The 57,671-nt window shown below is 50.1% G+C and carries 53 protein-coding genes and 1 tRNA gene (2 of these 54 cut by a window edge); 15 read left to right on the top strand and 39 right to left on the bottom strand.

Annotated elements, in window-relative coordinates:
- The 7 genes from EHT87_RS08570 to EHT87_RS08540 form a co-directional block, all read left to right on the top strand.
- Positions 1-369, top strand: partial view of a DUF1206 domain-containing protein gene (locus tag EHT87_RS08570; RefSeq protein WP_229320903.1) — the 3' portion only. 480 nt of this gene lie to the left of the window's left edge; 369 of the gene's 849 nt are visible here — the last part of the coding sequence; its start codon lies off the left edge, out of view; it ends in the stop codon at positions 367-369.
- 557 nt (positions 370-926) lie between these two features.
- Complete coding sequence (locus tag EHT87_RS08565; protein WP_124905780.1) at positions 927-2,744, top strand: AAA family ATPase; 1,818 nt, start codon at positions 927-929, stop codon at positions 2,742-2,744.
- A gap of 20 nt (positions 2,745-2,764) precedes the next feature.
- Positions 2,765-3,097 carry a hypothetical protein gene (locus EHT87_RS08560; protein ID WP_124905778.1) on the top strand — a complete coding sequence of 111 codons (333 nt, stop codon included), beginning with the start codon at positions 2,765-2,767 and terminating at the stop codon, positions 3,095-3,097.
- 764 nt (positions 3,098-3,861) lie between these two features.
- Positions 3,862-4,191 (top strand): DMT family transporter, encoded by a 330-nt coding sequence (locus tag EHT87_RS08555; RefSeq protein ID WP_124905776.1) that lies wholly within the window; start codon positions 3,862-3,864, stop codon positions 4,189-4,191.
- Positions 4,192-4,414: 223 nt separating this feature from the next.
- Positions 4,415-4,882, top strand: coding sequence for a VOC family protein (locus EHT87_RS08550; protein WP_124905774.1), 468 nt, complete (start codon positions 4,415-4,417; stop codon positions 4,880-4,882).
- A 228-nt stretch (positions 4,883-5,110) separates the two neighbouring features.
- Positions 5,111-5,184: transfer RNA gene (locus EHT87_RS08545), tRNA-Arg, on the top strand.
- Positions 5,185-5,303: 119 nt separating this feature from the next.
- Positions 5,304-5,543: a hypothetical protein gene (locus tag EHT87_RS08540; RefSeq protein WP_124905772.1), complete on the top strand. Its 240-nt coding sequence runs from the start codon at positions 5,304-5,306 to the stop codon at positions 5,541-5,543.
- A 495-nt stretch (positions 5,544-6,038) separates the two neighbouring features.
- On the opposite strand, the gene EHT87_RS08535 is transcribed toward EHT87_RS08540, so the two are convergent.
- The 3 genes from EHT87_RS08535 to EHT87_RS08525 all read right to left on the bottom strand — a co-directional run bounded on the left by EHT87_RS08535 (position 6,039) and on the right by EHT87_RS08525 (position 8,005).
- The gene (locus tag EHT87_RS08535; RefSeq protein WP_124905770.1) at positions 6,039-6,290 is read right to left on the bottom strand and encodes a hypothetical protein; all 252 of its coding nucleotides are present in this window, start codon (positions 6,288-6,290) and stop codon (positions 6,039-6,041) included.
- A 559-nt stretch (positions 6,291-6,849) separates the two neighbouring features.
- On the bottom strand, positions 6,850-7,230 hold the full coding sequence (locus EHT87_RS08530; RefSeq protein WP_124905768.1) for a DUF3037 domain-containing protein: 381 nt from the start codon (positions 7,228-7,230) through the stop codon (positions 6,850-6,852).
- Entirely contained in the window at positions 7,211-8,005 is a 795-nt protein-coding gene (locus EHT87_RS08525) for a HipA family kinase (RefSeq protein ID WP_124905766.1), read from the bottom strand. The genes EHT87_RS08530 and EHT87_RS08525 overlap by 20 nt, the downstream gene beginning before the upstream one ends.
- A 186-nt stretch (positions 8,006-8,191) precedes the next feature.
- Between EHT87_RS08525 and purL the strand changes: the two genes are divergently transcribed.
- The 5 genes from purL to EHT87_RS08500 all read left to right on the top strand — a co-directional run bounded on the left by purL (position 8,192) and on the right by EHT87_RS08500 (position 13,615).
- Complete coding sequence (gene purL / locus EHT87_RS08520; RefSeq protein ID WP_124905764.1) at positions 8,192-10,444, top strand: phosphoribosylformylglycinamidine synthase subunit PurL; 2,253 nt, start codon at positions 8,192-8,194, stop codon at positions 10,442-10,444.
- 64 nt (positions 10,445-10,508) lie between these two features.
- Entirely contained in the window at positions 10,509-11,114 is a 606-nt protein-coding gene (locus EHT87_RS08515; protein WP_124905762.1) for a Uma2 family endonuclease, read from the top strand.
- On the top strand, positions 11,111-11,887 hold the full coding sequence (gene truA / locus EHT87_RS08510) for a tRNA pseudouridine(38-40) synthase TruA (protein WP_124905760.1): 777 nt from the start codon (positions 11,111-11,113) through the stop codon (positions 11,885-11,887). Before EHT87_RS08515 ends, truA begins: the two co-directional genes overlap by 4 nt.
- A gap of 65 nt (positions 11,888-11,952) precedes the next feature.
- Positions 11,953-12,936, top strand: coding sequence for an XdhC family protein (locus EHT87_RS08505; RefSeq protein ID WP_229320901.1), 984 nt, complete (start codon positions 11,953-11,955; stop codon positions 12,934-12,936).
- 88 nt (positions 12,937-13,024) lie between these two features.
- The gene (locus tag EHT87_RS08500; RefSeq protein WP_124905756.1) at positions 13,025-13,615 is read left to right on the top strand and encodes a nucleotidyltransferase family protein; all 591 of its coding nucleotides are present in this window, start codon (positions 13,025-13,027) and stop codon (positions 13,613-13,615) included.
- 43 nt (positions 13,616-13,658) lie between these two features.
- Here EHT87_RS08500 and EHT87_RS08495 read toward each other — a convergent pair whose 3' ends face one another.
- From EHT87_RS08495 to EHT87_RS08450, 10 genes are all read right to left on the bottom strand, one after another.
- On the bottom strand, positions 13,659-14,183 hold the full coding sequence (locus tag EHT87_RS08495; RefSeq protein ID WP_124905754.1) for a DinB family protein: 525 nt from the start codon (positions 14,181-14,183) through the stop codon (positions 13,659-13,661).
- Between the two features lie 122 nt (positions 14,184-14,305).
- The gene (locus EHT87_RS08490) at positions 14,306-15,598 is read right to left on the bottom strand and encodes a serine hydrolase (protein WP_124905752.1); all 1,293 of its coding nucleotides are present in this window, start codon (positions 15,596-15,598) and stop codon (positions 14,306-14,308) included.
- Positions 15,599-15,691: 93 nt separating this feature from the next.
- The gene (locus EHT87_RS08485) at positions 15,692-18,133 is read right to left on the bottom strand and encodes a TonB-dependent receptor (protein ID WP_124905750.1); all 2,442 of its coding nucleotides are present in this window, start codon (positions 18,131-18,133) and stop codon (positions 15,692-15,694) included.
- Positions 18,134-18,174: 41 nt separating this feature from the next.
- Positions 18,175-18,942: a hypothetical protein gene (locus tag EHT87_RS08480; protein WP_124905748.1), complete on the bottom strand. Its 768-nt coding sequence runs from the start codon at positions 18,940-18,942 to the stop codon at positions 18,175-18,177.
- A gap of 216 nt (positions 18,943-19,158) precedes the next feature.
- A complete protein-coding gene (locus EHT87_RS08475) occupies positions 19,159-20,124 on the bottom strand; it encodes an AAA family ATPase (protein WP_124905746.1) in 966 nt (321 codons plus the stop codon).
- Between the two features lie 89 nt (positions 20,125-20,213).
- A complete protein-coding gene (locus tag EHT87_RS08470; protein WP_124905744.1) occupies positions 20,214-21,575 on the bottom strand; it encodes a peptidylprolyl isomerase in 1,362 nt (453 codons plus the stop codon).
- A gap of 101 nt (positions 21,576-21,676) precedes the next feature.
- Positions 21,677-24,013, bottom strand: a complete 2,337-nt coding sequence (locus tag EHT87_RS08465) for a peptidylprolyl isomerase (protein ID WP_229320899.1) — start codon at positions 24,011-24,013, stop codon at positions 21,677-21,679.
- A gap of 95 nt (positions 24,014-24,108) precedes the next feature.
- Complete coding sequence (locus tag EHT87_RS08460) at positions 24,109-24,792, bottom strand: hypothetical protein (RefSeq protein ID WP_124905740.1); 684 nt, start codon at positions 24,790-24,792, stop codon at positions 24,109-24,111.
- Entirely contained in the window at positions 24,789-25,139 is a 351-nt protein-coding gene (locus EHT87_RS08455; protein WP_124905738.1) for an avidin-fold protein, read from the bottom strand. The genes EHT87_RS08460 and EHT87_RS08455 overlap by 4 nt, the downstream gene beginning before the upstream one ends.
- Complete coding sequence (locus EHT87_RS08450; RefSeq protein WP_124905736.1) at positions 25,139-26,218, bottom strand: agmatine deiminase family protein; 1,080 nt, start codon at positions 26,216-26,218, stop codon at positions 25,139-25,141. The genes EHT87_RS08455 and EHT87_RS08450 overlap by 1 nt, the downstream gene beginning before the upstream one ends.
- A gap of 36 nt (positions 26,219-26,254) precedes the next feature.
- Between EHT87_RS08450 and EHT87_RS08445 the strand changes: the two genes are divergently transcribed.
- Positions 26,255-29,569, top strand: coding sequence for a leucine-rich repeat domain-containing protein (locus tag EHT87_RS08445; RefSeq protein WP_185716162.1), 3,315 nt, complete (start codon positions 26,255-26,257; stop codon positions 29,567-29,569).
- Here EHT87_RS08445 and EHT87_RS08440 read toward each other — a convergent pair.
- The 10 genes from EHT87_RS08440 to EHT87_RS08395 all read right to left on the bottom strand — a co-directional run bounded on the left by EHT87_RS08440 (position 29,566) and on the right by EHT87_RS08395 (position 42,389).
- On the bottom strand, positions 29,566-30,069 hold the full coding sequence (locus EHT87_RS08440; RefSeq protein ID WP_124905732.1) for a hypothetical protein: 504 nt from the start codon (positions 30,067-30,069) through the stop codon (positions 29,566-29,568). The genes EHT87_RS08445 and EHT87_RS08440 overlap by 4 nt on opposite strands.
- 108 nt (positions 30,070-30,177) lie before the next feature.
- Complete coding sequence (locus EHT87_RS08435) at positions 30,178-31,215, bottom strand: acetate and sugar kinases/Hsc70/actin family protein (protein ID WP_124905730.1); 1,038 nt, start codon at positions 31,213-31,215, stop codon at positions 30,178-30,180.
- A gap of 132 nt (positions 31,216-31,347) precedes the next feature.
- Positions 31,348-32,376 (bottom strand): hypothetical protein, encoded by a 1,029-nt coding sequence (locus EHT87_RS08430; RefSeq protein WP_124905728.1) that lies wholly within the window; start codon positions 32,374-32,376, stop codon positions 31,348-31,350.
- 110 nt (positions 32,377-32,486) lie between these two features.
- Positions 32,487-33,218, bottom strand: a complete 732-nt coding sequence (locus tag EHT87_RS08425) for a hypothetical protein (RefSeq protein ID WP_124905726.1) — start codon at positions 33,216-33,218, stop codon at positions 32,487-32,489.
- A gap of 185 nt (positions 33,219-33,403) precedes the next feature.
- The gene (locus tag EHT87_RS08420; RefSeq protein WP_124905724.1) at positions 33,404-35,032 is read right to left on the bottom strand and encodes a hypothetical protein; all 1,629 of its coding nucleotides are present in this window, start codon (positions 35,030-35,032) and stop codon (positions 33,404-33,406) included.
- 8 nt (positions 35,033-35,040) lie between these two features.
- Positions 35,041-35,913, bottom strand: coding sequence for a carbon-nitrogen hydrolase (locus EHT87_RS08415; RefSeq protein WP_124905722.1), 873 nt, complete (start codon positions 35,911-35,913; stop codon positions 35,041-35,043).
- Positions 35,914-35,927: 14 nt separating this feature from the next.
- Positions 35,928-36,950 (bottom strand): glycosyltransferase family 9 protein, encoded by a 1,023-nt coding sequence (locus EHT87_RS08410; protein ID WP_124905720.1) that lies wholly within the window; start codon positions 36,948-36,950, stop codon positions 35,928-35,930.
- A 125-nt stretch (positions 36,951-37,075) separates the two neighbouring features.
- Positions 37,076-38,173: a DUF4249 domain-containing protein gene (locus EHT87_RS08405; RefSeq protein WP_229320897.1), complete on the bottom strand. Its 1,098-nt coding sequence runs from the start codon at positions 38,171-38,173 to the stop codon at positions 37,076-37,078.
- Between the two features lie 3 nt (positions 38,174-38,176).
- Positions 38,177-40,579, bottom strand: a complete 2,403-nt coding sequence (locus EHT87_RS08400) for a TonB-dependent receptor (RefSeq protein ID WP_124905718.1) — start codon at positions 40,577-40,579, stop codon at positions 38,177-38,179.
- A gap of 112 nt (positions 40,580-40,691) precedes the next feature.
- Positions 40,692-42,389: a helix-hairpin-helix domain-containing protein gene (locus EHT87_RS08395; protein WP_124905716.1), complete on the bottom strand. Its 1,698-nt coding sequence runs from the start codon at positions 42,387-42,389 to the stop codon at positions 40,692-40,694.
- Between the two features lie 144 nt (positions 42,390-42,533).
- On the opposite strand from EHT87_RS08395, the gene EHT87_RS08390 reads away from it, so the two are divergent.
- Positions 42,534-42,818 (top strand): 2TM domain-containing protein, encoded by a 285-nt coding sequence (locus tag EHT87_RS08390; RefSeq protein WP_124905714.1) that lies wholly within the window; start codon positions 42,534-42,536, stop codon positions 42,816-42,818.
- Between the two features lie 71 nt (positions 42,819-42,889).
- Here EHT87_RS08390 and EHT87_RS08385 read toward each other — a convergent pair whose 3' ends face one another.
- On the bottom strand, positions 42,890-43,684 hold the full coding sequence (locus EHT87_RS08385; RefSeq protein ID WP_124905712.1) for a thymidylate synthase: 795 nt from the start codon (positions 43,682-43,684) through the stop codon (positions 42,890-42,892).
- A gap of 163 nt (positions 43,685-43,847) precedes the next feature.
- The gene (locus EHT87_RS08380; RefSeq protein WP_124906097.1) at positions 43,848-44,264 is read right to left on the bottom strand and encodes an OsmC family protein; all 417 of its coding nucleotides are present in this window, start codon (positions 44,262-44,264) and stop codon (positions 43,848-43,850) included.
- A gap of 135 nt (positions 44,265-44,399) precedes the next feature.
- On the opposite strand from EHT87_RS08380, the gene EHT87_RS08375 reads away from it, so the two are divergent.
- Complete coding sequence (locus EHT87_RS08375; RefSeq protein ID WP_124905710.1) at positions 44,400-44,735, top strand: hypothetical protein; 336 nt, start codon at positions 44,400-44,402, stop codon at positions 44,733-44,735.
- Here EHT87_RS08375 and EHT87_RS08370 read toward each other — a convergent pair.
- From EHT87_RS08370 to EHT87_RS08305, 14 genes are all read right to left on the bottom strand, one after another.
- Complete coding sequence (locus EHT87_RS08370; RefSeq protein WP_124905701.1) at positions 44,732-45,301, bottom strand: precorrin-2 dehydrogenase/sirohydrochlorin ferrochelatase family protein; 570 nt, start codon at positions 45,299-45,301, stop codon at positions 44,732-44,734. The genes EHT87_RS08375 and EHT87_RS08370 overlap by 4 nt on opposite strands.
- A 114-nt stretch (positions 45,302-45,415) precedes the next feature.
- On the bottom strand, positions 45,416-46,168 hold the full coding sequence (gene cobA / locus EHT87_RS08365; protein WP_124905699.1) for a uroporphyrinogen-III C-methyltransferase: 753 nt from the start codon (positions 46,166-46,168) through the stop codon (positions 45,416-45,418).
- 87 nt (positions 46,169-46,255) lie between these two features.
- On the bottom strand, positions 46,256-48,427 hold the full coding sequence (locus tag EHT87_RS08360) for a ferredoxin-like domain-containing protein (RefSeq protein WP_124905697.1): 2,172 nt from the start codon (positions 48,425-48,427) through the stop codon (positions 46,256-46,258).
- Between the two features lie 257 nt (positions 48,428-48,684).
- Positions 48,685-49,938: a sulfate adenylyltransferase subunit 1 gene (locus EHT87_RS08355; protein ID WP_124905695.1), complete on the bottom strand. Its 1,254-nt coding sequence runs from the start codon at positions 49,936-49,938 to the stop codon at positions 48,685-48,687.
- A gap of 57 nt (positions 49,939-49,995) precedes the next feature.
- Positions 49,996-50,367 (bottom strand): PIN domain-containing protein, encoded by a 372-nt coding sequence (locus tag EHT87_RS31830; RefSeq protein WP_124905693.1) that lies wholly within the window; start codon positions 50,365-50,367, stop codon positions 49,996-49,998.
- Positions 50,367-50,606, bottom strand: a complete 240-nt coding sequence (locus EHT87_RS08345; protein ID WP_124905691.1) for a hypothetical protein — start codon at positions 50,604-50,606, stop codon at positions 50,367-50,369. Before EHT87_RS08345 ends, EHT87_RS31830 begins: the two co-directional genes overlap by 1 nt.
- A 12-nt stretch (positions 50,607-50,618) precedes the next feature.
- Positions 50,619-51,527, bottom strand: coding sequence for a sulfate adenylyltransferase subunit CysD (gene cysD / locus EHT87_RS08340; RefSeq protein ID WP_124905689.1), 909 nt, complete (start codon positions 51,525-51,527; stop codon positions 50,619-50,621).
- A gap of 100 nt (positions 51,528-51,627) precedes the next feature.
- Entirely contained in the window at positions 51,628-52,341 is a 714-nt protein-coding gene (locus EHT87_RS08335; RefSeq protein WP_124905687.1) for a phosphoadenylyl-sulfate reductase, read from the bottom strand.
- A gap of 60 nt (positions 52,342-52,401) precedes the next feature.
- Positions 52,402-53,502, bottom strand: a complete 1,101-nt coding sequence (locus EHT87_RS08330; RefSeq protein ID WP_374756021.1) for a Gfo/Idh/MocA family protein — start codon at positions 53,500-53,502, stop codon at positions 52,402-52,404.
- A gap of 10 nt (positions 53,503-53,512) precedes the next feature.
- Positions 53,513-53,971, bottom strand: coding sequence for a PIN domain-containing protein (locus tag EHT87_RS08325; protein ID WP_124905683.1), 459 nt, complete (start codon positions 53,969-53,971; stop codon positions 53,513-53,515).
- The gene (locus EHT87_RS08320) at positions 53,964-54,191 is read right to left on the bottom strand and encodes a UPF0175 family protein (protein WP_124905681.1); all 228 of its coding nucleotides are present in this window, start codon (positions 54,189-54,191) and stop codon (positions 53,964-53,966) included. Before EHT87_RS08320 ends, EHT87_RS08325 begins: the two co-directional genes overlap by 8 nt.
- Positions 54,192-54,236: 45 nt before the next feature.
- The gene (locus EHT87_RS08315) at positions 54,237-55,430 is read right to left on the bottom strand and encodes a trans-sulfuration enzyme family protein (RefSeq protein ID WP_124905679.1); all 1,194 of its coding nucleotides are present in this window, start codon (positions 55,428-55,430) and stop codon (positions 54,237-54,239) included.
- A 90-nt stretch (positions 55,431-55,520) separates the two neighbouring features.
- A complete protein-coding gene (locus EHT87_RS08310; protein WP_124905677.1) occupies positions 55,521-56,579 on the bottom strand; it encodes a sulfite exporter TauE/SafE family protein in 1,059 nt (352 codons plus the stop codon).
- Positions 56,580-56,809: 230 nt separating this feature from the next.
- On the bottom strand, positions 56,810-57,671 hold the 3' portion of the coding sequence (locus EHT87_RS08305; RefSeq protein WP_124905675.1) for a S8 family serine peptidase. 311 nt of this gene lie beyond the right edge of the window; only the last 862 of its 1,173 coding nucleotides appear in the window; its start codon lies off the right edge, out of view; the stop codon is at positions 56,810-56,812.

The raw sequence follows: 57,671 nt of genomic DNA, 5'->3' as shown, positions 1-57,671 counted from the left end.
GTCGGCCTGATTGGCCTGTGTATCATTGGCATCGGGTTGTACCAAATTTACCGGGCCTGGTCTGGTAAATACCTGAAGAATGTCCAGACCTCCTCCATCAAAACGGAACTGAAGGAGATGATCATCCGATCCGGGAAAATTGGTTATATCGCGCGGGGAATCGTCTGGGGGCTGATCGGATACTTATTTATCAAAGCCGCCATGGAGTCTAATGCCAGCGAAGTTGGAGGCAGTAGCAGTGCTTTCGCTTTTCTGGAGAAAGTCAGTTACGGCTCGTTTCTGCTGGGCGCCGTAGCACTGGGCTTGTTTTGCTACGGTATATATATGTTTGTACGCGCCCGGTACGAAGTGATCAACACCAATAGCTAAGTCACCCTGACGAGCAGGTCAACCGGACCGGGTCTCGCAGACTGGGTCCCGCGGACTATCTCACGCAGAGCATCAATAAATTTGCCGATTTGTAGCTTTCAAATCGCACTCTCCAGCACAAGATAGTGTAACATTTTATATACCTCCTACAACGTCATGGGTTTGTAAATTGTGGAAAGGATGGACTCGCTCAAGATCGTGGGGATCAGGGCCAGGTGGGCGACGGTGTATAGACCGAGTTTGGTGCACACCATTTTATTAAAGTGTTGATGTTCATTCGACGGCCCACCTCGCTGGCCTATTCGTAATACTCTTTCTCGGTTTTGCCGGTGGTGGCCATAAGTCGTGCTAAATTATGGCGGGAAAATGGGTCGTTTTGTGTTGATATACAGGAGATTATTTGTTTAGCTTCCCCTGTAAATTCTCTCCACAGAACGGATTAAAAAAGCTTTATTCCGAAATATTTTGTTAAAAATAATGTACGTAAGTATCTCGAAAATAGTATATTAGAGTAGAATTTTTGTGTTAATCTAATAGATACCAATAAACCTACTTCGATGCTATCAATAGAAATTCTAAGACCATATAACTCCATTAAACCCCCTTTTAAATTTTTGTTGAATAAGTTTACTGTATTAACCGGATTTAACGGAAGTGGGAAGAGCCATTTTTTAAAAGCGATATCAGAAAATTTGGCGATAGTTGAATACGATGGCATTAGATTAAGTAAATTCAAATACTATAGTACCGCATCTCTTTCTCCTAATGACGCTACTGCCGAATCAAGTGATAATATACAATCTGAAGTAGCACAATTATACAGTGCTTTAAAGTCTGTATTGAATGGAAATAGTGAAGTTACAATTGAAAATTTATCAAATTTTTTAAGTCATAGTAACTATGTTCGTATAATTAGAGAAGTTATCCAAAATTCAGGGATTAGTTTGTATGAACTAGATGAAAATATTATATATCAATATTATCCAGTTAATTTGATTGAGAATCAAGAATTTTTTCATCAACAGTTTTCGAAAATATTTAAAAGATATAATGATAAACTTGAAGAGAATCATTTCAACGAATATCTAACAAATGTAAAAGGTATAAATAAGCCATATTTCAGCGAAGAAAATTTTATTAAACTCAATGGACCAAAGCCATGGGAACTTCTTCAAGAATTATTGGATATAGCAAATCTTGATTATTTTCTTCAAATTCCTGAAAACTACAAACGAGGGGGCTCATATAGATTACGACTTATACATAAAATAAACAAAAGTAAAGTTGATTTTAATCAACTTTCATCAGGGGAAAAAATATTAATGTCTCTTGCACTGGCATTATACAATATTAACAATACTAAGTTAGCATCAAATGATGAAAAATTTACGGACTTACTTCTACTAGATGAGCCAGATGCGCCTTTGCACCCTTCCATGACTAAGGAGTTACTTAGGGTTATCAAAGATATATTTGTTGATAAACTAGGAATAGCTGTGATAATGACTACTCATTCTCCGTCAACGGTTGCAATGACTCCTGAAGAAAACTTATTTGTCATGAGAAAACAGGAGGAGCCAAGGATCGTTCATATAAAGAAACAGCAAATTTTGAATACACTTACCAAAGGAATCCCTACTTTGGGTGTTAATTCTGAAAAGCGAAGACAAGTATTTGTTGAAAGCGATAATGATGCAATGTGCTTTAATGAAATCTATAGAATAATAAAAGAAAAAATAGATTCCGAATATTCTTTGAATTTTGTATCCTCTGGGCCTGTCAAAAATAACACTGGAAATTGCGATCAAGTTAGATTAATAGTCAATTTGTTAAGATCACATGGAAATACGGCTATATACGGTGTTATAGATTGGGATTTAGAAAACAGTACTGATAGAGAGGGGAAAATATTTGTCCCTGGGGATGGGAGCAGATATAATATAGAGAATTTTCTTTTAGATCCAACAGCTTTGGGGCTCTTATTATTAATAGGGAATATAAAAAAGAAGAACTTTTTTGGAATTGATGATGAGATAAAAATAAGAGACATTTATAAAGATAAAGCAATGTTGCAAAGCATTGTAGATAATATTCTAAGAGACTTAACAAATATTGAAAGTAAGATTCAATTAAAAGATTTTGTAGAAGTATCTTACTACGGAGGTATGTCTGTTTATCTACCAAAAAGTTTTCTTGAAATTAATGGACATCAAATGGCAGACAGATTGGTAGAAGTTTATCCAGAACTAAAAAGATTCAATAAAATTGGCGGTGTTATCCTTCAAATTGTTTGTATAATTTATGAAGAATATCCAGAATTAATACCAACTGAAATATTTGGATTAATTCAAATGTTAAGCAATGATGAAAATTGATTTTAAACTTAAAAAATGAAATGAAAGAAAGGATTGAAGCAATCTTAACAGAATTAAGGAGACAAAGCGAAAGCATTGGAAAACCTTTAATTTTACCGGAGGAGTATAACACATCTGATCCAGTCATGAGAGCAAGAATGGAACGTAACGCTGGCTTTTTTCAAAGTTTAGAATTCTACAATGAACATTTGTCTAGCCAAGCTATGAATGCCTTCAAGGATTTAGCCGCTGTATTTCCTGAAATAACTGATTACTTTGATAATGATCCCAATTTTTTATATGCAAGGAATAAGCAAAGATATGATGAGATAATTCAATTATTGTCTTTCTATAATTCTAAGCTACCGAACTGATTTACAATAATACTGATGTGAGGTTTCATGAATTTTGTATCAGTATTATTGTCAAAAAGGTAGTTTTATAGTCTTTTGATACTGATGCTTCAGTTTACCCTTTACTCCCACCTTTTTCAACGTAACTAAATCTTTGCTAAATGCCCCCTGCAAGTACGCAAAATCTTTTTCTTCCGCATAGATGCTCCGAAACTCCGCCAATCCTCCCGCATTCACAAACGTATCCTTTCAGATCAGCCGGTATTCATAGGCATTTAGGCAACTGATCCAATAATCCTCGTTACAGTGAATCTTCGGGCTGGGTATACAGCCGCCGGAACGCCTTGAGGTCGTCATCGAGCATGAACACGCTGCCGAAATGCCGGATGATCCAGGCCCGCATCCAGATGGGTCATAACCTCGTTTTCGGGGTTGCACAACCGGCAGGCTGTTTCCTGACTTTCCGGAACACAGAGGACGCGCCTTCAACCATGCGGGTCGTCAGTGGCGTTTGTGGCTCGGAATTACGATTTGGCAGCTTTCCCTTATACGGGGGCTTCGCTTCTGTTTTTTCAGCGAAACCTAAGTTACTATACTTAGTTAACCAGGCAAATGGATCGAATCCTTAAAACCAAAATTAAATGTGTACCTTATTTCCCGATTGCCTATCCGTTCCTTCTCGCAGACGAACAAAGCAGTAAGTTAAATTTGAATAGGATACGGGATAGCAAGTTTAGTATTGTTTAGATAGCCTGTTTTGGGCGAAAGAGGCACCGAACCCACTCATGAAATACCTTTTTTTGTTGGCAGCCATTGTGGCCGAAGTCGTGGCAACCAGTGCCCTGAATGCTTCGCAGCAGTTTACCAAATTGCTGCCCAGCCTGATTACAATCGTGGGCTATTTAACCTCTTTCTACTTATTAAGCTTGGCGCTGCGGTCTTTGCCGATTGGATTGGTGTATGCCGTATGGTCAGGAGTCGGGATTGTTTTGACCGCTTTGGTGGGCATTTTTCTGTTTAAACAGGTTCCGGATGTGCCAGCGATCATTGGCATGGTCCTCATCATCGTCGGCGTGTTGGTGATGAACCTATTTTCTAAAATGGCAGGACATTGAACCTGAAAATCGATTCCCGTTCATTGGGGAAAAATGATTAAAAAGATGGCGCAATCGACCCTTTAGATTGTCGTGTTTACACCCTTCTTCTTGCTACTCAGGAGCCTACCTTTGTTGAAAGTGAACCCTAATGCCTCCATCCGAATGGCGCCCTTTACGAGGCACCCGGTTTTGATTGGCAGGCGGATTGAAAATGGATCAAGCAAACAATAAATACACAATCATGAAAATCCAGTCAAAAATCACCCCCTTCCTGTGGTTTAACGGGCAGGCCGAAGAAGCTATGAATTTTTACGTTTCCATCTTTAAAAATTCAGAAATACTGAGTCTGAACCGCATGGGTGCCGACGGGGCGGTTATGAGTGGGACGTTCCAGCTCGAGGGGCAAAAGTTCATGACGTTAAATGCCGGTCCGCAATTTACGTTCAATGAAGCGATTTCGTTGTTTGTAAGCTGTGAAACGCAGGAGGAAGTGGACGAATTCTGGGAAAAGCTTTCGGAAGGAGGCCAGAAGTCGAGGTGTGGCTGGTTGAAAGACAAATACGGGTTGTCGTGGCAGATTGTGCCTTCAACTTTGGGCGAATTGTTGTATGACAAGGACCCGGTTAAGTCGCAACGGGTTATGCAGGCCCTTCTGAAAATGGATAAAATTGACATCGCGACTTTGAAGCAGGCGTCCGTTGCTGCCTAGCCGTGACCAATGTTTTCGAGCCTGACGTAGAAACCAGGAAGCAGGCTACGAATAATTCGGCGGTGTGTTTTCTTGTGGAATTGCGGCTATTGCTGTACTTTTGGGCACCAGTCGTTCTGGTTGCGGAAGGGCTGATTCCGGCTTTTCGTCAAAAAATAAAGTTTTTGAATAACCGGTAACAGAACTCAGTTAATTTTTTACCGCCCGTATTTACTGACTTTAGTTTTTGGTCCCGTAGCTCAGTTGGATAGAGCATCTGATTTCTAATCAGACGGTCTTTGGTTCGAATCCAAACGGGATCACCTGATTTACAGTTAGATAGCCTCTCTTTTTAAGGGTGGCTATTTTATTTACGACCCGATTTAGATCCCTATCCCGCCTATTGCCATTTCTGGTACAAACCGACTTGTCCATTTGAGTAATGAATCCGGAAGAAGAAAAGGAGTTCAATGAAGCCTACCGGCAGATGGTTTACTGGCTCAATGAGCACCTGGAATCGAAGCGGGCGGCCATGGTGGAGCTTGCCAAGACAAAAGGAAAGCAGGGCTATACGGCTACGCAGTACGCGATCATGTCTTTTTCGGGGTCGACGGCCCTGTTTTTGAAAGAGGTGTACGAAGGTAAACGGGATTCATCAAACGAGGTAAAGCCATTAGGCTGATTATCAGGAGCTAAAACGATCGTAAAGCCAAATCGGGGTAGGCTGAATTTGAACTGGGGGAGGCAAAACCTGGAAGAACGTTTTCGCTCAGCGCATTCCAGGGTGGGTCAATTAATCGATGAGTCAATCAAACCGCTGGTTACTACTATAAAGTCAGCCAACCTCCAAAAACAAACCCGGCAATAAAATACCGGGTTTGTTTACTTACCAATCTCTATTAAGGGGCCTTGTAAGGCTTCCACTGCAAAATTACGGGTAGTGGCTTTTGAGATATGATACAATTTTACAAGTTTTCAACAATTTTATTCAGTTCTGTAACCGCCATCTTCCGTAACATAAACGGGAGCTGATCCCGGATTGTAAGGAACCCGTTTCAAGGCTATCCAGCAGGGAGCCCGGTTAGACCGGAGGCTGGTCAACTCGGTTATCACCGTGTTAAATTAGGTGATTCGTTTTGGTCACAACCGGCTGACAAAGCCTGATACCGCTCCCGTTTTAAGACCGAAGCGCCTGCTCATACTCCCGTTGTAATTGACGCATCCAGTCGCCGATGGGCTCGCCATCAAAGGCCTCCAACGGCAAGTTGGTTCGTCTTGCATTCTGATCAATCAAATGAGCAGATAAAACCTTGTGCCCTGTGTTCGTATACTGATTCAGGATTTCCATGTGAATTTCTATTTCATTTGCGAAAAGGCTATGCGTAAGAATCTCACCAAAGAGAGAATAAACGGAAAAGTAAAGCCACATGCGATTACTGGTTTACGATAGGCAAGCGAACACCGTCGCGCTGAAAAAGGAAATATCGTTTGATCATGGTAGTGGTCCGTTGTGGGTGACGCTTTCCATCCTCACTGGCCGGTGACCAGATTAAGAGCCAGATTATAGGAATATCACAAGAAGACCTGCCGCCCCAATTGAGGCCATTAAGATCAATAAAGCCCATAATGTGAAATCTCTAACCGTAGAATTGCGATGCAGCATAAATAGCTAGTTAAAAAAAATAGTGTAACTGGAAAGTAAAGGTATAGAGAATAACTGGAAAAGCCGGTGATTGTTAGATAATTAACAAAGGTTTAATGGAAATTAAAAATAGCTTAATAGAATACGGTTGCCAACGGATAGGGATCAACGGGGTCAAAACTTTAGAAGTCGCCCGGACCACATCGTTCAAAATCAGAACGGAGGAAGGATTGCGGAAATAGTAAAAAAACGGGAACAGGATTTGCCTGACATGAAACGGGTTTTCGGGGCTAATTCCCTGTTTGGGCGGTTTTTGACCTAAAAATAACCGCTAAAACCGTACAAACTACCGGACCAGGTTCTCAAACAACCGCTCCAGTGTTTCGGCCGCATCGTCGCACAAACCGGTATGAACGGGCGACGTCTGCACGATGGTACTGCGGTTGGCCGTGAGCCATCGAAACCGCCCGGCAATCGGCAACTGCCCAATGGTGCCGCCTTCCTGGCGACCCGCGCAGATTTTATGGAAAACCGCCAGCCTTTCCTCCAGTTCCGGCAGGTCGATCCCGTTGCAAAAGGCCCGAAGGCGGGTTTCATTCAGTCCAAAGACGGTTTTCAGAAAGCCCTGCGCCGGACAGTACAGAATGACGCCGACATTGAGGAATTCTTCGCGTTCGACGCGCGGAACGACGCGGATCACGGCGTACTCAAACAAGTGTTTTGGCATTTTGCGCTTCCTTGACAAAGAGTTCTGAGTGGGCGATCCGGGTTTCTAAAAACCGGGTGTAAATAAGCCGCTGATCCTGAGTCGATTCCGTTGCGCCTTCGTGGGTTAACCATTCGTCGGGAACCAGTGCAACGATGGATGCAATGCGTTCGGGCGTCAGAATCTGGCGGAATTCCGCATCGACGGTTTCGAGTTCGCTGGCTTTGGAGAGCAAGACATGGTCCTTCACGGCGGCAAACGGTTTGGTGGCCTGTTCTTCCCAATTCTGCCCGGAATGGTGAAAATAGAGCGATGCACCGTGGTCGATCAACCAGAGCTCCTTGTGCCAGATCAGCATATTCGTGTTGCGGGCGGTCCGGTCCACGTTCGTAATGAAGCAATCGAGCCAGACGATTTGGGAGGCTAGTTTAGGATCGACCGGATTCACCAGAGCGTCGAAGGTGATGGCGCGGGAAAGGTAGTGCAGGGCCAGATTCAGCCCTCCGCTGGCCCGGAGCAGATCCTGAATTTCTTCATCCGGTTCGGTGCGGGCCATAACCGGGTCGAGAATGGCGAACACGATTTCGGGAACCCGCAGACCGAGGGCGCGGGCAATTTCGCCGGAAATCAGTTCGGCAATGAGGGCTTTTACGCCCTGGCCCGCCCCCCGAAACTTCAGGACATACAGAAAGTCGTCGTCGGCTTCCACAATGGCCGGCAGCGAACCGCCTTCGCGCAGGGGTGTCACATACCGGGTCACATCGACCGTTCTGAGCTCAGGTTCAGAATAACGCATGGGAATGCTTACCATTTATTTAGCTCTGTCAGGCGGGCTGCTTGCTACGCCCTTGCGGAGTTTGCGGGAAATTTAGGCCATTTTTTTGAGAAAACCGGGTTGAAATCCCGAATCGTTCAACGATGACATCGGCAGGATGACCGAAAAGACTTACCTTTGCCCCAACGAACATTCTGCTCAATCCGCATGTCTGCCGAAACGACCGATCAATTACCAACCTTCGAAACGGCCCGCAAACTGGGTCTGCTTCCCGACGAATACGACCGTATTATTGCCATTTTGGGCCGCAAACCCAATTTTACCGAACTGAGTATCTTCTCGGTGATGTGGTCGGAGCACTGCTCCTATAAAAATTCAATCATCTGGCTCAAAACCTTGCCCCGCGATACGACCGGCGATGCACCGAGCCGGATGCTGGCCAAAGCGGGCGAAGAAAACGCCGGATTGGTTGATATTGGCGACGGACTGGCCTGTAGTTTCAAGATCGAGTCGCACAACCACCCCTCCGCCATTGAACCCTATCAGGGCGCAGCAACGGGCGTGGGCGGTATCAACCGCGATATTTTCACGATGGGCGCCCGGCCCATTGCCCAGTTGAACTCCCTGCGGTTTGGTAATCTGGCGCTGCCCAAAACCCGGCGGTTGCTGAAAGGCGTCGTCAAAGGCATCGGTGATTACGGCAACGCGTTCGGCATTCCAACCGTCGGTGGCGAAGTATATTTCGATGATTGTTACAATATCAATCCGCTGGTGAATGCGTTTTCGGCCGGTATTGTCGAAACCGGAAAAGTGGCTAAAGCGATTGCGTACGGCGTTGGCAACCCGGTATTTATCGTCGGGTCGGCCACAGGAAAAGACGGTATTCACGGCGCAACGTTCGCGTCGGAAGACATTTCGGACAAATCGACCGAAAAACTCCCGGCCGTTCAGGTGGGTGATCCGTTCATGGAAAAACTGCTGCTCGAAGCCACATTGGAAGTGATTGCAACGGGCTATGTGGTTGGTATTCAGGACATGGGAGCCGCCGGTATCATCTGCTCGACCTCCGAAATGAGCGCCAAAGGCGAACACGGAATGGACATCGACCTCGATAAAGTGCCGACGCGCCAGATCAATATGGAGCCGTTTGAAATCCTGCTGTCCGAGTCGCAGGAGCGGATGCTGGTGGTCATTGAAAAGGGAAAAGAAGACGTGATCCGTCAGATTTTTGATAAATGGGATTTGAATTGCGAACAGATTGGGGTTGTCACCGATACCGGTCGTCTGCACTTTCACCGCTACGGTCAATTAGTCGCCGACGTACCCGCCGACGACCTGGTGCTGGGGGGCGGTGCTCCGCAATACGAACGCGAATACCGCGAACCAGCTTATTTTCAGGAATTTAAGAAGTTTTCAATCGATAGCATTCCGGATGTCGAAACCGCTGAGGTTCGGAAAGTCGCCGAACACCTGCTTTCGCACCCCAACATTTGTTCGCGCCGGTGGGTCTACGAACAGTATGACTCGATGGTGGGAACCGCCAACCGGAGCACGAACGCACCTTCGGATGCGGCCGTTGTGAGCGTCAAAGGAACCGATAAATCCATTGTGATCACGGTCGACTGCAACAGCCGCTACGTCAATGCCGACCCCGAAGAAGGCTGCGCCATCGCCGTGGCCGAAGCCGCCCGGAATATTGTCTGCTCGGGTGGCGAACCGCTGGCGATTACCAACTGCCTGAATTTTGGAAATCCGTACGTGCCCGAAGTGTACTGGCAATTTGTGGGGGCCATCAAGGGCATGAAAAAAGCCTGCGAGCGGTTCAACACGCCGGTAACGGGTGGTAACGTCAGTTTCTACAACCAAAGCTCCGACGAAGGACCGGTATTTCCGACGCCAACGATCGGTATGCTGGGCCTGATGGAAAATCCGGACTACCGCATGACGCTCGGGTTCAGCCAGCCCGATGATCTGATCTACCTGATTGGTGAATCGAAAAACGATGTCGGTTCGTCCGAATATCTGTATTCATACCGGGGTGTCAAAGGCTCTCCGGCACCGGTGTTCGGTCTGGACGAAGAATTTACGCTACAAAGTCTGATAAAAGAAATCATCCGTGAAAAGCTGGTCGTTTCGGCACACGACATTTCCGACGGCGGTTTGTTCGTGACCCTGGCCGAATCGGCGATGGCCGGAAATGTGGGGTTTGCCATCGAAACCGACCACCGGTTCCGGAAAGATGCTTTTCTGTTCGGCGAAAGTCAAAGCCGGGTGGTGGTGTCGGTTTCGCGGAAAAAACAGGCGGAGTTCGAAGCCGCTGTTCAAAAAAGCAAGGTTCCGTTCAGCCGACTGGGTACGGTGATTGACGCTGATTTTGTGATCGATGAGGACGTCGTTTTCTCCGTGGCTGATGCGAAAGAGTTGTATGATAACGCGTTAGGAAAAAAACTGCAAGCCTGATTTTTAAATGAAAATAAAGGTGGTCTAAGTCGATTAAAAGGTTTAACATCGATACGAAAGCAGGATGGTTTCTTCGGATAAAAAAAGAATCTACACGGTGGAAGAATATCTTGCGCTGGAAGAGCGGAGCGAAATTCGGCACGAACTCTATCGGGGCGAATTGTACGCGATGGCGGGCGGTACGGTTAACCATAACCGGTTGACCAGACGTGTAGCTAATCTCTTGGAGAATCAACCTGCTTTGAAGGGCTGTGGCGTTTTCTCCGAAAATCTAAAAGTTGAAGTAGTTCGGGATGGCTATTATTGCTATCCCGACGTCGTAGTTGCCTGTCATCCATTTGATCTGCGGGGTACGAATCAAATTATTAAACAACCTCGCGTGATCGTCGAAGTATTGTCAAAATCGACTGCGCTGGCTGATCGGGGGACCAAGTGGCAACGCTATAGAAAGCTTCCTTCTCTTTGGTATTACATGCTGGTTGATCAGTATTCAGCAACGATTGAGCTATTCAGCCGCATTGAAGAAACGGATGAGTGGATTAACAGTCTCTACGAAAATGGGGATGATCTGATTGTATTACCCCGGCTGAATATGGAAATTTTCCAAAAGGATATTTATAACGGCATTGAACTACATCCTGAGGAAGAGGACGTGCAGGAAGACGCATGAGCCAACGCTATTTTATTCAACTTTCCTACCGCGGAACGGCTTACCACGGCTGGCAATTTCAGCCCAACGGCATCAGCGTTCAGGAAGTTCTCGAGCAAAAGCTGAGCATGATCCTGAAAGAACGGATCGCTATTGTGGGGAGCGGGCGGACGGACGCCGGGGTTCACGCCGAACAGCAGTTTGCTCATTTTGACAGCGAACAGCCGATTGCCCTGACGGATCTGATGATTCATGCCCTAAACTGCATGTTGCCGCCGGACATCGCCATTCAATCCATTTTTCCGGTGGATCCGGAATCCCACGCCCGGTTTTCGGCCACCACGCGCTATTATCAATACCGCATTCGGAAGCAGAAAAGTCCTTTTTTGGATTTTCTGGTCTATGTTTTCCGGCCGGAACTGGACATTGCCGCCATGAATGAAGCCGCCGGACTTCTTTTGAAACACACCGATTTTGAAAGTTTCAGCAAGGTGCGGACGAAGGTTTCACACTTCCGCTGCGTCATTCACCGGGCCGAATGGATCGTGGAAAACGATCAGCTGGTTTTTCACATCAAAGCCAACCGGTTTCTCTACGGAATGGTGCGAACGCTGGTGGGAACGATGCTGGAAATCGGGCAGGGACGAATGACAACCGCCGAATTTGAGCGGATTCTGCTGGCAAAAGACCGTCGGCAGGCTGGCCGTTCGGCCCCGGCCAGTGGGCTGTTTCTGGTCGAAGTGGGGTATCCTGCGGAAGTATTTAGGAAGAAAATGATGAATGGTGAACAATGAACGATGAATTAAGGCTAATTTAGATACAGTAATCGTTTATCGTTTATCATTTCATTTGTAAAAACGTGATCAACGAATTTCAACAAATCATTCGGGCTTACCGGAAAACCGATTTTAGTCAGCGCAAAGCCGCCCTGGCGACGGTCGTTGGCCTGAGCGGTTCGGGCTATCGGCGGCCGGGTGCCCGCATGTACATTACCGACGATGGTCAATGGATGGGGGCTATCAGTGGCGGTTGTCTGGAAGGTGACGCCCTGCGCAAAGCCCGGGAGGTGATGCAAACCCGGCAGGCGCGTCTGGTAACCTACGATACGTCGGATCCGGAAGGCGAAAATTTCGGGATTGGACTGGGCTGCAACGGCGTACTGGACGTACTGATTCAGGCGATCGACCCCAACGATCCGGAAAATCCGCTCGAAACCCTCGACCGTGTGATGCAGGACCGTCGCCCGCTGACGTTTGAAACGGCCTTGCCGGATGGCGCCGGTATTTTTGTGGAAGAACTCAAACCCGATATTCAGTTGCTGGTGTTCGGCGGTGGGTACGATGCCGTCCCGCTGGTAAAACTGGCGAAACAGATTGGCTGGCGGGTCGTCATCACCGACGATTGCGTGGCCCACCTGCAACCCCGGCGGTTTGGCGAAGCGGACGAAATGCTCGCCGTGCAGCGGGACGAAATCCGGCAGCAGATTCCGGTCGACTCCTATTCGGCGGCCGTTCTGATTTCCCATAATTTTAAATACGACCGGGCGGTTTTGCAAGAATTGCTGCAAACGGACATTCGGTACATTGGGCTCTTGGGTCCGAAAAAACGGGGGGATGCGCTGCTGGATGAGGTGGCCGATTTTGTAAAACCGGAGGATGAAAAGCGGCTTTTCTGGCCCGTCGGGCTGGATGTTGGTGCCGATAATCCGCAGGAAATTGCGCTGTCGATTTTAGCCGAAATTCAGGCGGTATTCCGTAAAACGTCGGCCCAACCGCTGAAATTCAAGAATGCGCCCATTCATCAGCCGGTATCCTCCATCAGTCTTTTAGAAAAAAACCAGTAAGGGATTAGCCCCTGCCGCGCCCTGGCTGGCACCTGTCAGGTTTCAGAAACCTGACAGGTGCCAGCCAGGGCGCGGTATCCGGAAATTTATGAACATTGCCATCATTATTTTAGCGGCTGGTACCTCGTCGCGGCTGGGAAATCAGCCCAAACAACTGATCGAGTGGGAAGGACGCACGTTGCTCCGGCGTGTGGTGGACACGGCTTTGGCGACAACGTTCCGCCCCGTTGTCGTAGTGGTGGGGGCCAATAAAGACCAGATCTCGACCGAACTGGACGGATTGCCGATTACCCTGATCGACAACCAGCACTGGCAGCAGGGTTTGTCGTCGTCGGTTAAAACCGGTCTGGCGGCTGTTTATCTGACCCGGAAAGAGATCGACGCCGTGTTGTTTCTGCTCACGGATCAACCGCATGTCGACCGGGGATTGCTGCTGCAACTGGCGCAGGTTTACGAAGAAACCGGGAAGGGCATTGTCGCGTCCAGCTACGCAAATAGTTTGGGCGTTCCGGCCCTGTTCGATCGAAAATACATCCACGAACTGCTCGGTCTGGAAGGCGATAACGGCGCAAAGTGGGTGATTAAAAACCACCCGGATGACTGCGCCGAAGTGCCTTTTGAGTCGGGCAGCATTGACCTGGACACGCGTCAGGACGTCGAGCGGTTTTTGGGGTTGTGAGTGAAGAATTTTGTAAGACACTGCCCTCGAAATGGGTTCATACTCATTGAGATAGCTTCAGGCCAAAATCATACCGTTTAGCAACAATTCGGCTGAGAATCCCAATCTGACCGCAGTGGTACATGGTGTGCTTGATGTTCCAGTCAATGGCCTCAAATTTTGTTGCTGCAATTGGATGTGGAGTGGGGGTGGGTTCGAGTGGGCGGTTTAGTTCTGCACTGGATAGGGAGGCCAGGATTTCGATCGACTTTTGTTGAATGACTTTTAGATCCCGCAACAGGGTCATCGAGTTAGTCTTTCCAACTGAAAGGATCGGGGCTGATACCGTAAAAAAGTCACTATAGTCCTTGATTGGAATCCGTTGGAGAACATCCATTTGATGCCCTCGGATGACCATTATCGCATGGAAGTAATGACTGATAATCAGATGTCCTACCTGCCAGTTGATGGTGGATTCAACGGTATCAGGAATGGTTTCCCACTTGTCGAATGGAACGGCTTCGAGGAGCTTGTTTGTCCATTCGTACGCATTTGAAGTTTGGTTGATTAAAATTTCGGTTTCTGTCATTGAAATGAAAATTTAAACTGGATTGCCCAGCGCCGTTCTACGCGCAGCACGGCATTCAGGTCCTCAAGCTGGTTAAAAATTGTTTAATCGTTACGCTTTCCCAACCGCTACAACCCCCAAAGTCAATTGTCCACCTCCTTAATCGTGGGCCTTCCATCGTCCGTCCGTTTTTCGTACGATAGCTGAAAGACCCTCAAATCCGGGCGGTATTTTCGCTTGCGTTTTAATTCATGCTGGTAAATCGTTTGTCCCAGCTGGTACAAAAACGGGTGAGCAACCGAGTCATATTCGTAGTGGTTGTCATTCAGAACCTCATCCCGGTTGACGTAAATCGTCGCCGACAGCATGAATTCGACCCGGTTTTTGAAATCAGCCACGTACGACGCATCCGTCATGAAACCGTAGGCCCAGCCCACTTTATTGAACACCCGGACGCCTTCGGGCAAACGCCGGTGCAGGCTGTCCCGGAAAAAGAACTTGACGTAACTGTCGTAATACGGGCTGGCGTCGTATTTGGGGTAATTGGTTTCGCCGGGAAACTGCGACAGGTATTGATGCAAAAAGGCATAATCGCTGTCGGTTAAATCAAACCGTTGTTTTTCCGGAACAGACTGCGGGAACAGCACTGTTTTCAGGGTTTGGTGAAAGGCTTCCAGCGGGTATTTGTTGCGGGTTGTAAAATCGAACGGTTCATTCACCAGGCTGTCGCGGGCGGTTAAATAACCCTTGCCCACCTTGTCGATTCGGCGGAAATCAAACGCATCCTGATTGTAGGCGGGCGGCTGGGCATAGAGCAACGTTCCGTCTTCGCGGATAAACCGGACGGGGTTGGTGTGGCGGTTTTCTTCGGGCGTCATCCGGACAAACCGGTGCGTGATGCGGGTGTCTTTGTAGCCTTTGGCGTGCAGCGAACGGTTGATCGTTTCCTGTCCAACAAACTCATACATCCGGCTGTAGGCGTCGTTGTCGCTCACCAGAAAGGCTTTTTTGATGAAATGAGCGATGGACGGAAAACCGCTTTCGGACGTTTCATCCCGCCATTCCCGGGTTTGTCCCCGAAAGGCGCTGTCGAATTGCATGGCCGTAAATTTCGTCACCTCCGGTTTTTTCAATCCGTTCAGTTTTTCCAGCGAAAGCAGGGCCAGCGGCAGTTTCACCGTCGAAGCCGGATTGAAGTAGTCGGTGCTGTCGACGTGAAAATAATAGTTCGTAAACGTCGGTACGTTCCGGTTATCGCGGTCGATTCGGGTGTAGATAATTTGCAGCCGATAGGTTTCGGGATGCCGGATCACCTCCTGAAAAACCGGGTTCTGGTTACCGGAAAAAAGCGTAGTCAGAAATGCATCGGTTCGGGCCTGACCGTGTGCCGCCGATACCAGCCAGCTGGCGGCTAGAAATCCAAAAAGCTTGTTCATGAAGAGAAGAAAGAATAAAGAGGTGAGAATAAAGAAAAATCGCCTAACAGGCAAACAACAAACTCTCTTCTCTTTATTCTAACGTCTCTCTTCTTAAAAATCAACCCGGTAATAAAAAACCGGTAGAAAGCCCAACTGATATTCCCGCTTGATGAACGTGCCGTCGGGTTGCGGGGCATAACTCAGCGTCAGAATGTTTTGAATGCCCAGCACATTGACAAAATCAACGGCAATTGTGTGGGTTAGCCGGGTGCGGTTTAGCTTGTAGTCGACTTTTAGATCGAACCGGCGGTAGTCCGGAAACTGGAGCGTGTTGCGGTTGGCGCTCTGGTAAACAATCTCCTGCGCGGCTTTCGATGCGGCCTCATCCACCAGCCCATACCAGCGACCGCCGATGGCCGTAACTTTCGCGCCCACGTTCAGGCTGTTTCTGCCGAAGGAAAACTCTTTCGCAAAAACCGCATTGAAGGCGTATTTGCCGTTGAAATCCGTATTACGCAACACGCCATCGGAGCCTTTGTATTTGGCATCGAAAAGCGAACCCGTCACCAGAAAATAATAACCATCGCTGAAAAATTTTTCCAGCGTCAGTTCGGCCCCGTAATTCCGCCCCGTTCCCCGGTTGACCAGTTTGCCCGGAAAGATTCGGGTAAAACCGGCACCGGTATTCAGGATTGAAAACGAACTGCGTTGTTCTTCAATCGGCACCTCGAACAAGCGCTGGTAATACGCTTCCACTTTTAAACGCAGGTTGCGGCCCAGCAGCCGGTCGTACGACGTCACGTAATGCCAGCTTTTGGTCAGCCCCACATCCGAATTCAGATACTGCCGGTTTTTTTCCAGATCGGTTCCGTAGAAATAGGTGTAAGTCGGCTGAATCTGACTGTGTAAACCGGCCGCCAGACTGATTTTCTGGCGGTTGGGCAAATCCCAGGCCAGCCCAAGGCGGGGTTCGGCGGGCGAGTAACTGTTCTTGTTGAGCGAAAAATACAGGCTCGTCAGACCCGCACTCAACGTCAGCCGATCCGCCAGATTGACCCGCCACTGGACGTACGGTTGGAGCAACAAGGCCGATTGGCGCGAATCCCAGCGGGTTTGCCACGCGCCCAACTGGGTCGGAGCGTTGGGAATAGGCGTTACCGTTCGGGCACTGTCGATAAAGTTGAAGGAGTACAAATCGCCAATTAATCCGGCTTTTAACGTGCTGCGTGCACTGAATTTATGCGTCAGCGATGGGGCCAGCGACGTCCTGGTTTCGGAAAAACGGTAATCCAGAATGGGAGCCTGGCCGGTGATTTTATACCGGTTATTTTCCACCACCGGCAAACCGTCGGCGCCGTTCTGAAAGAAAAGATAATTGTGGTACGCATCCTGAACATTGCCCGATTCGGCCAGCGTAGCCCGGATAAACGTTTTCGGATTGAGGGCTTTCTCAAACGTGAGACCCACAACGCCCATGCGAGCCGTATAATACTGGTCGCGGTCGTTTTGACCGAAAATATTGCGATCCGTCACTTCCTGTTCGCTGATTAGCAAGTCGATCGTGCTGGTCCCACCAAATCCCCAGATCGCCAGTTTTGCGTTGTTTTTGAGGGGAAAGTTCAACCGGAATGAAGCATCCTGATAGCGGGGAAGCGCCTGCGTGCCGATGTCGATACCGGCTTTTTTGAAAAGCCAGAGATTGGCGTAGCGATACGTTACGAAATACGACGAGCCGCTTTTTCGGGAGAGCGGCCCTTCCAGGGCTGCTTCCGTGCCCAAAAAACCGAATTGCAGGGTCCGCTGGTGTTTTTCGTTGTTGCCGTTGCGCAACCGCAGATCGAAGACGCCGGCAATACCGTTGCCGTATTCGGCCGGGAACGCGCCGGTGAAAAAGTCTGAATTGGCCAGCATTTTGTTGCTGATGATGCTCACCGATCCGCCCGTCGTTCCGGCAATGGCAAAGTGATTGGGGTTTGGAACGCTGATGCCCTCGACCCGCCAGAGGACGCCACCGGGCGAGTTGCCGCGGATGACGATGTCGTTGCGCGAATCGTCGGCGCCCTGCACGCCCGCGAAATTGGAGGCCATGCGGGCGGGCTCGCCCCGGCTTCCGGCGTAGCGATCGGCCTCATCGACGGTAAATTGACGGGCCGAAACCAGCGCCATTTCGTTGCGGGCGTCGCCGGTCCGTTGGGCTTTGACGGTAACGCCGGCGAGTTCTGTAACCGCTTCTTCCAGGTCGACGTCGAGGATGGTTTCACGGCCTGCATCGACGATGATGTTGTTCAACAGCGCTTCCTTGTAACCAATCCGGCTGATTCGGATGGTCCGGCGTCCCACCGGAACGTTGGACAGGCGGTAACGGCCCACGGAATCCGTGAGGGTGCCGACGCCGGGAGTAGACGGAAGGTTCGTAATCTGAATGGTGACGTTGGCTAGGGGATACTTTGATTCGTGGTCGGAAATCCGGCCACGGATAATCTGGGTTAAAACGGGTTGGGCTTGGGTTGAAAAAAAACTAACGCAGAAAAGCAGCGAATAAATGGATTTCATAATTCAGGCCTTTATCTCAGGGTGCTTGACGGATTGAAGCGCTAAAAAAGAGCGGGGAGTAGTGAGAAAACCAGTAATCCAAGAACCGTTCCCAACAACGTCCGTCGAAAGCGCCGTCCTTCCCGTTTGCGTTCGTTGGGGTTCATTTCTTTGTACGGTTTCATATTTTTGGTAAATGCCCGGCCCAGAAAATAAAAACCGCCCGCTAAAATTCCGGTTCCCAACAAAAGAACCATGACGCCAAGCAACCCTTGCTCAGCACAAATTAAGTTGCAGGCTAACCGGCTGGACAAACCGAACAGGAAAAAACTGGCCAGAAACAGTAAAAAGTAGCCAATTTTCGTTCCGGTATGCGAGTCTTCTGCCGAAGAGGATACCGCGGTCTGGCTCAAGGGCTGGCTGGTAGTTAACGAATCTTTTTCACTGGTGGCTCCGTCAGACCGGAACCCTTCGCTGGTGACGCTACCGGATGGTTCCGGATGCAATACCGCCCGCCCACTCATGCCACCGGCTACGATAAAAGCCAGGAAATTGATCAGGAACAACAGCGAATAACTATTTTTTTGGAACCGGAAACGCCGGGTCGAGACCAGATCCGGCAACCGAATGGCGATGTAGTGGCGGAACAACACCCGAAACAAAACCAATCCGGCCAGCAAAAAGGACAGATACCAGCCGGGTTGGTCGGCCAGGAGCGAACTGCCAAGTAGCAGGCCGATGGCTACATTACAACATTCAGACAGGATGATCACCCCGGCTGCGACTTTCGGATGGCGACTGGCGAAAGCCGCAACGGCATAGGTAAGCATAAGGGGGAATCAGGTTTTGGACGGATTCGGGCAACGTTGGCGGCAAAATGAGTTGTCGAAGGGTCAAGTTTACTATTATTTCGGTACCATTCGGATAAAAGGAGGCTCCGATTTACTAAGCGGTCAAAAACGCGCCGGAATTGGTCGGCCCTTAAAAAGCGAAGGCCCGGCATGATGCCGGGCCTTCAAACCAGAGAATAAGGAGTGCCTGATTCGTTACAATAACCGCTTGATCAGTTGGTCGACCGTGATTCCTTCGGCTTCGGCTTTGAAGTTCCGGACAATGCGGTGACGGATGATGGGGTAGGCGACGGCCCGGACGTCTTCAATATCCGGTGAGTATTTTCCGTTCAACAAGGCGTTGCATTTGGCGGCCAGAATCAAAGCCTGTGAGGCCCGCGGACCAGCGCCCCATTCCAGATACGTATTGGCATCAGGAGACGCCATTTCGGTATTCGGGCGGGTTTTATGAACCAGTTTTACGGCGTATTCAACCACATTGTCGACCACCGGAACCCGACGAACCAGGTGCTGGAACGTCAGAAGATCTTCACCCGACAATACCTTTTGAACCTGGTATTTCTGGTCGCTGGTTGTTGATTTAACAATGTCCAGTTCCGATTGATACGAGGGGTAGTCGAGAAAAACGTTGAACATAAACCGGTCCAGCTGCGCTTCCGGCAGGGGATACGTCCCTTCCTGTTCGATTGGGTTCTGAGTGGCCAGAACGAAAAAGGGCCGGTCGAGCGGGTATTTCTGTCCGGCAATCGTCACGGCGTATTCCTGCATGGCTTCCAGAAGTGCCGACTGGGTTTTGGGCGGAGTCCGGTTTATCTCATCGGCCAGAATGATATTGGCAAAAACCGGGCCTTTGATAAATTTAAACCGGCGTTCCTGATCCAGTGTTTCGGAGCCCAGGATATCCGACGGCATCAGGTCGGGCGTAAACTGAATCCGGTTGAAGCTCAGATCGAGCGCGCCCGCGATGGTCTGGATCAGCAGCGTTTTGGCCAGCCCCGGCACCCCGACCAGCAGACAGTGTCCCTGGCAAAAAATGGCCGTAAGCAACAGTCGTACGGTTTCTTCCTGACCGATAACTACTTTCGAAATCTCACTTGTCAATCTTTTATACGCTTCATTCAGCGCTTCAGCAGCCGCAACGTCAGAATTATACTGTACCACAAGCAGAAGAGTTAAGAGTTATGAGTTAAGAATGAAGAGTTAAGAGTGAAGAGTGAAATGCATCAGCCAACTCTTCACTCTTAACTCTTTTAGGGGCCTTCGGTTTTTTGGGTGCCTAAAATATGGCAACTTTGGTATTCGGGATCGACGTTGATGTAGACGTCGCTAACCGCTTTTTTAAACCAGGCATCGATGGCGGTATTCTTCTTATTCACCATGACGATGTTGGCGATTTTCTCATAATCGTCTTTCAAACTAGCGGTATGGGGAGCCACTTTTCGTTTGTAGTACAGCAGCCGTACGGCACTTTTACCGTCTTCGAGTCGATAATCCATCGGCGGACTGATACTGCCCACTTTCATGCTGTCCAGCGTCATAAATAACGTGTAATCCATGTTCTGATCGTGGGGCAGCAGGGTGCTGTTCGATTGCTGATCCCGGATCACACCGCCCGCGTCGGCCGTTACTTTGTCTTCCGAAAAGTCTTTGGCCGCTTTTTCAAATTTGATACTGTCGGCAACAATCAGGGTTCGCAGACTATCTAAAAACCGGCGCGGCTCGGTCAGATCCAGCCGGTTGTAGTCGGGGCGGAGCAGGATGTGCCGGGCATGGTATTCGGCCCCCCGAACTTCGATGAGCTGGATCAGGTGAAGGCCAAATTCCGATTCGACGATGTCGGACATTTCATTGGGCTTCAGCTTCAGAGCGGCCCCTTCAAATTCGGCCACCATTGCACCACGTTTGGCAAAACCCAGATCCCCGCCTTTGGGTGCCGAACCCACATCCTCGGAGAATTCAGTGGCTAATTTGGCAAAATCTTCGCCTTTTTCAACGCGCTCTCGCAAGGCCAGCAACCGTTTTTTCAGCTCTTCTTTCTGTTCTTTGGTCACCTTCGCCAACCGGACAATATGCCCGATTTCGACTTCAGCGGGAATATAAGGCAAACTGTCTTTGGGAATGGCGTTGAAAAATTTCCGGACTTCGTTCGGGCTTACCTTCACATCGTCGGTAATTTTGGTCTGCATCCGTTGCCCCAGCATCTGTTCTTTTACTTCAGTCCGCAGTTCGCTTTTCAACGATTCGATGCTCTTGCCATAGGCTTCAACCAGGTTTTTTTCTGAACCAAATTGCTGAATCATGTACGACATCCGTCCGTCCATCTGGTTTTCAATCAGCTTGTCATCGACGGTTACGGAGTCGATTTCGGCCTTGGCTAACAACACTTTCTGAACGACGAGACTTTCCAGAAGCTGGCAATCGGCCGGGGCCTTTTGATTTTGCTGGACATACGACTGGCGAGCTTGCTCAAGGTCAGACTTGAGCACGTAATAGTTATCGATTTTTGCAATAATCTTATTTAAACTGACTCCTTTTCCCTGCGAAAAGGTTGGAGACGATACCAGAGCCAGCAGCGCCGTCAGGATAAAGTAGGAGAGAATGGTTGATTTCATTAATGAATTTTATTCAGGTTTATTAGCCAATAATACGTATTTCGGCACGATTTATTGATATGCCCACCTACGGAATCTGTTAAATGATGTTAATAACCGGACTATTTGGCCAGCTTGCGTACTTCTTCTTCGTTCATCTGAACCGGGTATTGTTGCTTTAACCGGTCGAGCCACTGCTTTTCCAGAATCGCCTGGTAGTCGTTGATAACCGCACCACGGGCTTCTTCAAAGGTTTTGATGCGCGGAGGCTCAACCTGGTCGATTTTGACCAGCGCTACTTTGCCGTCACGCCGGATCGTTGTCGTTCCCGGTTGCCAGTCTACGGCATCGAGGTAGGCGTTTGTTCCCTTGGCAAAAACGCCCTCCGTCAATTTGACCGCTCCCGGTTCTTTGGCATTCAAAATCTTCTCAACATCTTTTTTAGACGTCGAAAACAGCTGAAAAGTCACGCGCCGGGCCTTGTCATTCTTTCCCGTACCGGTGGTAATACCGGGTCGGAATTTGCCGTAATCTTTTTCCATAATCCGGACAATCGGAATGCGGTTGGCCGTCAGAAAATTAACCACCGTACGAATCCGGCTGGCCGAAACCGTATCCCGTTCGGTGGCATCCGCTGATCCGGAAACTTCAACCAGATAATCCGTATTCTTAATCAGTAACACCAATAAATCGAACAGGGTTTCCCGCTGCTTGGGGCTTAGCGCACTTTGATTCACCCCGTAATTCAGTTCTTCGACCGACCGCCGGAGTTGATACGGACTTTTCGCCAGCATTTCGGATGCCTGTTTCAGCGTTTCATCGTTCGGAACCACCAGAATGGAGGCAGCGGCCCGCTGCTCGTAGCGGTATTTCTCTTTATGGGCTTCGTAATAACTCCGCTGACCGAGCGAATCCGTAAGGGATTTTTCCCAGACGTTGGCTTCCATCACCTGCGACAGCAGGACCCCGTCGCGGATGTCGTTCATCAAAGACCGAAATTCCGGGTATTTTTTTTCCAAACCGTCTTCTTCCTGTTCAATGACTTTATCGTCGACAAACCGCCGGAAAAGCCGTTCCATCTGAACCTTGGCCGAAGACGTCGGGTCCCGGCGGGGTTGCTGACGGCGAACGACGGTTTCCAGAAATTCATTGGCGGTATACGGCTGTTTGTTCACCAGCACGATCGGTTTTTTTTCAATGGCAGGGTCCAGCGTTGCCGGAAGTTTCCACTTGCCCAGCAATAAACTGCTATCGGCCATCGCCAGGGTTTTCGCCAGTATGTCGGGCGATTCGGTAACGGTGTAGGTTTGCCGAAGCCGTTGAACCAGCGCATTCCGGACAAGGTCCGCCCGCGTGTCCGTTACCACCTTTTGTCGGAGGGCTGCGGCCATGGATTCAAACGATTCCAGCGGTTGCCGTTCAATCAGTCGCACAATGTGCCAGCCGTAATTCGTTTGAAACGGTTTCGAAAAACTGCCGGGTTGCGCCAGACTGTAGGCCGCGTCCTCGAACGGCTGAACCATCTGGCCAACGCCAAAGACGGGCAAAATCCCGCCGGTGTTGCGCGATTCGCGATCGTCGGAAAATTCCTTGACCAGCATATCAAAAGGTTCGCCTTTTTCCAGACGGCTATACGCTTCGTCGATCCGGGCTTTGGCGGCTCGCTGACCTTCATCTCCACCCCCTGAAACGGCGGCACTGGGGCTTATCCGCACCAGAATGTGAGCGACGCGAACTTTGCCCCGACTGGGCCGTTTGTCGAGCACTTTCACCAGATGATAGCCCGACCGGGAACGTACCGGCATGGAAACGCTGCCCACCGGTGTTGTATAAGCCGCGGTTTCGATCGGATAAACCACTTGAAAAGCCGTTAGATACCCGAGGTTGCCGCCATTGGTTGCCGCCGTTGGGTCTTTCGAATACTGCCGGGCTGCCGTCGAGAAATCCGTTCCGGCCAGCACTTGTTTCCGCACATCGAGGGCTGTTTGGTAAGCCGCCAGCGTGTCGGCCGGGGCGGCATCTTCCGCAACAGCAAACAGGATGTGCGACACATTCACTTCTTCCTTCAACCGTTCGTAGGCTTCGGCTGTCAGGTGCTCTATGACCTCTTTATTATTGAGATAGGATTGCGCCAGTTGTTTGCGGTACATGGCGATCTCTTCCCGAAAACCCTCCGTAGTATCACGCCCTTCCTGCTCGGCGGCCAGCACTTTGAGCTTCAGATTGGTGTATAAATCGATGTACTCCCGCAGATCGGTTCGGCGGGACGAATCGCCGTTGATTTGGTTTTTAGTAAAGGACTGAAAAAACTCGTCGGTGGTAAAGGACTTGTTGCCCAGTTTGAGAATCACCGGTTCGGGCGATTTGGTGGCAACGGGCGCTGACGATTTACAGCCTGCCAGCAAACCGCAGAGCAGTACGATGCCGGGTACTTTTTTTGAAATACGGATTGAGGTCAAAACAGGTATAAATTGCGGTGAATAGTTTTCTAGGCAGTCAAGGCACATAATCTCAGCGATAAACGAGATCGCAGTATCAACAAATGGCTACGTTTTTAACGACCGGGAGCGGGCTTTATTTTCATTCGTTTTAGCTGAATGTCATACTCGACCTCATATTCAAACGAATCGCGCAGGTGACGACCCGAAAACCGGGCGGGCACGTGTACGACCGACTCTTTCTTTTTAGGATCCTGGCTGGTGTCGCGCAATTCGACGCTGCTTTGCCCCAGAATATCATCTTTATCCAGCCGATCGGTCAACTGAATGCCCATGCCCGCAGCCGCCAGAGCGGTAGTGACGTACTTCAGGGGCGTCAGTAAGTCGGCGCCTATCTCGAAAAAACCGACGGGGACCTGAATCCAGCCGTTGATGTCCCGAATGCGCTTGATGAATTGCTGGGCCTCCGTATAATCATCGACTTCAATCAAGAGTAAGGAAGCCACGACCTTGCCGCCTTTCGGAATAGCTAATTGCACAGTGGCCTGATTATCAAACGATAAAGTGGCTCCTTTCTTCACCTTTTCAACTCCCCACGCACTGGAGGCAACCCCCACCAGGCGGTTTTTGCTATCGAACGCGGTGAGTGACCAGGTCATCATCAGTTCGTCTTTCCGGCTGATGGTTTCTTCCAGATTGACGGCTTTGAGGCTGTTGAGTCTCATCTCGGCCGTAAGGGGTTTCTGGCTTGAACAGGCCGACACCAGCAGGGCACACAACAAACAGGAAACTAATTTCATAGCGATTGATCGGGTAATTCCTCAATGACCGACGTGCCTTCCGAGCCGTCGCCGTTGGTCCATTGCCAGCGTTCGTGCAGCCGGATGCGGCCATCCGGCAGCCTTTCCGGCGTCGAATGACAAACGCCGGTGCGGAACTCACCCGCGGTATTCAAATGCTGATAGACCATATCCAGTTCTCCGCTGCTCCGCACTTTAGCGATCAGAAAACCTTTCACCACCGATCCTCCGCGGTATTCGGCCCAAACCACTTCGCCCTCCTGATGGTACCAGAACGTGGTCGCGGCACTTACCTCGCCGTTGTCGGTATTGGAAACGGAAGCGAAAATTTTCTTGTCGTACAGCATCAGTCAATAGCGGGTTCCTGCTGGCTCAGGCAATGGAAGGCGCCCAGGCCCCAGACAATTTCGGTGGCATCGATGCCGACCACCTTCCGATCCGGGAAACACCCTTCCAGAATGTCGATGGCGGCCTGGTCTTTAGCGCACCGAAAAGTGGGTACAATAACCGAACCATTCGTAATGTAAAAATTGGCATAGGAGGCTGGCAACCGCAGGTCTTCACTAAAAACCGGGTCTGGCATGGGCAATTCAATGATCGTGAGTTGCTTGCCGTTTAGAAGACGCATCGCCTTCACGTCCCGGTGGATTTCCTGCAGGAAGAGGTAATTGTCGTCGTTGGGATTGGTTTCGGTCGCCACCACCACCGTATCGGCATTGACAAACCGGACGGTATCGTCGATGTGTCCGTCGGTATCGTCACCCACAATGCCTTCTTCGACCCACAGAACCTGTTGAACACCGTAGTAGTCGCAGAGGTAGTGTTCAACCTGGGCTTGCGTAAGGTGCGAATTGCGGTTTTGATTGAGCAGACACGCCCGGCTGGTCAGAACGGTACCTTTGCCGTTAAACTCGACCGCACCGCCTTCCATGATAATGCCGGGGTTGACATATTGCAAATGCCGGTAATGGGCAATTTCGACCGGAATCAAGCCATCGCGTTCGTAGGGTGGATACTTACCGCCCCAGGCGTTGTATTCCCAGTTGACGATAATTTTTTCCCCCGATGCCGGGTTGATCAGAAAAGCAGGGCCGTGGTCGCGGCACCAGGAATCGTTGGTGGGGTGGGGCAGAAGCGTCACTTTTGACAGATCGATACCGGCCATCAATAACCGCATCTTGGCGGTCTGGATAACGGTTTCGTTGTGGGCATTGATGCATACCTGCTCGCTCTCGCTGATGGTTCGAATAAACTCCAGGTAAGCCGGAAACATCAATTCCTGCCGCTCGTTCGACCACGACGCTTCGGTATGCGGCCAACTGAGCCAGGTCGCGACGTGCGGGTGCCATTCGGCGGGAAAGAAAAAACCGTTCTGAGCCGGAATAAAAGGAGTGTTTGTCGAATGATGTTGGGATTGTATATTCATGCAATTTTTGCTATCACACCACAAAACTACAAAATTATGTCGGCATGCGGGTTGCGAATCTTACTGATAATTGGTTTGTGCGGAATGGTTTCGCTGGCACCGGCTCAGGATCGTTTGCTAAGTGACTCCGAATTGAACGGGCTGAAAACCTGGTTTCCGGCCTACCGGCCGGCGAGGGTAACGGGCGTAGAATTGCGCGGAAATCATTCCGTGCCCAACCAATACGAAACGATCGCCGAACTGGCTGATCGGGCTGCCAAATCGGAAACCATTCAGTCGGTTCAACTCACCGTTGCGGTATTGCAAAGAGGAAATATCAACCGGCTGGCGGAACTCAAGGACTTGCGGATAGTGGGTCTGGAAATCGATACCGCCACAGTAACCAGTGCTTTGTGGCAGGCCGTGGGCCAATTGAAACGGTTGCAGCGGCTTTCGGTTTCTCAGGTGAATGGGGGCGAACTAAACCGGGCTTTTTCGACGGGATTAGTGGCCTCGTTAGCGCAACTACCGCAGCTCGAACACGTACAACTTCAGATCCGCCCGGCCGACTGGAAGCCCCTTATGACCACGCTCGCCAGCCTGCCCAGGCTGCGGAAACTGACGCTGGGTAGTAACCCCAACATGACCTCCCTACCGCCGGAACTGACCAAGGTCCGGCAGCTAACTTCGCTGACGATTTACGGCAGTGGACCCGGATTCCGGCTTCCGGCCTCATTGGGCGAGTTGACCAAGTTGAAAGACCTGAATTTAAACTATTTACAGCTGGATCAAAACCGCGAGTGGTCGTTTCTGAACCAACTGACCGAACTGGAAACCATTCGGCTGAACTACACCCGGCTGCAAAGCGTACCCGATCTGCGATCACTGAAAAAACTGAAACTTCTTGAACTCCAGGGCAACGAACAACTGGTCATTCCGGCCGAAAACCTCACCGGATTGGATGCGTTGGAGAAAATAGACCTGTCGAATTGCAAAATACGTCAACTCCCGTCGACAATCACACAGTTGAGCGGGCTGAAAGAACTGGTGCTGAATTACAATCCGTTGGGCGAACTCTCGACACCATTCGGCTCGCTGAAACAACTGGAAGTCTTGCAACTGAGTGGATGCCAGTTGCGAAAACTGCCGGAATCGATGGGGGAGCTGATCCACTTGAAAAAGCTGCACCTGGATGGGAATCAACTTGATACGTTAAATTTTGATATTGGTAAACTGACCGGACTCACTTTTTTGTCGGTTTATGAAAACCAACTGCGGTATTTGCCTTCATCAATGGGTCGATTAGGGGCTTTGCAACAGTTGAATTTGTCGAATAATAAGCTCGTTCAACTGCCGGAAACACTGGGTGATGTAACAAGTCTTACGTATTTATCGCTTGTGGGAAATCGGCTGACTGCGTTGCCATCCAGCACGGGTAAATTAGTAAATTTGACGCATTTGGAAGTCAACGGAAATCGTTTGCAGCAACTTCCGGCCAGCATCGGTAAACTCCGGCGATTGAAATACCTGGGACTCGGTTCTAATAAATTAACGCAATTGCCGGACGATTGGGGCGAGCTGGATTCCCTGCAATCGGTTGACTTGGTCATGAACGAGTTGACCGTTTTACCCGGTGCCTTATTTCGTCTCGTTCAATTGCACAGCCTGAATCTGGCCGGCAATAAGTTAACGTCGATCCCTCCTGCACTGGGAAAGCTTACTAACCTGACGAACCTAAACCTGGCAAATAACCGCCTGGTCAGTCTGCCCCCGGAAATTGGGAAATTAACGAAACTTCAGTCGCTACCGATAGCGGATAACCCGCTGGAAGTTTTGCCCGAAACCATCGCATACTGTAAAGAACTTACAAGTATTTTCGCCCGAAATACCAAATTAAAAGCGTTGCCGGAGGGCATCGTTCGGCTTACTAAACTTCAGCATATCGATCTTTCCGGAAACGAACTAACCATTTTACCCGCAGCGCTGGGCAATCTGACCGACCTGCGCTCCCTGCGGCTGGGACGAACCCGGCTGTTGGCACTGCCCGAATCGATCGGACGTTTGACGCACTTAACGTCTTTGCAAATTGGGGAAATGGGCGATGTTTCAAACAACAACCCCGCCGGTTTACACCAACTGCCCGACAGCCTGATTTTTTGTCAGGAACTGATGGATCTACAGCTTATGAATCAACCGGGCCTCGATGGCGACGACACCTTTGCCAAGGTAAGTAAACTGCCTAAATTGACTAATTTGACCTTGTTCAATTGCAACCTGGAACGGATTCCGGCGATTGACTGGAAGAAGTTTCCCGTACGTCAGCTTTCTCTCATGCACAACCGCCTGACCGAACTGCCGGTTGAAATCCTGGAAAGCCCTAAACTACAACAGATTTCGCTGTACGAAAACCTCCTGCCGCAACCGCTTAATACCAACTTTGGCAATAAAGACGCCCTGCGGCTGGCGTTTAGCGAAGCCGGTTTATTGACACTGGATAAAATTGCCAAACCCAACCGGGGTGTTGCCACCTCCTATGTCCAGATGGCTTTTCAGAAGGCCGGTCAGCGCAACTGGGCGGAAGCCTTTGCCAGTTTTGAGAAAGCCATCGACTACGCATCCGACACGATGCGGATTGTGCTGTATGCGCAACGGGCCGACATGCACGTCTTCCGGCAGGAATACAAGGAGGCCATCGCAGACTACGATCAGAGTATTGCGCTGGCCAACCGGCTGACCCAGGGCGTTGCTTCGCAACTGCCGATCCAGAAGCTGCAATTTGATCAGCCCGCCGTGCTGGCGTTGCGCGGTCGGGCCAACGCGAAGGCTAAACTGGGTCAGGTAGACGCGGCCCGGGCGGATATTGAACTGGCCCTTCAACGGCTGGAGGCCATCAAAGGCAATCCGGAACTGAAAGGGAGTTTACTGATTGAACAGGGGCGGTATTTAACGCTGAAAAATAAAGTGACTGACGCCAATGCGAGTTACCAAAAAGCGCTGGAGGAATACGAAAAACTGCCCTACGCCAATACCGGTATTAAACTGACTGTGGTCGAATTGCACCTCATTGCCGGTCAGCCGGATCAGGCCCGCACAGCCTTACAGAAAATTGACAAACGAGAGCTTCAGGGCGGTAACGCCATTCTGGAAAAGTACCTGGAAAACAGCATTCAGGTGCTGAAAGGAGAAAAGCCGGATGCGGAAGTTCTGGCCGACCTCAGTACGTTTCTGGCCAGCCACAACGAGCGAATTATGGGCTGGAGCTTCGAGTTGTACGAAAACTGGTTGTCCCGCTCGAATCTGTCGACGGAAAAGCGGGCGGTTTTGCAACAAATGACCCAGCTCACCAAAGAGCGGCTTCCGAAAATGGATTAAAACAGCTTGCTCCACGCAAAGCGAATCAGCAACAGTAACCCGACGAAGCCGACCAGAATGTAGGCAAAGGGAATGTAGGTGACGGCGTAAATCCGGGTGCGGTCGATGAACCACAGCAGGCCGATGACGGCCGCGATGAGCGTCATGAAACCCGACAATTTGCCAAAACCGGGGATGTAAGCGAAGGGGAGTTTGCGTTTGATGAGCATCAGCGTGGCCACCATCGTCACCACCGGCAAGACCTGCGTAATCAGGTTCATCCGCCAGATGCTTTGCCGTTCAAACAGAAACAGATAGACGTTCAGCGTGAAGGCAAAAATACCGGGAATGCAGGCCAGGTAAACCAGCGTGGCATAGACAAACCGCCACCGCCAGATTTCTTCCGCTTTCTCGCCCGCCCATAGGTTGACGACGAACGCCAGTGCCGGGATAGCCAGCAGAAAAATCGCCAGAATCGCCGGATTAGCAGAAACGGAGTCGAAAAAATCCTGTAAAGTCATGAGCATGACGTTATTTCGCGGAGTTGAGCGGAGAAAAAAGAGTTTAGCAGAGTTTATTATCTCTACTTCTTTTTTTCTCCGCTCAACTCCGCGAAATAACTACTTAACTTATAAAGTCAGCAGATAACCGATGGTAAAGTTGGCATCCCAATCGAAAACGAACTGGTCGCAGTTGGTTCCGTCGGCGATGGCTTTGTAGATATTGACACCGGCTTTGGTTTTGGCTTCCGTGGATTTGTACGCGGCTGGTGCATTCAATACCGTGTAGCGTTCCTTGCCCTTGCGAACCTGTTTGGCCAGCTCAAAAGGCACCCCGCCGATGATGAAACAAGTTTTGCGATTGCCCGCCGGAATTTGTTCGGCTTTGGCTTTCACCTCGTTGTAGACTTTCGTATCGTCGTCGCCATTCTGGAAATATTTGGCACCGTAGCTTTCGAGCGCGCTGGTTTTTCCACCATCTTTCCACGAAATTTTGGTGTTTCCCGAGCCAATATCCACCACAAAGGCGTTGCTTTCAAAATCTTTGGGCAACACCGACCGCAGTGCCAGACGGCCTTCCTGTTCGGGCGTTACGGTATTGACCACATAATTCAGCGATTTCAAGGCCTTGATAATTTTCTGGGTATTATCGGCTTTGATGGCTCCCGAGCTGACGACAAAATGAATATCCCGACCACTGACACCGAAGTTCAGCATTTCGGAAATGTATTTTTTCAATCCTTCCCGGACGTCCTGATCGGTGGCCATATTTTCCAGAACCAGGCTATTGCCGAATTCGGCTTTTTCCAGTTTCCAGGCTTTCTCGGCATCGACGGTGATTATGAACGAGTTAAAACCGCTGGCTCCTAATTCCACTACACCTTTCAGTTTGCCGTTTTGCGGAGCGGGCGGGGTGTAATTGAACGTTGGCCGGGAACCCGCTTCATCGGTGGCTTCGGTATCTGTCGATGGTTTGGCAGATTCCTCGGGCGTTGCTTCGGACGACCCCGACGGCATCGAGGGTGAATCCGAGGTCTGTTCCGCCGTTTGTTTGGGCGCTATTTTTTTCAGCAGATCGACTCCGCCGATGTATTTAAAACCAAAGTAGATAGCGGCCAGAATCAGGGCCGTGATGAGGAGCCTTCCGGCTACGGTTAAGCGTTGCATGGTTTGATCAATTGTGTGAATGAGTGATTGAGCGATTGTGTGAATTGATTGTCGAGTGAAGGGTGATTGAGCAATTAGGTGAAAAATCAATGACCCTGGTTTTCACTCAATCGCTCAATCACAACCCACTCATTAGTCCAGCAGGCTCCGGTAACCTTCGTCCTTGGGAGGATTGACCTGGCGGTTGGCCGGTGTTGGGGGCGGAGTGGTTTCGTCCAGCTTGATGATCTTGAATTCGCCGTGGTTGTAAGCTTCCAGCAATGCCTGGCCTTTGTCCGACAGAATACCGTTCTGGATGTCCACCGAATTGATGAAGTCCATCGACATATCCATCGCCCGTTTCATTTCACCCAGCTTTTTGCTCATGTCGTCCTGGATATATTCCATCGACTCGTCGAAGTAAAACTTCTTGTCGGGATCGCCCTTGAAAATGCTGATGGCCGTCCGGAGTGCGTTCGAGCTTTCCTTAACGATTTGATATTCAGCTTCTTTTAGTTTGACCTTGATTTCGGTTTCCTTAATAATGTAGTCGGCGCTTTTGTTCACTTTCTCCATGAATTCCAGCACCGTCCGCATGTTGCGTTGCAGGGGTTGCAGTTTTTCGTTCATTTCCTGCAAACCGGCTCCTTCGATGGTGGCCAACTGGGCCGCTTCCCGCATACCCGGGCGATCGGTCATGTTGTTGGCCTTGTTGGCTTCGGCAAATTTTTGCTTGATGACGTCGTTGTTCTCGGCAATCTTCCGATTCAGTTTCACCAGCTGCCCCGCCAGCGTATCGATCTGACCCTGCATGCTCCGCCGTTTATCTTTCAGGTCATTGACGTAAATTTTCATGATCGCAATCGGATCGAGCTGGATGACCAGGCCCGTCAGTTTCCGCATAAACGTCTTGTACAAAAAGAAAACCGCCGTGCGGACATCTTTACTCGTAATCAGGAAAATCAGAAAGCCCAGAACTGCCAGCAAACCAGCCAGATACAGCGTATTTTCAGTAACCTTAATCAGAAATTCAACGATTCGATTAAAGTAGACCAATCCCATCGCGCCGATGGCGGCCAGAAAAAACAGCCCCACGATGCCTTCCGGGCGGCTCCAGAACGAGCGTTTGTCACCGTCTTCGGTTCGGCCACCCAGTTGTGAAAAATCAGGAGATGATGCCATGTTTAGTTTAGAGTTATGGTTTAAAGTGTATTCGGTATACGGTTTTTTGTTTACGGTATTCGGCGGCTGAGGCATTCGAGCGTAAACCGAATACGGAAAACCGTAAACCATTATTTAATGTATTCGCCCAGTTTTAACAAATCCCGCTTGATCTGACCGACGAACACGGCCAGCGTCGCTTCGTAATTGCTTTTACTCTGGGTGATTTTCTGCTGTTGTTCGTTCAGCTCACCGCCAATTTTTGCCAGTCGCTCGTTATTCGCGTCCATTTTTCGCTGAATTTCCAGAATCTGCCTGGCAAACTGCTCATTCTCCGATTGCAGTTGTTTCTGTTCGTTGGACAAGCCGCCGACTTTTTCGGTCAGCGTCTCCTCAACGGTTTTGGAAAACGCCTGCTGATCGTTGTTCAAGGCCGTCAGATACTGGTTGGCCGAGCTAACCAAAGCCGCCACATTGGCCGAACCACCCATCGCTTTGAAACTCGCCCAGGCCGCCTGATACTGCTGATCTTCGCTCAGATTGAGGTTGGACAGACTTTTCAGCGCTTCCCGAAACTCAAAATAATCGGGGCCTGGCTGGTTGGCTTTTGACAGTACGGACGCAAAATGGTCCACAAATTTCGTGTCCACTGTGCCCTCCGGTGCGGCCACCGGCCCCGGTATTGCCGAAACCGGTGCGGTTGGAACGTGATTTGGCTGGGCCGCCGGAGTTCCCACCGGACTGCCCTGACTTTGAGGCATAACCGGCATCGGTTTGCTACCGGTCGGTTCGTCTTTAATAAAGAGATTCAGGAGTTTTTTTCCGAAGCCCTCCAGCCCGGAACTCGTTTCTTGTTCTGCCATCTTGTTTTAGTTAAAACCTTTTCGCTTTTGCGGATGAAAGACGGAACAATATTAGAAGGGTGCAAGATGATAAAATAACAGTTTTAAGCCAAACGGTTCACCGGTGGCCTGTAAGGAAAAAAACCGGGCCGAAGTATGTGTAAATACATTTTTCCCGGTTTTTTGTTTGGATGGAGAGTGGAAAATTACGCTTTCTTTCGGGCTCCTGCGGCTTTCGGCATGGTGGCCCGGCCCAGGTAAATTTCGTCGCCTTTCAGATTGATAGTCGTATAAAACTGATAGCCGTCTTCGATATAGCGCACCATGACCTGTTCGCGCTGGCTGGCTTTTCCGTAGGGTTGGGTGGCTGCTACCAGAATCTGATTGCCGTTGACGATGGCCCGCACAAAGGGCACATCCTGGGTTTTCATCTGATTGGCAGTGTATTTATACCAGGTTTTTCCGCCGTCGACGGAGCATTCGGTTTGTTCATTCAGGTATTTTTCGCGGCCATTAAACAGGTCACCGTGGTGTTTGAACAACCGCCAGAGACCGTGAACATAGTGCTCATAGCAGGCGTAGACCCGATCATTTCCAAGGCCCTGCTGATTAACTTCCGCGGGGGTCGGCTGGTCCGGTTTGAGGTCTGTCGCATCATCCCAAAGGAGGGCGCCGTAAGCCCCCGTGAACCAGTAAAATACCGCAATTCCTTCCGCAATGGCGGGTGGAGCGGCATTTTTGGCTTTCTCGCTGTTGTTGAATTCACTGCTTTGGGTATTGAACAGCCATTGCCAGGCAATCCGTTTTTTCGGCGACAGACGCCGGTTTACTTCCTGTTCATGAAGCAATGCTCCCAGCCAGTGGCGCGCGCCGTCGTCGTTGTGGGTAATGGAATAATCGAACTCGGGGTACATGTAGTACGTACCCGGCATCTGAAAATCGACGAAATCGGCAAAGGTTTTACCAACAATATCGTCGGGCATCCCACGCTGGCGCGAAGTCTCCGTGTGTTTGGCCGGCATGGCCCAGAGCCACTCGGCAGAAGCATTGAAGTCGCGGGCGCGCGAGTAGCCATACCCGTTCAGCGGCACCGGAGCAATGGAACCCACTTCGGTGTAAGGACTGAGCCACTGCCGAAGGGTTTTCATCATGAAAACATACATATTGACCTGCTCCTGCCGATTCAGTACATTACCAACGCCTTCATTCTCCAGGTCAAAAAAGACCTTTCCGTACGTAAGTAATCGTTTATCCGGTGGGCAATCCCCAAAATTGGTACACTCCCCGTTCAATTCCAGCATGGCCCACGATACGCTGTTTTTATAATTCTGATCGCCCCACGGTCGCACATACCAGGTTTCCGACGCTTTATCACCCGACCGCGACCAACCGATATGAAAAGGGGCATCAGCCATGTATCCCTGTCCGATGGTCAAGGCCCGTTGTGACGGTTTCAGGCGGCTGGTCCAGCCTTCCGGTTTTTTATTCCATTCGCTGCGAAATTCATCCGGCGACATGCGGGTTTTATCGACGGATGAAAACCCCCGCCGGAACAATTTAGACCAATCCTGATCGACATGCAGATTACGCCCGGCTCCGCTGAACGTTAGGGACTTGGTGGCGGGCAGCGTAAAATCGCCGACAACGTCCGGATTCCAGTACCCTTTTCGGGTAGTGGGGGTAAAGGCCTGCCGGGGTGTCGGATTCAGGGCGGTTTGGGAGGGCAGATCCCCCTGATGAAGGGTAGTAATCGGTTCCGGCCCCCGAACATAACGGGCGTACCAGTAACTGGCACCCAGCGTTCCGGCAAGCAGAGGAATAAGGATGAATCTCATACGTTTGGTCATTCGTCCAAATATCGTTTCGTGATGGGTTGGTACGAATCGATTCGGCGGTCACGGAAATAAGGCCATGTCGTCCGGTATTTTTCGGTTAAATTTAAATCAATCTCTTGTACATGAACCACTTCCTGGTCGTGGGGAGCCAGATACAGCAGCGAACCGTGGGGATTGGCGACGAACGAACCACCCCAAAATCGCTGACCATTTTCGAGCCCTACCCGATTGACCGAAACCACATGCACGCCGTTGGCGATGGCATGGCTGCGCTGAATGGTTTGCCAGGCATTGTACTGTTCCTCATCAATTTTGGGATCGGTTTCTTCCGTATCCCAACCGATGGCCGTGGGATAAAACAGAATTTCGGCTCCCATCAGGGCGGTAATACGGGCCGGTTCCGGATACCACTGATCCCAGCAAATCAGAACGCCGATTCGGGCATATTTCGTATCAAAAACTTTATAGCCCAGGTCGCCCGGTGTAAAGTAAAACTTTTCGTAATAGCCAGGATCGTCGGGAATGTGCATTTTGCGGTATTTCCCCAGATACGTTCCGTCCGCATCCAAAACCGCCGTCGTATTATGATACAATCCGGCCGTGCGCTTTTCAAACAACGACGCAATGAGTACGGTATTGGTTTCACGGGCTACTTCTGATAAGCGTTCGGTTGTGGGGCCGGGAATGGATTCGGCCAGGCTAAAATTATGGTGATCTTCCACATCGCAGAAATAGAGCGAGCGAAATAACTCCTGCAAACACACAATCTGAGCACCTTTGGCGGCCGCTTCCCGAATGCCTGCAATGGCTTTTTCGAGATTAGCGTCCAGGTCGGCCGAGCAGCTCATCTGCACCAGGCCAATGTTCACTTTTTTTGACATGCGATTCAGTAGGATTATCGTTCCGGGCCCGTCCTTCGTGTCGATGGCCCGGTGCCGCGCTTCAACTCTTTCAGATCAAAATCAAATGGCAATTCATTCATGCATTTAAAATGACCTAAAGGACATTGGGCATAGCCAATTTTAGAACACGGACGGCACGGCAACAGTTTGTTTTCCAGCGAAACAAAATTGGTTTTGTAGGGATACATGCCCAGTTGCGGAGTCGTACTCCCCCAGAGCGCGTAGATTTTTTTCCGAAAGGCAGCCGCGATGTGCATTAAACCGGTATCGTGGCTAAAAACCAGGGCTGACTGTTGCAGAATCGAAGCCGACTGGTTGAGGTTGTATTTACCGCAGGCGTTGTAAATCAGGTTATCACCCAGCGCCTGACGAATTTCCTCACCGGCCTGCGTATCTTCTTTACCACCCAGTAAAACCAGCGGATAGTTAATTTTCCGGCACAATTCAATCATCCGCGCAACCGGCAATTTCTTGGTCTGGTGCTGACCACCAATGGCATAGGCAACAAATCCCCGCCGGTGCGTTTCGGGTAGCCACTCGGGCTCAACAATGTCTTTGTAAGGAATAAAATAATCCAGTCCTTTGTCATCATTGATTATCCCCAGTGACTCGGTTGTTTTCAGATACCGATCGACAATGTGCAGGGCTGGCATGGTATTGACCTTGAAGCGGACATAAAGCCATTTTTCCCAATTCAATTTGTCGAAACTACGCGACGGAACGGCCAGCCGGAGTTTGATCAAAAGGGTCCGGAGGTTGTTGTGCAGGTCGATGATGTAATCATACCGTTCGGTTTGCAACTGGCGAATGAGGTCATTCAGGCTGTCATCCAGGTAGATACCTCTGTCGATGTTTGGATTTGATTCGATCAGGGACTGGAACGATCGTTTCGTACAAAAATGAATTTCTGCACCCGGAATCTGTTGTTTCAGGCACCGAACCACCGGCGTCGTCAGCACAATGTCGCCGATAGACGAAAATCGTATAACCAGAAATTTGACAGGAGTGGTGCGCATTTACTGGCGAAAATACGATAAGGCCGGGAGATTTTAAAAGAATGGTTTAAAACCTGCCCGCTTGCCGACAGATAAATGATCAGGTGGTACCGCCTGCGCCCGGTCGCAGATCGCCGGATGCCGGGCTACTGATCCCAGAAGCGCGGTTTATTGGGTGTCCGGTAAATGCTGTTTTCACAGACGAGACAAGGGGCCATATTATCCAGGGCAATGTTTTTCCCGTTGGGAATGCCAACGGCATCTTTTGTCCGGTCCACTTTCAAGGCCATTACGCTGACGCCAGCCGCGCCAAAGTAGCCATACACCACTTCGTCGGGGTTGCTGATGCATTTCAGGTTTCCGCCAACGGTTGCCGGTGCGGAGTCAAATAAGCCACCCGTATTATTGACCAGCTTTTTGACGCTGTTAAAAAATTGAAAGGCCCCCGGACTGATGGATTGCTGCTCAACTTCCAGGTAGTAACTACTGCGCGAGGTAAAGGGTACACTCATGATGTATTGCCGGCTGATGGCCTTTCCATTGATGGCGGCATCCGAGCTAATGTTGATGCAGTTACTGTAACACTGATTGATATTCCAGCAATTGGTACAGCAGGGAATACCAACATAAAAACCTTCGGCATTGATGTTATCACTGAGCTTGCAAGCCGGGGTGAATTCGTAATTTTTCCAGATCCAGCGGTAATAATCACCGGGTGTTTCGGGGTCTTTGGTATCCAGAAATACTTCCCAGGTATTTTTTTTGTCGTTTTCGAAAGGGGCCGGATTATACTGGTATTCGTATTTGAGCTGGGTGATCGGCGGAGCCGGTTTTAACAACTCCAGAGGGGATTCATACTGTTTTCCGCTGGCTGTTCGGATCGAAATTTTGTAGGAACGCCCCGCCACGCCCCGGATGCCGTTCGGAGCGGTCTGGTAGGAGCCCGGGCGGATTTCTTTTAAAACTTCCTGATTACCGGCATTGTCGGCTAAAATCACGGTTGCACCGCTAATGAGCAGATTCAAACTGGCGTAGGAATAGTTGGCAGTTTGGGATAAGTTGACGGCATAAGGCCCTGGCTGATCGGTAATTAATCCTTCCACCACCAGCGCGCTGCCGATGGACTGGGTATCCGGCTGGTAGGGAGTAACGCAGGAACCGACCAAAACCAGCAACACGAGAATGAATGGACTCAACCGAAATTCCGGTAAAATCAGGCCGGTTCTTTTTACTGTTTTCATCATACGTCAAAACTTGAAATTATACGTCAGGGACGGAAAAGCCGACCCGAAAACCGCCAGCTTATAACCATCGCTCAGGGAAGCGGAATTCATCTTGAAAAAGACAGAATAGGCATTTTTCCGGGCGTAAACGTTGTAAATGGAAAACACCCAGCTCCGTTCCCAACGCCGTTTTTTCGCCGGATCCTGGTTAAATTCGATGGCAAAATCCAGGCGGTGATAATCAGGAATCCGTTGTTGATTCCGGTTGATGTAAATCGGAACAATGATCCCATTGACGCGCGCCCGGGCATACGGCTGGGTTACGGGCCGTCCGGTACTATACGTGAAGTTGAAGGAGACGTTCACCCGGTTATTGGGCCGAAATGTCGTCATGGCATTCAGGGTGTGGGGCTTGTCGAAATTGGCCGGATATTGCCGGCCGTTGTTCACCCGTTCGGCCGGATACGGGCCGTTGATGGTATACAGGGACCGGGAATAGGTGTAACTAACCCAGCCAATCCAGTGACCTTTGTTCTTGCGAAGCTGGGTTTCCAACCCATACGCCTTGCCGGTTCCCTGCAATAACTCCGTTTCCGGCGTCGGATTGAGCACCAATTCAGCACCATCCTTGTAGTCGACCACGTTTTTCAGGGTTTTATAATACACTTCGGCCGAGGCTTCAAACGCATTTCCGGCGGTATTTTTAAAATAGCCCACCGACCATTGATCCGCAATCTGGGGCTTCACAAACGAGTCGCTCAGTTTCCAGCGCGAAACGGGTAAGGCGGCTGTTGTGTTGGTAATCTGCTGAATGTATTGCCGCAGGCGGTTGTAGCCCGCTTTGATCGATTGGCCCTCACCAACCGTCCAGCGCAGCGCCAGACGCGGTTCGATGCCGCCAGCCTGATGATAAATGTGTCCTTTCCGATAGGAGGTGGAAGACGTGGCGGTTTCGGGTTCGCGGGGAACGCCTTCCTGGTAAACCGGCACCGAGGCTGGCCCCCGGTTGAGCAGTTCGGAATAGCGAATACCGCCCAGCACCGAAAAGGCATCGTTCACTTTCCACTCATCCTGGGCATAGACCGCCAGTTCATACGCTCGTTCGATGGGCAGCGATTTTGGCAAGACATTCGATTGAAAACCGGGAATCAACTGATTGGGCTGGAGGTAATAATCGATGATACTGATACCGCCCTGCAACTGGTGGTTGTCGGTCAGGGTGTAACTCAGATCGGCCTTGAGCTGGCGGTGCAGAATTTCCGACGAAAGCTGAAACGCGTTGCCGGGATCGGGAGCGGACGTTTCGGGGCGGTATTGGCTGTAAACGGCGGTTGTGGTCAGATTGAGCCGGTTGTTGATGAAGTAATTCCATTTCAACGTTCCATTGACCGTGCGGTATTCAAAAATGGTCGATGAAGCATTGACCTCCACCGTTGAAAGCGAATCCGAAGCCAGTTTAAATTCGTCATGGCTGGTATAGCCCGTAAACGTGATGGTATGTTGTTCGTTGGGCTGAAACTTCACTTTGGTCGTCAGGTCGTAGAAATTGGCTTTCGTATCGCGGATACTGCGGGGCATAATCTTGAACAGGAAATCATTGAACGAGGCCCGTCCGGCCAGCAGGAACGAAAGTTTTTTCGTGAACAGAGGCCCTTCAATTCCCAGACGGCTGGCAACCAGGCCAATCCCACCCGTAACGGACAATTTTTCCACCTCCGGTTCTTTCACCCGAATGTCGAGCACCGAAGCCGCCCGTCCGCCCATACTGGGCGCAATACCGCCCCGGTTGAGGGTTACATCACGGACAATATCGGGATTGAATACCGAGAAAAAGCCCATCAGGTGACTCGAATTGAAGATGGGCGCGTCGTCCATCAGCACCAGATTCTGATCGGTGCTGCCCCCGCGGACGTTGATGCCCGGCGCTCCTTCGCCCACCGTGGTGACGCCCGGCAGCAGCAACAGACTGCGCACCACGTCGGCTTCACCCATAAAAGCCGGAATCCGCTTGATCGTCTTGATGGTCATCTGCGTAACGCCCAGCTCGACCTTCTTTACGTTGCGGTCGGGGGCCTCCGACGTAACGGTGATTTCGTCCAGATCTTTGGAATCGTCTTCCAGCAGAATTTCCGTCAATACGGTTTTATTGAGGGTAATGGTATGGGTTTGGGAACGAAAACCAAGGTGCGAAAACTTAATGTTGTAGGTGCCGACGGGGAGGGAAATGACAAAAAAGCCATCGCGGCTGGTGGTGACGCCCCGGCGGTTTTCCATAATAAAGACATTCACGCCCTGGATAGGTTGTTTGGTACCGGCATCGCGGATGTAACCCGTTAATGAATGATTGGGTTTGCCGGTTTTAGGCTGAGCTACAGCAATAAAAATAGGAAGCCAACTGCACACAAAGGTGAAGTAGAAAAATCGCATGTACGTCAGGTCGTAATAATTGGTTCGATCTTGTAAAGATCAAATATTGAGTAGTAAATAACGAATAAACATGAGATTAAAATTACATACAATATTCGATCAGTACCGCAATCTAGGCCTGCTGTTTCCTTTTTTGTAAGTACGTTTCTATTTCCGGCAAATCCAGCGCATTAAAAGTCATGTCTTTGGTTAAGCCGCCCTTTCTGGCAACGGCAATGCCGTAGTGCATATCGTGAAAACCGGCCATCTCGTGGGCATCCGGATTGATACTGAGCATCACACCCTGATTGATGGCATACTGAACCCAGCGCCAGTCGAGGTCGAGCCGCCACGGGCTGGCATTGATTTCAATCACGACACCGTGTTGAGCACAGGCATCGATCACGGCTTTGTAGTCGATGGGATACCCCGCCCGGGCCAGAAGCAGGCGGCCCGTCGGATGGCCCAGAATGGTCGTATATGGATTTTGAATGGCATTGATCAGCCGGGCGGTGGCTTTTTCGCTGCTCATCGTCAGATTGGAGTGCACGGACGCAACGACGTAATCGAACGACGCCAGAATGTCGTCGCTGTAATCGAGGCTGCCATCGCCCAAAATGTCGGACTCGATTCCTTTCAGGATTTTGAACGAACCGCCGAACTGTTCATTGAGCCGGTCGATTTCTTCGTGCTGCTGCTGGATGCGGTAGGGTTCCAGCCCCTTGGCGTAGGTGGCCGACTGGGAGTGATCGGCGATGCCAAAATAGGCAAACCCCAACTCCCGGCAATAGGCCGCCATTTGTTCGAGCGAGTGTTTGCCATCGGAATAGGTGCTGTGGTTGTGCAGAATACCGCGCAGGGCATCCCAGGTGACAAGGTCGTTGGGCGTGTGGCGCTGCGCCCAGTCAAACTCCGTACCGCCTTCCCGCATTTCGGGAACAATGAACGGAAGTCCCGTCCGCTGATAAACCGCTTCTTCGGTTTCGGCCGGAAAAGCCATGCTGGTCCTGAGCAGGGTCCAGCCCGAAGAACCGATGGTTGCCAGATGCTTTTCAGCCGCCGAATGAATAAAGGCTTGACTTTCAATCTGATCCGGGCTCGTTGTAATCACCTCAATCAGAACCTCATAGCCGCTGGTCTGACCGCGCCACACGAAAGGAGAGGAGTCAATTTCATTCTGTTCGAGATACGAAAGGGAATTAAGAAAGTCAAAAGCCGCAATCGGATCGGTGGTGCTGACGATGAATTGCACCGTATCGACTTCTTCGATTTTGCGCCGGATCTGTCCGGTAATTTCGACTCGGCTAAATTCTTTTTCGAACACATCGAGCAACAGGTTGGCCAGTGCCTCGGCTTTGTCCATGCGGAGCTTGCCGGTCTGGTTTTCCAGAAAAGCCAGTGAGTCCAGAATAGCCTGTTGGGTTTTTTCGCCAAACCCCTTGATTTTGGCAATTTCGCCATTTTCGCAGGCCAGCCGTAAATCCCGCAACGTATCGATTCCCAGTTCGCGCCAGATGACCCGGATTTTTTTAGCACCGATGCCCTTGATCCGAAACATTTCCATAACCCCTTCGGGCGTCTGGGCCAGCAAATCATCGAGGTCCTGGAGTCGGCCGGTTTCAATAATCTGCAATACTTTACCTGCTACGGATTTTCCGATTCCCGGCAACTTGATCAGTTCCGGAAACGACAATTTGGAAAGATCTTCGCTGATTTTGTCAAGATTGAAAGCGGCTGATTGAAACGCTCTGGTTTTGAACGCATCCACATCGTGGAGTTCCATCAATTTTGCGGTCAGTTCCAGAATATCGATAATTTCGGTGTTGGACATGGTGGTGGTTAAAAGGCGGTTTTTGTGACCAGAAAATCAAATAAGTTTACTTACAGTCCCGCTGCAAAAGAAAGTTGGCCGAACGCATGGTTTATGTTTCGAATCTCAGTAACTTAAATTCTCCAACAATCGTAGCTCCCCTACATGGACACACGCGACCCTCATCTTTGGAAGCAGGCGAAAGCCCGGGCTGGCTTTAAAATGCATCTGCGGACTTATCTGTTTGTCAATGTTGTTCTCTGGCTGATCTGGCTGATTATCTTTTTAGTTTTTCGGGAAAGGTGGGGTGTGTATCCCTGGCCGATCTGGACAACATTGGGCTGGGGAATCGGCTTAATCTCTCATTACTTCAGTGTTTACCACGGCTTTAACGAAAAAAGTCTGGCCGAACGCGAATATGAAAAACTCAAACGTACCCACGGACTTTAGTCCGTCAGATCCTAGCATGATCAGCCACTGGCAATATATCGAGAATCTCACGGACTAAGCCCGTGGGTACGTCAGACGGCAACCGGCGCTTTAATCGCCGGATACGGATCATAGTTCTCCAGCTTAAAATCTTCGTATTTGAAATCAAAAATCGACTTCACGGCCGGATTGATTTTCATGACCGGTAGGGGGCGCGGTTCGCGGGAAAGCTGCAGGTTGACCTGGTCCAAATGGTTGAGGTACAGATGCGTATCACCGCCCGTCCAGATGAACTCATGGGCTTCGTAGCCACATTCCTGAGCAATCATCATCGTCAGCAGCGCGTAGGAGGCAATGTTGAAAGGAACCCCCAGAAACACATCCGCACTGCGTTGGTATAACTGGCACGAAAGCCGGTTTTCGGCGACGTAAAACTGAAACAAAGCGTGGCAGGGCGGTAAAGCCATGTTCGGAACGTCGGCCGGATTCCAGGCCGAAACAATCATCCGGCGGGAATCGGGGCGGTATTTCAGTTGCTTCAAAACGTCCTGCAACTGGTCGATAAGCATGCCGTTGGGGGCTTCCCAACTGCGCCATTGTTTGCCATAAACGGGCCCTAGTTCCCCGTTCTCGTCCGCCCATTCGTCCCAGATTTTAACGCCGTGTTCGGTCAGGTAATTGATATTCGTATCGCCTTTGATAAACCACAGCAATTCGTGAATAACCGACTTGAGGTGGATCTTTTTCGTGGTCACCAGCGGAAAGCCTTCCTGTAAATCAAACCGCATCTGGTAGCCAAAAACGCTGAGTGTACCGGTGCCGGTTCGGTCGGTTTTACGGGTTCCGTTTGCCAGAATATGGCGAAGCAGGTCATGGTATTGTTTCATGGTGCCAAAATAAAAAAAGGCTTTCGGGTTCAAAAGCCTTGAAGCATATAAAAGATTTTGGAGCGGAGCGAGTCGACCAGAGAAAAAAGACAAAACCTTCGTAATCTGACTACTAACGACCGGTTTTTCTCATGGCTCTGGTCGGTCCTCCCGAATCTGTTTTTTATTTCTCAATGGTCAGCGAATAGCTGATGCTGGCTGTTGGCCGGAGCTGGGCGGTTGCCGAACAATATTTATCCATCGACAGGTCGATCGCCCGGCGGGCCTTGTCTTCGTCCAGATCGCCTTTTAACGTATAATGCAGGTGAATGGTTTGAAAAGGAGCGGGAACGGTATCGGCGGGCCGCTGCCCTTCAACGGTAATGCGGAAATCCTCGATTACCTGGCGTTGTTTTTTCAAAATCAGAATCACATCGATCGCGCTGCATCCGGCCAGACCCATCAGCAGCATTTCCATCGGCCGTGCTCCGGCATTGTGGCCGCCGATGTCGACAGCGCCATCGATATGGATGGGCACATCAGAAACACCGGTTGCTTCAAAATGGAACGCATCATCGACCCGGTTTAGCTCCACTTTCATCGTTTTTAATGGGGGAGAAACGGTATTGGATTGCTCACTTTGCATGGTTTTTTCGTTAATGGTATACCTACCGGCTACAAAATTGGTAGTTTCTTATAAATTACGTAATTTCACTCGAATAAATTCCTGACAATCATGTCGGACCGACTATTTGATTTAAAAAACGACCGGCGGTTCAGCGTCTATTTATACCGCGCCGGGTTCGGTTTTTGGCTGCTGTATATTCTGATGGGTGCCCGGTTCATGCGGGAAATTTCCGTCTACCGGACCGACTGTGCGGTGTTCTCCTTCTTTTTAATGGTCATGGCCCTGTCCGCTTCGATGTACTATGATTACCACCATCATCCCGCCGAGTTTGAGCAGAAAAAGAAATGGCTGATTGTGATGTATCTGGTGTTGGCCGGGCTGATTTACGTCTTCATTCTACGCAAAGAACCGCTGAATCTGGCGGAATTATTACCCCATTTTTAGGATTTCATCACTTTCGTAATCTCATTCAGCCGCTCCATTTTGTGCTGAAAATCGCCCTTTAGCCGGTTGCGAATCGCTTGCAGATTGTCCAGCGTTTCCTGAAGGGAATCCGGCAGAATTTCTTCCAGCACTTCCCGAAACCGTTTGGCGAAAGTCGGCGATTTTCCGTTTGTCGAAATGGCAATTTTCAAATCTCCTTTTTTGACAACCGAACTGAGGTAAAAATCGCACAAATCGGGCGTATCGGCCACATTGACCAGAATGCGACGGGTTTTGCAATCGACCTGGATCTGACGGTTGACGGCTTTATTATTGGTGGCGACAATAACCAAATCGTTGTTGTCCAGATGGTTGGGAGAATAGAAAGCGTAAATCAGCTGAAGATTAGGATGTTGACCGGCGAGGTCGACGATTTCCTGGCGTATTTCAGGCGATACCAGCGTAACGGGCGCATGGGGGGCGTTGGATAACAAAGCCGTCACTTTCTCCAAACCGACATAGCCTCCGCCCACCACCAGCGTTTGCAGGTTTTCAATTTTTACGAAAATCGGGAAGAGGGTGTTCATACAGCAGCAGGAAAGGAATGGTGATAGGAACGCGGATTGAACGGATGTAACGGATAAAAAGCGGATAAATCTGTGTAAATCCGTTACATCCGTTCAATCCGCGTTCCTATCAAATTATTCATTATCAGCGATGGACTGCTGTAAATCAGTTAGTTGTAATTCCCGCAGCCGGGCAACTTCGCCGACGACGATGATGGCCGGGGAGCTAATCCGGGAGGTGGACACTTGCTCCAGAATGGTCGATACGTTTCCGGTAACGACCTGTTCTTCGGTCAAGGAACCGTTCTGGATGATCGCAACCGGCAAATCGGCTTTGCCGCATTCGCCGAAAACCGTCATGATTTCGGCCAGTTTGTGCATGCCCATCAGAATCACCACTGTAGCTGTCGATTGTGCGGCCAGGTGCAGATCCTGCGAGAGTTGACCGGTTTTTGTAGTGCCGGTAACCACCCAGAAGCTCTCACTGACCCCGCGTGTGGTGAGTGGAATTCCTGCCAGCGCCGGAACGGCATAGCTGCTCGACAAACCCGGTATTACTTCCGTTTCAATACCGTGTTGCCGGGCGTATTCCATCTCCTCATACCCGCGCCCGAAAATGAACGAATCACCGCCTTTCAGCCGCACGACCGTGCCGTAATTCTGCGCATAATGTACAATCAACGGGTTGATTTCTTCCTGCGTACACGAGTATTCGTTCAACCGTTTGCCAACGTAGACTTTTAAGGCATCCGGCTTGCAATAATCCAGTAAATCGGGGTGCACCAACGCATCGTACATGACCACATTGGCCTGCTGTAAAGCTTTTACACCCTTTAAAGTTATCAAATCCGGATCACCGGGACCCGCACCTACCAACGTTAATTTCATGAATAACGAGTTAAGCGTTAAGAATTAAGAATTAAGAGTTGGCTGACGCATACAACTCTTAATTCTTAACTCTTAACTCATCATTTCTTAGCTGTCTTTGGCAATGACCAGTTCGCGCAATTCCGGCAGACCATCCTGTTCAATCTGGCGTTCGCGATACGCTTTCACGTTCTCGATAAAGGACTCGGCCTGGGTGATGAACAAGCGGGCGAATTCTTCCGTTGGTTCATTTTTATTAATGCTGAAAACCAACGCTTTAAAACCGCCTTCTTCAGTATGAAATCCTTTTTCGCCAATGAAGTTTTTGTCGAAATCACTCACAACACCGTGTTGGGTATTGGTATTGATATCTTTCGTCATCAAACTGCCTTTCGCGCCGGTAATGAACACATTATAAGCGTGATAGATGGCATCGGCCCAACGGCTTTCATTAAGCGCTTCGCGCGCCCAGCCCAGTTTTTCGGCGGCTTCGGTCAGCGTGGTAGCAACGAGGTCGATCATGACACTCGCGCACTCACCAATCCCGATTTCGGTCACAAACTGTTCCGTATGATCCCAGTCCGTATAATCATCCTGTGACAGAGTTTTCAGATCGGCCAGCGGTTTCAGCAGCGTGTAGAAATAGTTTTTTCCCTGGCGGGCGTAGTAGTCGCTGTAGTATTCACCTTCGAAACCGTTGGCTTCATAATCATTCAGCAGCATCCGCAGCGAATCCGGGCCGCGCTTGGTCGGGATTTTAATGACTTTATCCCCGAATAAACCTTCGCCTTTGCCATTAAAACCGCCCCCGAGCAATACCTGCAAAGCCGGAATGACATAGGCTCCGTTTTTGACCGAACTGCTGTGGTAACCGATGTTGGCAACCGAATGCTGCCCGCAACCGTTCATGCAGCCCGAAATCTTGATCTTGATATCGCTGTTGTAAATCAGGTCGGGAAACTCGGCGGTCATCATTTTTTCCAGCACCCGCGTAATCCCGTAGCTGCTCGAAATGGCGAGGTTACAGGTGTCCGTACCGGGGCAGGTGGTAATGTCGGCTGTCGAATCGAAACCGGGTGTTGCCAGACCTAACGTATCCAGACCGGCATACAAAGCGGGCAGGTTTTCCGGACGAACGAAGCGCAGTAAATAGCCCTGGTTGACGGTTACCCGAATGTCGTCACCCGCGTATTGTTTAACCAGCGAAGCCAGCGCCCGCGCTTTGTCGGAGTGCATATCGCCCAGCAAAACGCGCAGTTGAACGGCATACCATCCTTTTTGTTTCTGTTCGAAAACATTGGTTTTCAACCAGGCCTGGTACCGCTCATCGGAATCGCCGGACGACCCCGTAGCATTCCCGATGTTCTCTGTTGCGGATTGCAACCCTGAATGAACAGATTCTGCATCCGAGCCACCCAAATCGGTGTTGATAGCATACGTTTTGTTCTTCAATGCCAGGCGTTCTTCTTCAATCCGGCGTAAAAATTCGTCCAGTCCGATGTCCTGCAACAGAAATTTCATCCGGGCTTTATGCCGCCGGGTCCGTTCGCCATAACGGTCAAAAACGCGGATGGCACCTTCAATAAACGGAATGATTTTATCTTCTTCCAGAAATTCAAAAGCGGTTTCGGCCATATAGGGTTGTGCGCCCAAACCGCCACCCACCATAACTTTAAAACCCTGTTTGCCTTCGGCGTTGATTCGGGGAACCAGACCCACATCGTGCATGTATCCGTAAGCCGCATCTTTTTCGCTCGACGACAGGGCAATTTTGAACTTCCGGCCCATTTCCTGGCAGATCGGATTACGAAGCAGATAATCGAAAATAGCGTAGGCGTAAGGCGTTATGTCGAACGGTTCATCGGGATCGATACCCGCTTTGGCCGAACCCGTTACGTTTCGCACGGTATTACCGCAGGCTTCGCGCAGGGTAATTTTAGCGTCCTCCAGATCCGACCAGAGTTGGGGCGTGTCGGCCAATTTTACAAAGTGAAGCTGGATATCCTGCCGCGTGGTGGCGTGCAAATTACCGGTGGCGTATTTATCGGAAATGTCGGCTATCCGAATCAACTGATCAGCGGTAATCCGGCCGTAGGGCAACTTGATCCGGATCATCTGGACGCCCGGCTGGCGTTGGCCATACACGCCACGTCCCAGCCGAAATTTCCGAAAGTTTTCTTCCGGCATGTCGCCCGAAGCAAAACTGCCAATTTTTTCCTGTAGAACCAGAATGTCACGTTTGGCGGCTGCACTGACGTTATCGGTGAATTGAACAGACATAATCGATAGCTTTAGTGAGATAGTCGATAGAATTAAAAGACTAATATTTTGAATAAAAGGCCGGTTTGAATTCCGGCACTTTAGGGTATGGTTTACATACAAATGTACGTCTTTATGAGTTCCGTTTCCGGGGCAAAGCGGCCTACTTTTTATTATGCGTTATAACTTTGGGTTATAGAACGAAACCGCTTTAAAAAAGCAAACCCGATCCTTTGAAAAAGGATCGGGTCTTGAACTGTCGGTCATAGCCAAAAGAATTATTCGGCTTCCCCTTGCAGCATCAGGGCTCCAACCGTTACGTTCGAGGTTTCATCGATCAGGATAGCACCCCCGTTGACCCGGTTCTTGCTATAAGGATCAAAGCTCACCGGTTTGGCGGTTTTCAATATGACGCGGGCAATGTCGTTCAGTTTCAGGCTCTCGACGTCTACGGTTTCTTCGTAGGTGTTTACATTCAGCTGGTAGACAATTTCGCGCACGGCGCATCGCGTCCGGAAAGTGCCGTGTTGAAGTGTGTATTTGCTGCCCACTTTCAGTGGTTTGGAATCCATCCAGCACAGGAGTGCTTCGACATTCTGGCTGACAATCGGCAAGTTATCCGACTTCACGATGAGGTTTCCGCGGCTGACATCGACGTCATCGGCCAGATGCAACACCACCGACATCGGAGAAAAAGCCTCGTCGTAGTGCGTTTCAGCAATTTCGATGGCGTCGATCGTCGACGTTTCACCGGTTGGCAAAACCGTTACCGCATCACCCTTGCGGAAAATACCGCTGGTGATTTTTCCGGCGTATCCCCGGTAGTCGTGCAACTCAGCCGTTTGCGGGCGGATGACGTACTGAACCGGAAAACGGGCGTCCGTGAGGTTTTCGTCCTGGTCGAGCACCACGGTTTCGAGGTAGCTCAGCAACGGTTCGCCTTCATACCACGGCATGTTGACTGACTTATCCACCACATTGTCGCCGTTCAATGCGCTCAGAGGGATATACGTTACCTCACCGACATTCAGTTTCTGGGCCAACTCATTGTAATGAATACAGATATTCGAGTAGACGTCCTGCGAATAGCCCACCAGATCCATTTTGTTGATGGCAACCACCAGGTGCGGAATTCCCAGCATGGAGGCAATCAGCGAATGCCGGCGCGTCTGTTCCACCACCCCGTGACGGGCATCGACCAGTACAACCGCCAACTGACAATTGGAAGCGCCCGTCACCATGTTGCGGGTATACTGAATATGACCCGGTGCGTCGACAATGATGAACTTGCGTTTGGTGGTCTGGAAATACCGGTAAGCCACATCGATGGTAATGCCCTGTTCACGTTCGGAGCGCAAACCGTCGGTCAAGAGAGCCAGGTCAATTTCACCGTCATCGCGGCTTTTGCTGGCGCGTTCGATGGCTTCCATCTGGTCGGCCAGAATGGATTTGGAATCGTATAACAAGCGGCCGATCAGCGTGCTTTTGCCGTCGTCGACACTGCCTGCGGTAATAAATCTGAGTAAGTCCACTTTAAAAAAGGTATTTAGTTAAAAATTCATCCGGTGTACAGATTGCTACATCGTTGACTAAAAAATGCTTCGGGTTACGGGTAATAATTTCTGTAATATCCGGGATGCTTTTGCACTTTCATACAGTACGGCATCTTCAAAATCAGTAAAAGTTGATTTTATAGCGGATTCGGTATGCTGATCTGAGATACTGGAAATGCCAACGTAACTACATAATACCTCAAACTGATTAATAATTGAGGGATGTGGTATCTTGTAATAACTTCTAAGAATGTAATAAACCGTTACGAGTGTAAGAGGACTTATATACGCCTGTATAGTTTCTCGCTCAGCTAAATCGAATATACTTGCTGAGGAGTACCAAAAAGGTTCTCTTTTGGCAAGTAAATCAATGAGGACATTCGTATCGATAAAGACTACAGGTTTCATCAATAGTGTTTTTTTACTATTGCTTCCTCTCGTGCCTGACTGAAATCATCACGAGCTAAAGCCGGAAATGATCCCAGGAGCGATGTGGTTTTAGGTGATAATGAATGCTGAGTCTGTGAATGAGGCAACGGAGAGAGAGAAAGAGATGTATTATCCTTAATTTCCACAAAGGTCAAATGCTTAAGCAACTCAATCACAAACTGAGCTTTTTCATCCGGCACTTCTATTAAAACCTGCATAGGTATCAGAATTTAAAAATATCCGCCCTTTTTCCGGTCTTCCATGGCTGCTTCCGACACCTGATCATCAATCCGGGTTTCGCCCCGTTCGCTGATGCGGGTGGCTTGGATTTCGGCAATGGCGGCTTCGAGGGTGTCTGCATCCGACTCAACGGCTGCCGTACAGGAAATGTCGCCAACCGTCCGGAAACGCACTTTCCGGATGACGATTTGGTCACTCTCTTCGGGTTGAATAACGCCTTTGGCCGTCGCCAGCAGTTTGCCGTCGCGCAGGATTAACTCGCGTTCGTGGGCAAAATAAATGCTCGGCAAGTCGATTTTTTCGCGCTTGATGTAGTTCCAGACATCCAGTTCGGTCCAGTTGGAAATCGGGAAAACCCGCACATTTTCGCCTTTGTGAACCTTGCCGTTGTAGATATTCCAGAGTTCGGGACGCTGGAGTTTGGGGTCCCAGGAGCCAAATTCATCGCGAACCGAAAAAACGCGTTCTTTCGCGCGGGCCTTTTCTTCATCGCGCCGGGCGCCACCGATGCAGGCATCGAACTCAAATTCTTCGATGGTGTCGAGCAGTGTGAACGTTTGCAACCCATTCCGGCTGGCGTTCCGGCCCGTCGGTTCTTTCAGCTTCTTTTCCCGAATCGTATCTTCTACATACCGGACAATCAGCTTTTCGCCCAGACTTTCGGCCAGCCAGTCCCGGAAATCGAGGGCTTCCTGAAAGTTGTGACCGGTGTCGATGTGAACCAGCGGAAACGGAAATTTGCCGGGCCGAAAGGCTTTCAGCGCCAGATGCACCAGCGTAATGGAATCTTTTCCGCCCGAAAACAGCAGCGCGGGCCGTTCAAACTGGCCGGCCACTTCGCGCATGATGTGAATCGCTTCCGATTCGAGTTGATCTAGGTAATCAAGTTTGTAACTCATATTGATCTCTGCTTTCCTCCGTTTATCTCTGCGTAACTTCGCGAAACAACTCTTTGAATTATATCGCGGAGTTACGCAAAGCAGAGTTTACCGGAGGGGATTATTTAGCGTGTAAACCGCATTCCTTTTTCGAATTGTCTTCCCACCACCAGCGGCCGGCCCGGAAGTCTTCCCCTTCCTGAATGGCACGCGTACAGGGCTGACAGCCAATCGACACAAAACCGCGGTCGTGGAGCGGGTTGTACGGCACATTGTTTTTGCGGACGTACGCTTTCACTTCCTCGAACGACCAGTTCATGAGCGGATGGAATTTGATCAGCTGGTGGCTGTCGTCGGCTTCCAGTTGGGTCATGGTCTGCCGGTTTTGCGACTGCTCGGCGCGAATACCGGTCACCCAGATTTTGTTGCCTTTCAGCGCCCGGTTCAGCGGTTCCACTTTCCGGATAAAGCAACATTCCTTGCGGTTTTCGATGGACTCGTAAAAGCTGAACGGGCCTTTCTCACTCAGCATTTTTTCGAGCGGTTCGCCTTTCGGATAATAGGCTTCAATTTTGGTGTCGTAGCGGCTGTTGGTTTTCTGCCAGACCTGATACGTTTCATTGAACATCCGGCCGGTATCCAGCGAAAAAATCCGGATGGGAAGGTTATTGGCCAGAATCATATCCGTAATGACCTGATCTTCATAGCCCAGACTGGTTGAAAAAACCACCTGACCGGGGAACAATTCGGCCAGTGTCTGCAAGCTTTCGACCTCGCTTTTGCCCGCCAGCAGGTCGGTCAGGCTTTCGAGTGTATGGGAAGGTTCTGCTATCATAGTATACCTACGGACTTTAATCCGTGTTTTAAAATTACGGACGAAACGGGGCCGCCCGTGCTATTTTAACGCGATGGGTTTGCCTCCTTCTTTGGCCGAACGACGGGCCGCATCCAGAATTTCCATCACAATCATATTCACTTGCAACGATGACAAATCATCCACGGATTTAGTTTCACCACGCACCACCTGCGCCAGGTAGTCGAACGGATCGGCGACCGGCGCATCGGTTTTGGAAGCTTCGAAGGGCTGCTCCGTTTTGTCGTCTTTCAACCGGATCCGCATTCGGGTGCCATCGAGCGTAAACACATAGCCGGTTTCACCGTAGACTTCCATATCCTTGCGGCTGAACGGCCAGTTCCACGACGCCTGAATAACGACCTGCGTTTTGGGATATTCCAGAACGATGGTGGCATCGTCATCGACTTTCGGATACACATCCGGTTTGATCTGTAACGTGAACGCACTCACTGTCTTAGGTCGTTCGCCCTTCAGGAGCCAGGTCGCCAGGTTGGCACCGTAACACCCAAAATCGAACAGGGCACCGGCACCGTTGGTAACCGGATCGGTCAGCCAGGCCACAAATTCCTTGTTCATCCGGCTCGGCCCGTCGTGCCCGTCGTGGACGACAATCCGGCGAATCGGGCCGATAGCACCGTCTTTTACCGCCATCTGAAACGCTTTATGGTTGCTGCCGTACCAGGTGGTTTCGTAGTTGGTTAACAAATGGATGTTGTGCTTTTTGGCTAACGCTTCCATCTGTTTCGCCTGATCGATGCTGACGGCCAGCGGTTTTTCCACCATGACGTGAATACCGCGGGGCGCACAGATTTTGACGACATTGATGTGGTTGCTGATCTCGTTGAAAGCCGTTACCGCATCCGGTTTGGTTTTGTCCAGCATTTCCTCGACCGTCGGATACACCAGACTCATTGGTAAACCGTACTGTTTCATATACCGCTCGGCCACTTCCCGATTCGGCTCGGCAATACCGACCACCTCAATAGTTGGGTCACCGGTTTTCTTTGCCCGGTTCAGAATCCAGCCAACATGTGAATGCACCAACCCGACAACGCCAACACGGAGCGGTTTTTGGGTGGTTTGGGCGTTGATTTGTGAGCTTAGAGCCATCACAAACAAAAGTACATATAGCGTGGGCATGATTGGCATGTTATTCTCCGGCTTCTTCGAGTATCAATTCATACAAACTTTCGCTAGCCCAAAAATCAGTTTTCTTAATTTTTTCAAGCAATGGACGAACTGTCGAAATTACTCCTAACCGCTTCGCCCGAAGTATTAGACCTAATGTACCCACGTATTTTTGAGAAACTGCTTCCGCATACCGTCTGGCTTTGTTGTCATCAATAAGAACATAGCATTCACCAAGTTCAGAAGCCAATGCTAAAACACTGGCTTCTCCGGCATCCATTATAGCATTTAATTTCTCCTGTTGTATTTTATTACGTGTTTCTTGAACTGTAATCCAAACCGGCAATGAAATTCCGAATTCGCGGGCAACTATCGGGGTCGTGTAAACCTTGTCGAAGCACTTATTGAGAATTTCTATTTCTCCGATTTTATCCAGTAAAATGATAGAAGATGTATCCGAAACAACAAGAACTTCAGGCATTGGCAATTTCCCGTTTGAGATCCTCCACGGAATAATTAAATACACTAAACCCAAACCGCCCCATAATTTCTATAAAAGACCGCTTGCTGATGCCGACAATATCGGCCGCTTGCCCGAGCGATACTTTGCCTTTTTCGTACAATTGCCCCGCAAAAAGCATTTTTGCCTCAAACTCCTCTAGATCAAGGTTGTCGGGTAAATTGATGGTCAGTGTTTTCATATGCCTAGCGATTTGAACTCATAACCGGAATCCCAACTACAACATTCACTGGGCCGCCGACTGCAGCACTTCCGCTGACTTGCGAACCGCCTGTTCGAAATCTTCCACCAGATCATCGGCATCTTCCAAACCGACCGAAACGCGAATCAAGCCTTCGGTAATGCCCAAAACCGCTTTCTCATCGGGTTTCAGTTTGGAGTGCGTCGTTGTGAACGGATTTGTGACAATGGTCCGCGTATCCCCTAAATTAGAAGAAAGTGACGCAATTTTCAAGGAGTCGAACAGGGCCTTTACGCGCTCAAAACCGCCTTCTACCTCAAACGTGACAATGGCGCCACCGGCTTCCATCTGGCGTTTAGCCAGTTCATACTGCGGATGGGAGGGAAGGAACGGGTATTTGACGGCGTGAACATCCGGATGTTGCTCCAGCGCCTGTGCCAGTTTTAACGCATTCGAGCAGTGACGGTCCATGCGCAGTTCCAGCGTTTCCAGACTTTTCGACAGCGTCCAGGCGTTGAATGGCGACATCGACGGACCGGTATGCCGGGCAAAAAAACGGATCGGGGCTATCAACTCTTCCGAACCGACGATAACGCCACCCAGCACACGTCCCTGTCCATCCATGTATTTGGTGGCGGAGTGAACCGAAAGATCGGCCCCGAGATCGAGGGGCGCCTGCAGAATCGGCGTCGCAAAACAGTTATCGACGTTGAGAATAAAACCGTATTTTTTCTTCAAACGAACCAGCATTTCCAGATCAACCAGTTCCAGACCGGGATTCGATGGCGTTTCCAGGTACACCATTTTCGTATTCGGCTGAATGGCCGCTTCCCATTCGGCCTCCGTGGCGTCGGCGTCCACGTACGTATACGTGATGCCCCATTTCACCAGAATCTGCGAAATAATCTGATGCGCCGAACCGAACAAGGCCCGGCAAGCCACCAGGTGATCGCCCGATTGGAGCAGGGCCGCCATACTCGCAAAAACCGCAGCCATACCGGTTGCCGTGGCAATACCGGCTTCGGCGTTTTCGAGCATGCACACTTTGTCGACAAATTCCGTCACGTTCGGGTTCGAGAAACGGGAATAAATGTTCCCTTCTTCCGATTCTTCAAACAGTGCTTTTCCCTGCTCGGCGCTTTCAAACGTGAAACTGGAGGTCAAAAACAAAGGCGTCGAATGTTCGCGGTACTGCGATTTCTTCGTCTGGATACGGATGGCTTTCGTTTGTCTTTTCATGAATGGGAATTGACAAGAGACGTTAGACAAGAAAGAAAAGAAAGAATGGCACTTGGGTACATCTTTTCTTTCTTGTCTAACGTCTTTCTCTCAAAATAAAACAGTAAAAATATTTCGCAAACTTACGATTATTACAACAACGCCGACCATGATCATCATGGCTTTTATCGGCAAACGGGTCGAAAGGAGGGCGGCAATGGGGGCGGCAATCATGCCCCCCAGAATCAGACCGATGATGATTTGCCAGTGCGTTAGCCCAATCAGGGTAACGAAGGTAAGTGAACTGGAAAGCGAGATGAAAAATTCGGCCAGGTTCACCGAGCCAATGGTGTAGCGGGGATGACGTCCGCTGGCAATCAGTGTCGAGGACACGATCGGCCCCCAGCCACCACCACCGATGGCGTCCATGGTGCCACCAAACCAGGCCAGCAGGCCGATTTGTTTGATCGGCTTTTTCTTGATCCGTTTGGTCAATGCTTTCTGAATGATCAATACGCCCAGAATGGCCGTGTAAACCGCCACGATGGGTTTGATATAGACCGAATATTGTTCCAGGGAAACCAGGACGTAAGCGCCCATACAGGCACCGATGACGCCGGGAATCAGCACGGCTTTGAACAGTTTGCTGTTGACATTGCCAAACCGCAGGTGCATGTAGCCCGAAACCCCGCTGGTGAAAATTTCCGAACTGTGAACGCTGGCACTAACAGCCGCCGGACTGACGCCCACCGTCAGCAGGAGCGTGGAAGCCGTAACGCCATACGCCATGCCCAGGGCTCCGTCGATCATCTGCGCTACAAAACCGCCCGCCAGGTAATACCAGAAATCACTATTGAATTCGAGGGTGGTCAGAACCAGCGTCAGCCGATCCAGCGTGAGGTAACTGAACAGCAGATGGCCGACAATCATCAAAGCCAGAGCCGAAGAAATATAAATGGCAATTTCGGTTCGGTTGCGTCGGCGCAGCAGCACGGACCGGGCCGGGACGTCGGGAATGAGATCAATTTCAGACTCCGGAAAAGCCGTCCGCAAAACCTTGACCTGTTCCGCAGCCGAGTCGCCCTGAACCGTTATTTTCAATCCATTCAGGTTCAGCCCGACTGGAGTGGTGGCTTCTGGCGAAGAGTCGGAGGCTGAGATAGATTGCATAAGTAATTAGCTATATATAGTTAGTAGAGAATTCTTCTCATGAAAAACGGCATTTGGAAATGCCGCTTGGATGATCGAATTCGAATACAAAGGTGGGCAATGTGTTGTATTAAAGCAAGAAAATTGACCCGATTATTCTGTATTTGATTCGTTAGGTATGATTTTTCTTATTACCTATTTTCACTAGTTCCTTATCTAAAAGTTACGGGGAAGTACCGGTTTCAGCGTCCTTACTCGCCACCGGCAATGGGATCGGGTTTATTGTCCGGATCATTCCTGACAAAACCGTTGGTGGGAATCGCCCGCCCGCGAATCAGCAATAATCCGGCTACGTGCGGAGAGGCCATCGAGGTTCCCGACAAGGTCGCGTATTTGCCATTTAAATACGTCGATGTGATCCGGACGCCATATGCGCAAACGTCGACCGTGGGGCCAAAATTGGAAAACGAAGCGAAACTTCCGGTTTGGTCCATGGCCGAAACCGTAAAAACATTCGCGTGGTCGATGTTGGCAGGCGCGAATTTCTCGGCCGATTCGCCATCGTTACCGGCCGCAATGGCAAACAGAATTCCCTTATCAGCCGCCTGTTTGATGACTCGCTCGAGTGTCGTTGAGGTGCCCTCGCCCCCGATGCTGATGTTGACGACATCGCCGGCTTTGCCATTCGTAGAAACGTGCGAAACCGCCTGTACCAGCGCCGACAGTTTGCCTTCACCCTCATTGTCGAGCACCCGAAGTCCAACTAACGTGGCCCCCGAAGCGACGCCGGTGATGCCGATGGTATTGTTTTTGGCACCGATAATACCGGCAATGTGGGTTCCGTGACCATTTTCGTCATCGGCGGTTTTGCCGGTCAGAAATGATTTGCTGCGGGCCGCATCGACGTTCAGATCGGGATGATCCAGGTCGATGCCGGTATCGAGAATCCAGGCGGTTTTATTGGGATTCAGATCGCCACGCCCGTACCCGGTTTGCTTCACATTCCAGGTCAGCGTCGACGTAACGGCCACATCGACGCAGCTGCAAAGGGATATAATCCGATCCGGTTCGATCAGCTCGACCGCAGGATCGGCCTTCAATTGCTCGGCGGCA

The sequence above is a fragment of the Larkinella knui genome, assembly GCF_003858645.1.
Taxonomy (GTDB): Bacteria; Bacteroidota; Bacteroidia; order Cytophagales; family Spirosomataceae; genus Larkinella; species Larkinella knui.
This window is presented reverse-complemented; position numbering and strand designations above follow the sequence as displayed.

Coding starts and splice junctions, on each gene's coding strand:
- EHT87_RS08565 (WP_124905780.1), top strand. CDS start 927: ATGCTATCAATAGAAATTCTAAGACCATATAACTCCATTAAACCCCCT.
- EHT87_RS08560 (WP_124905778.1), top strand. CDS start 2,765: ATGAAAGAAAGGATTGAAGCAATCTTAACAGAATTAAGGAGACAAAGC.
- EHT87_RS08555 (WP_124905776.1), top strand. CDS start 3,862: ATGAAATACCTTTTTTTGTTGGCAGCCATTGTGGCCGAAGTCGTGGCA.
- EHT87_RS08550 (WP_124905774.1), top strand. CDS start 4,415: ATGAAAATCCAGTCAAAAATCACCCCCTTCCTGTGGTTTAACGGGCAG.
- EHT87_RS08540 (WP_124905772.1), top strand. CDS start 5,304: ATGAATCCGGAAGAAGAAAAGGAGTTCAATGAAGCCTACCGGCAGATG.
- EHT87_RS08535 (WP_124905770.1), bottom strand. CDS start 6,290: ATGTGGCTTTACTTTTCCGTTTATTCTCTCTTTGGTGAGATTCTTACG.
- EHT87_RS08530 (WP_124905768.1), bottom strand. CDS start 7,230: ATGCCAAAACACTTGTTTGAGTACGCCGTGATCCGCGTCGTTCCGCGC.
- EHT87_RS08525 (WP_124905766.1), bottom strand. CDS start 8,005: ATGCGTTATTCTGAACCTGAGCTCAGAACGGTCGATGTGACCCGGTAT.
- purL (WP_124905764.1), top strand. CDS start 8,192: ATGTCTGCCGAAACGACCGATCAATTACCAACCTTCGAAACGGCCCGC.
- EHT87_RS08515 (WP_124905762.1), top strand. CDS start 10,509: ATGGTTTCTTCGGATAAAAAAAGAATCTACACGGTGGAAGAATATCTT.
- truA (WP_124905760.1), top strand. CDS start 11,111: ATGAGCCAACGCTATTTTATTCAACTTTCCTACCGCGGAACGGCTTAC.
- EHT87_RS08500 (WP_124905756.1), top strand. CDS start 13,025: ATGAACATTGCCATCATTATTTTAGCGGCTGGTACCTCGTCGCGGCTG.
- EHT87_RS08495 (WP_124905754.1), bottom strand. CDS start 14,183: ATGACAGAAACCGAAATTTTAATCAACCAAACTTCAAATGCGTACGAA.
- EHT87_RS08490 (WP_124905752.1), bottom strand. CDS start 15,598: ATGAACAAGCTTTTTGGATTTCTAGCCGCCAGCTGGCTGGTATCGGCG.
- EHT87_RS08485 (WP_124905750.1), bottom strand. CDS start 18,133: ATGAAATCCATTTATTCGCTGCTTTTCTGCGTTAGTTTTTTTTCAACC.
- EHT87_RS08480 (WP_124905748.1), bottom strand. CDS start 18,942: ATGCTTACCTATGCCGTTGCGGCTTTCGCCAGTCGCCATCCGAAAGTC.
- EHT87_RS08470 (WP_124905744.1), bottom strand. CDS start 21,575: ATGAAATCAACCATTCTCTCCTACTTTATCCTGACGGCGCTGCTGGCT.
- EHT87_RS08460 (WP_124905740.1), bottom strand. CDS start 24,792: ATGAAATTAGTTTCCTGTTTGTTGTGTGCCCTGCTGGTGTCGGCCTGT.
- EHT87_RS08455 (WP_124905738.1), bottom strand. CDS start 25,139: ATGCTGTACGACAAGAAAATTTTCGCTTCCGTTTCCAATACCGACAAC.
- EHT87_RS08450 (WP_124905736.1), bottom strand. CDS start 26,218: ATGAATATACAATCCCAACATCATTCGACAAACACTCCTTTTATTCCG.
- EHT87_RS08445 (WP_185716162.1), top strand. CDS start 26,255: ATGTCGGCATGCGGGTTGCGAATCTTACTGATAATTGGTTTGTGCGGA.
- EHT87_RS08440 (WP_124905732.1), bottom strand. CDS start 30,069: ATGACTTTACAGGATTTTTTCGACTCCGTTTCTGCTAATCCGGCGATT.
- EHT87_RS08435 (WP_124905730.1), bottom strand. CDS start 31,215: ATGCAACGCTTAACCGTAGCCGGAAGGCTCCTCATCACGGCCCTGATT.
- EHT87_RS08430 (WP_124905728.1), bottom strand. CDS start 32,376: ATGGCATCATCTCCTGATTTTTCACAACTGGGTGGCCGAACCGAAGAC.
- EHT87_RS08425 (WP_124905726.1), bottom strand. CDS start 33,218: ATGGCAGAACAAGAAACGAGTTCCGGGCTGGAGGGCTTCGGAAAAAAA.
- EHT87_RS08420 (WP_124905724.1), bottom strand. CDS start 35,032: ATGAGATTCATCCTTATTCCTCTGCTTGCCGGAACGCTGGGTGCCAGT.
- EHT87_RS08415 (WP_124905722.1), bottom strand. CDS start 35,913: ATGTCAAAAAAAGTGAACATTGGCCTGGTGCAGATGAGCTGCTCGGCC.
- EHT87_RS08410 (WP_124905720.1), bottom strand. CDS start 36,950: ATGCGCACCACTCCTGTCAAATTTCTGGTTATACGATTTTCGTCTATC.
- EHT87_RS08405 (WP_229320897.1), bottom strand. CDS start 38,173: ATGATGAAAACAGTAAAAAGAACCGGCCTGATTTTACCGGAATTTCGG.
- EHT87_RS08400 (WP_124905718.1), bottom strand. CDS start 40,579: ATGCGATTTTTCTACTTCACCTTTGTGTGCAGTTGGCTTCCTATTTTT.
- EHT87_RS08395 (WP_124905716.1), bottom strand. CDS start 42,389: ATGTCCAACACCGAAATTATCGATATTCTGGAACTGACCGCAAAATTG.
- EHT87_RS08390 (WP_124905714.1), top strand. CDS start 42,534: ATGGACACACGCGACCCTCATCTTTGGAAGCAGGCGAAAGCCCGGGCT.
- EHT87_RS08385 (WP_124905712.1), bottom strand. CDS start 43,684: ATGAAACAATACCATGACCTGCTTCGCCATATTCTGGCAAACGGAACC.
- EHT87_RS08380 (WP_124906097.1), bottom strand. CDS start 44,264: ATGAAAGTGGAGCTAAACCGGGTCGATGATGCGTTCCATTTTGAAGCA.
- EHT87_RS08375 (WP_124905710.1), top strand. CDS start 44,400: ATGTCGGACCGACTATTTGATTTAAAAAACGACCGGCGGTTCAGCGTC.
- EHT87_RS08370 (WP_124905701.1), bottom strand. CDS start 45,301: ATGAACACCCTCTTCCCGATTTTCGTAAAAATTGAAAACCTGCAAACG.
- cobA (WP_124905699.1), bottom strand. CDS start 46,168: ATGAAATTAACGTTGGTAGGTGCGGGTCCCGGTGATCCGGATTTGATA.
- EHT87_RS08360 (WP_124905697.1), bottom strand. CDS start 48,427: ATGTCTGTTCAATTCACCGATAACGTCAGTGCAGCCGCCAAACGTGAC.
- EHT87_RS31830 (WP_124905693.1), bottom strand. CDS start 50,367: ATGAAACCTGTAGTCTTTATCGATACGAATGTCCTCATTGATTTACTT.
- EHT87_RS08345 (WP_124905691.1), bottom strand. CDS start 50,606: ATGCAGGTTTTAATAGAAGTGCCGGATGAAAAAGCTCAGTTTGTGATT.
- cysD (WP_124905689.1), bottom strand. CDS start 51,527: ATGAGTTACAAACTTGATTACCTAGATCAACTCGAATCGGAAGCGATT.
- EHT87_RS08335 (WP_124905687.1), bottom strand. CDS start 52,341: ATGATAGCAGAACCTTCCCATACACTCGAAAGCCTGACCGACCTGCTG.
- EHT87_RS08330 (WP_374756021.1), bottom strand. CDS start 53,502: ATGCCCACGCTATATGTACTTTTGTTTGTGATGGCTCTAAGCTCACAA.
- EHT87_RS08325 (WP_124905683.1), bottom strand. CDS start 53,971: ATGCCTGAAGTTCTTGTTGTTTCGGATACATCTTCTATCATTTTACTG.
- EHT87_RS08320 (WP_124905681.1), bottom strand. CDS start 54,191: ATGAAAACACTGACCATCAATTTACCCGACAACCTTGATCTAGAGGAG.
- EHT87_RS08315 (WP_124905679.1), bottom strand. CDS start 55,430: ATGAAAAGACAAACGAAAGCCATCCGTATCCAGACGAAGAAATCGCAG.
- EHT87_RS08310 (WP_124905677.1), bottom strand. CDS start 56,579: ATGCAATCTATCTCAGCCTCCGACTCTTCGCCAGAAGCCACCACTCCA.